Genomic DNA, 57354 nt, shown 5'->3' on the forward strand with positions numbered 1-57354 from the left:
ACAGGGAGTTGCGCGGGGCGGGCCCCCTGCCCGCCCGGCCGTTCAGGTCCTCGGCCGTGCGGTACGCGATCTCCGAGGCCTCCGGGTCGTCGAACAGGGCCGCCGTCACCGCCACCGGCACCATCCACCCGTCCGCCCCCGGCTGCGCGTCGATCATGCGCAGTTCGAGGTGGCCGCGGGGGCGCACCGGCGGGAAGAGGGTGGTGAGGTGGTAGTCGAGGTCCTCGCGGGTGGGCCGGCCCGGCGCCCCGGTGCGCACCCACTCCCGGAACGTCAGCCCGCGGGGCACCTCCCACGGCCGCCCCTCCGGGGTGCGGATGCACATCACGTCGGTGTCGAGCACGTGCCGCGTCCAGGCCTCCCGCGGCTCGTCCGCCAGCGGCGGGGCGAGCGTGCGGTGGCCGTCGAGGTCGGCCCACACCCCCTGGCGGGCGGACCGCCAGCCCGCGTAGGGGCCGGAGAAGGAGGGGGAGTTGGCGAAGGCCGCGACCAGCACCGGGCCGAGCAGGTGGGCCAGCCGCCAGCGCCGCGCGTACCCGTGCGTGCCGGGCTGCTCGTACCCGGCGTCGAGGCAGACCTGCACGGAGGCCGAGGAGCACATCATCCAGCGCCCGGCGGCCCCGGTGCGGTCGAAGAAGGCCTCCATGGCCTGGTAGCGGGGGTGCTGGAGGAAGCGGCGGGGACCGCCCTGCCGGGGGTCGCACCCGAGCCCGTGGAGGGCGAGGCCGCGGGTCCGCAGGGCGGCCCGGACGGCGGTGAGGTCGGAGTCGAGCCCCTCGACGCACTCGGTGACGGAGGCGGCGGGCTGCGAGCTGAGTTCGAGCTGCCCACCGGGTTCGACGGTGAGCCGGGACTGCAGGGAGAGCCGCTCCACCGCGGCGTGCGCGGCTTCCAGGCGGTCGGGCGGTACGGGCTGCGCGGGATCTTCCGTGTCGTAGACGAGCCATTCGAGTTCCGCTCCGGTGGACCGCGGCGGGCCTGTCTTGAAACAGATGCCGTGGATGAGCGCCTCGACCTCCGGCTCGGTGACTGCGAGGGCGTGGCTGCCGAGCAACTCCTGTGGCATGGCCGGATCCTCCGTGTCGACGCCGTGACCGCACCACTGAACCGGTGCGCAGGACCCCCGGCAAGATCCCTTTTCGCCAAGGATCGTCCGGCGAAGGGCGTTTCGGGGCGCAGGAACGAATCTCGGCCTTCGGCTGCTCCATGGTTTCGAAGCCGGGGCGCGGACGGCGCACCGCCCGCACCGGCCGCGGCGGACGCCCCGGCCTGCCCCCAGCATAAAACCGGACACTCCAGACACAACCGGTGGAGCGCGCCCGCCGCCCGCAGCGCGCCCCGGGGCGGCCGCACCGTGCCCGCCCGTACCGTGCTCGGAAACGCCCGTACGGCGTCGAGGAGCGCCCGTACGCCGTTCAGGACCAGCCGTACCGCTCCCGCAGCCGCCCCGCGACCAGGTCGAAGCGGCGCCGGTCCAGCGCGCAGGCCTCCCGGCGCATCCCCGCCTCGTGCACCCGCAGCACCCGGTCGAGGTCCACCCAGGAGTCCCGGCCCGCCGCGTCCCACGGCCCCGCGCCCAGCGGCACCCACTCGCGGTCGCGGTCGTGCCGCTTGCTGGACAGCTGCACCGCCAGCACGGTCCCGGCGGGCTCCCGGGCCACGACGAGGACCGGCCGGTCCTTGCCCCGCCCGTCGTTCTCCTCGTACGGGACGAAGGTCCACACGATCTCGCCCGGATCCGGGTCCCCGTCGGGGTCGGGCGCGTACGTCATGTGCACGGGGCCGATCGAGAACGGCTCGACCTCGGTGGTGGCGGCGGCGCCCAGGCGCCCCGGCTCGTCCAGTGAACTCGTCATTGCGCCACGCTACGCCGTCCTGGCGGGCCGTCGGCCGCACCGGCGCCCGGCTGCGCTGCGGGCAGCCGGGCGCCGGGCCGAATCCGGCGGTGGTACGGGCGGGCCGGCACGTTGACCGGCGGGCGGACCCGGCGCAGCCCCCGGGGGCGGGACGGGCTCAGACCCAGCCCTCCAGGGAGGCCATGAACCCGTCGAAGTCGTCCCGGTGCACCGTGTGCCCGGCCCCCGGCACCGTCCGCACCTCGAAACCGCGCTCCGCCAGCAGCGCCGCCGACTCCCCGGAGATCAGGAAGCTCGGATCGGCCAGCTGCACCAGCGACGGCACCGCCGGCCGCTGCGGCAGCAGGTCCGCACCGGCCAGGGCGGCCAGTCCGAGCGCCGAGGCCTCGTCCCAGACGGCGAGGGTCTGGAGCTCCACCGCCACGTCGGCCTCCTCCCAGCGCGGGTTCAGCGCGGCCACCTGCTCCCGTCCCGCCTGCTTGAAGCCGGCGAACAGCCCGGGGTCGACCTCCTCGCCCAGACCGCCGAAGTGCCAGGCCGGGTCCGAGTACACGGCCCGCGCCGGCCGCAGCCGCTCGACGGCGAGCGACAGGGCCAGCCCGCCGAGCGAGTGCCCGAGGGCCAGCTCCGCGCCCTCCGGCAGGGTCTCCGCCAGGTCGTCCGCGAAGTGCCCGGGGGTGTACTCCCCGCGCCCGCTGGCCCCGTGGCCGCGCAGGTCGACGGCGATCACGCGGTAGCCGAGCGCGGCCAGCGCCGGACCCACCCGCCGCCAGGTGCGGTGGTCGGACATGATGCCGTGGACGAGGAGGGCGGTGCGGTCGCCCTCTCCCCAGGTGCGGGTGTGCAGCTGCACTGCGGTGTGCCTTCCTGTGGTCCGCCGGGGCGCGGGACGCGCACGGGCGGGGTGGACCGGTCGGTTGGATGGTCGAGGGTCGTGGTCGTGGTGGTGGTGGTCATGGTGGTGGTGGTCGGGCGGGGCCGGTTCCTGCGCCCCGGCCTCACCGCACCGAGCGGATCGGCTTGACCGCGAGCGCGCCCGCGATCGACAGCACCGCCGCGAAGAGGAACAGCGCGGTGTAGCCGCCGCCGGCCGAGACGATCAGCGAGGCGATGAAGGGTGCCACGATCTGGGGCCCCGCATTGGCGATGTTGAGCACGCCCATATCGCGTGCGGCGTCCTGCGCGGCGGGCAGCACCATCGTCACCAGGGCCGTGTCCACGGCCATGTAGCAGCCGAAGCCCAGGCCGTTGACCACGGCGAAGGCCAGCATCGCGGTCCAGCTCGTGGACAGGGCCGGGATCAGCAGGCCCCCGGCCGACAGCAGCGCGGAGGCGCCGACGAACAGTTTGCGCCGGTCGTGGCGGTCGGAGAGCCAGCCGCCGAGGACCGTCGAGACCACCATCGCGATACTGCCCAGCGGCGCGAGCACCGCCACGGCCTGCTCCGGCTCCATCCCCTCGGGCAGCCGGGTGTGGTCCTGGAGGATGTACAGCTGGTAGCCCATGACGGCGAAGTAGCCGAGGACCAGCAGGGCGCGGCCGATGAACGCCCAGCGGAAGTCGTGCGAGCGCAGCGCGCCCGCGAAGGCCGCCAGCTACCGGCGCAGCGGCACGGGCGGGCGCGCGGGCAGCCGCTGCTCGCGGGTGCAGGCGGTGAAGAGCACGGCCCCGGTGGTGACGACCGCGCCGAAGACGAGGTAGCCGGTGCGGTACTGCTCCGAGTACGCCGCACCCAGCAGGGCGCCGAGCACGGAGCCGAAGGGGAGTCCCAGGCCGACGGCCGCGGAGGCGCGGCCGCGGGCGGAGACCGGCACCCGGTCGGGGACCACGGAGGTCAGGGCGGCCTGGTAGACGTTCATGACGGCCTGGCCCGCGCACCAGGCGATGGTGACGGTCAGCAGGGTGTCGGCGTACCCGAGCAGCAGCATCGCGGGTACGGCGAGCAGGCCGCCGCCCATGATCCAGGGGTTGCGCCGCCCGGAGCGGTCGGACAGGGCCCCGGCGACGGGGTTGAAGACGGTGGCGAAGACTGCGGAGACCCCTGCGACCAGGCCGAAATTGGACACCTTCGCGGCGGGGTCGATCTGTTCGACGTGCAGGGCGAGCAGGACGCCCGCGACGCCCGTGTACAGGGCGTACATCGCGGTGTTGGCGACCAGGAGCAGCGGGAGCAGCCCGCGCGCGGGGGCGCCGGGCTGGGGCGGGGAGGCGGCGGCCTCGGCGGTGCCGGCGCCGGGGGAGGAAGGGGCCACGGTGCCCTCCAGGGCAGGGGTCCGGGAGAAAGGGGGAGGCGGGGGCAAGGGGAAGGGGAGGAGGGAGGTCAGGGAGGGGCCGGAAGAAGGGGTGGTTACACGTGTCACTTACGCGTGTAACCACTGTCTAGCACCCGTTTCAGGCCAACCGCTAGACCCCGGTGCCCCCGGTTCTGGAAAGATGCGACGGCAATGTCCCAGTCACCCGAGCCGCAGGCCGCCGACCCGGCCGCCCCCGCCCCCGCGGCGGCCCCCGTACCGACCAGCGCGGACGTGGCCCGCCTGGCCGGGGTCTCCCGCGCCACCGTCTCGTACGTGCTCAACAACGCCGCGTCCGTCCGGATCAGCGAGCCCACCCGGCGCCGGGTCCGCGAGGCGGCCGAGGAGCTGGGGTACGTCCCGCACGCCGCCGCGCGCAGCCTGCGCGCCGGGCACACCCGGATCGTGCTGCTGCCCGCCCCGCACATCCCGGTGGGCCCGCTCTACAGCCGCTTCCTCAACGAGCTCCAGTGGGCCCTGCGCCGCCTCGACTACACCGTGGTCCAGTACGGCAGCCTGGGCCTGAGCGGGGACCAGGCCTCGCGCGCCTGGGCGGAGCTGCGCCCCGTCGCCGTGGTCTCCCTGGGGGAGACCGCCCTGTCCGCGCGCAACGTCGAGACCCTCAAGCGGGCCGGCGCCCGCGCCGTGATCACCCTCGGCCCCGACCGGGTGCCGGGGGCCCACTCCCTGGTCCTCGACCAGCGCGAGGTGGGGGTCCGCGCCGCCGCCCACCTGCTGGAGCGCGGCTACCGCCGGATCGGGGTGGTGGTGCCCGAGGAGCCGGGCTTCGAGATGTTCTCCGCGCCGCGGCTGGCAGGCGTGCGCGGCGAGGCGGAGCCCGCCGGGGCCCGGGTCGAGGCCCTCCCGCTCGCGTACGAGGAGGAGTCCGCGGCCCGCCTGGCCGCCCGCTGGCCCGCACTCGGGCTCGACTCCGTCTTCGCGTACAACGACGAGTACGCGATGCTCCTGATGCGCGCCCTCCAGGACGCCGGCGTCGGGGTCCCGCGCGACACGGCCGTCATGGGGGCCGACGACCTGCTGCTCGGCCGCCTGCTGCGGCCCCGGCTGAGCACCGTGCAGATCGAGATGCCCACGGGCGGACGCCTGGCCGCCCTGGTGGACCGCGCGGTCCGCGAACCCGCCCGGTCCGCCGTACACCTCGACCTGATGAGCGCCCGGCCGGTCGGGCGCGACTCGACCTGACGGCTGCCGGGGCGGGCTGCGCCCCGGCCCGGCGGCTGGCCGCCCAGGCTGGCCACCCCGTCGCCCGCCCCGGGGTGCATCCCGTACTGCCCCCCGCCTCCGTCCGGGCTTCTCTCGCCCCGGCCCCGCCCTGCCCGGCCCGCGGCCGTCCCGCCGCCCCCGTGACCGAGGGCGCGGGAGCGCGCAAAAGCGACGACCGAATGTCCGGTCGGGCGTTGACACGGTGTGCCGGACGGGCGGAGACTGCGGGCGCGCCCACCGGCGGCGGCCCACCGGCCGCCGCCCGGCAGGACGCGTCCGGCCGCCCGACCCGCACGGATCCGCCGATCCGCCCAGGAGACCCCGATGAGCATCCGCGACGTGTACATCGTCGACGCCGTCCGCACCCCCATCGGCAAGTTCGCAGGCGCGTACGCCGGGGTCAGGCCCGACGACCTGGCCGCGCACGTGGTCCGCTCCCTGGTCGACCGCAGCCCGGAGCTGGACCCGGCCCGCATCGACGACGTGGTCTTCGGCGACGCCAACGGCGCCGGCGAGGACAACCGCGACGTGGCCCGCATGGCCGTGCTGCTGGCCGGACTGCCCGTCAGCGTCCCGGGCGTGACGGTCAACCGGCTCTGCGGCTCCGGCATGGAGGCCGTCGTACAGGCCTACCGCGCCATCGCCCTCGGGGACGCCTCCGTGGCCGTCGCGGGCGGGGTCGAGTCGATGACCCGGGCCCCCTGGGTGGTGCAGAAGCCCGAGCGCGCCTACCCCGCGACCCACCAGCAGATGTGGTCCACCGCCCTCGGCTGGCGCATGACCAACCCCGCCATGCCCGAGGAGTGGACCGTCACCCTCGGCGAGGGCGCCGAACTGATCGCGGACAAGCACGGGATCACCCGCGAGGCGCAGGACGCCTTCGCCCTCGACAGCCACCGCAAGGCCGCCGCCGCCTGGTCCGCGGGGCTGTACGACGGCGAGGTCGTCCCCCTCCCCGGCGTGGACCTCGTACGCGACGAGTCCATCCGTGAGTCCTCCACCCCCGAGGCCCTGGCCCGTCTCAAGCCGGTCTTCCGGCCCGACGGCACGGTCACCGCGGCCAACGCCTCCCCGCTCAACGACGGGGCCGCCGCCCTGCTGCTCACCGACGAGGCCGGCCTGGCCGCCACCGGCCGCGAACCCCTCGCCCGGATCCGCGCCTCGGCCGTCACCGGCATCGAGCCGCAGCTCTTCGGGCTGGGCCCGGTCGAGGCCGTGCAGCGCGCCCTCGCCAGGGCCGGCCGCGGCTTCGCGGACCTGACCACCTTCGAGCTGAACGAGGCCTTCGCCGCCCAGGCCCTCGGCTGCCTGGCCCACTGGCCCGAGCTGGACCCGGCCCGGGTCAACCCGCGCGGCGGGGCCATCGCCCTCGGCCACCCGCTGGGCGCCTCCGGGGCCCGGCTCGCGGGCTCGGTGGCCCACCAGCTCGCCGCCGCCGGCTCGGGCACCGGCCTCGCCGCCCTGTGCATCGGGGTCGGCCAGGGGATCGCCCTGGTCCTGGAGCGCTGACGGAGGGCGGGGCGCCGCTGCGCCGCCCCGCCCGCTGTCCCGTGCGCTCCCCGCCCCCTCCTGCCCCCACCCGCCGCGGACGATCGTTTCAGGTCATCAACTGCCCGATAAGTGGAGGGATTTCGGCCCCGCCCGCTGAATAGCATGGCGCGCGTGCCCGGGCCCCCGCCCGGCCCGTGTGGAACCCGATCCGGAGGCTGCGCCATGCCCCTGCTCGACCCCGCCGCCTGGCAGGACGGCGCCCCGCTCACCGGCGGCCCGGCCCCCGTCACCGAACCCGCCACCGGCGCGGTCCTCGCCGAGATCCGGCTCGCCGCGCCCGCCGACGTGGCCGGGGCCGCCGCCCGCGCCGAGACCGCCCAGCGCGCCTGGGCCCGTACCCCGCACACCGCCCGCGCCGCCGTGCTGCGCCAGGCCGGGGACCTGTTCACCGCCCACGCCGAGGAGCTGAGCACCTGGCTGGTGCGGGAGTCCGGCTCGATACCCGGCAAGGCCGCCTTCGAACTGCACACGGCCGCCCAGGAGTGCTACGAGGCCGCGGCCCTCGCCTCCCGCCCGGCCGGCCAGGTGCTCCCCAGCGAGGCCCCCCGGCTCTCGTACACCCGCCGGGTCCCCGCGGGGACCGTCGCCGTCATCGCCCCCTTCAACGCGCCGCTCATCCTCGCCATCCGCTCCGCCGCCCCGGCCCTCGCCCTCGGCAACGCCGTCCTGCTGAAGCCCGACGCGCGCACGGCGGTCTGCGGCGGGCTGGCCCTCGCCGCGGTGTTCGAGGAGGCCGGGCTGCCCGCGGGCCTCCTGCACGTGCTGCCCGGCGGGCCCGCCACCGGACGGGCCCTGGTGTCCGAACCCCGCGTCCGCGTGGTCTCGTTCACCGGCTCCACCGCCACCGGCCGCGCCGTCGGCGAGGCCGCCGGGCGCGCCCTCAAGCGGGCCCACCTCGAACTGGGCGGCAACTCCGCCCTGATCGTGCTGCGCGACGCCGACGTGGCCGCCGCCGTCGGCCAGGCCGCCTGGGGCTCCTTCTTCCACCAGGGCCAGATCTGCATGACCGCCGGCCGCCACCTGGTCCACGAGTCCCTCTACGACGAGTACGTCGAGCGGCTCGCCGCCCGCGCGGACTCCCTCGCCGTGGGGGACCCGTACCGCGAGCAGGTGCACCTCGGTCCGCTCATCGACGCCGCACAGCGCGACCGGGTGCACTCCCTGGTCGGCGCCAGCACGGCGGCGGGCGCCAAACTCGTCGCCGGCGGCAGCCACCAGGGCCTGTGCTACCGGCCCACGGTCCTCGCCGCCGCCACCGACGACACCCCCGCGTACGCGCAGGAGGTCTTCGGGCCCGTCGCGCCCGTCCGCTCCTTCCGCACCGAGGACGAGGCGGCCGAACTCGCCGCCGCCGGCCCCTACGGGCTCTCGCTCGGCATCGTCACCCGCGACACCGCCCGCGGGCTCGACCTCGCCGACCGGATCCCGACCGGCATCGCGCACATCAACGACCAGACGGTCAACGACGAGGCCGTCGCCCCCTTCGGCGGTACGGGCGCCTCGGGGACCGGCGCCCGCTTCGGCGGGGAGGCCAACCTCGACGCCTTCACGGAGCTGCGCTGGACCACGGTGCGGCGCGAGCCGGCGGGGTACCCCTTCTGAGACGGGTACGGGGGCCCGTACCCGCGGCCCGCGCGGGGGCTCGTACGGTGGGCCCCGCGGAATACCGCGGGGCCGGCCGAGGTTGTCCGAGTCGGCTGAGCCCGCACACGACGAAAGAGGGACGACGCAACATGGCCACCGTAGAACTGACCAAGGACAACTTCGACGACACGGTCAGCTCGAACTCCTTCGTACTGATCGACTTCTGGGCGTCCTGGTGCGGTCCGTGCCGGCAGTTCGCCCCGGTCTTCGAGAAGGCCTCCGAGGCGCATCCGGACCTCGTCTTCGCGAAGGTGGACACCGAGGCCCAGCAGGAGCTCGCCGCCGCCTTCGAGATCCGCTCCATCCCCACCCTCATGATCATCCGTGACCAGGTGGCCGTGTTCGCCCAGCCCGGCGCCCTCCCCGAGGCCCTCCTCGAGGACGTGATCGGCCAGGCCCGCGCCCTGGACATGGACGAGGTCCGCGCCAAGATCGCCGAGGCCCAGGGCGACGCGGCGCAGTCCTGACCCCGGCCCGGGTGCCCGTACGGGCGGCGGCGCGGCCGTCCGGCGCCATGATGCGGCCGGGAGGCCCCACGGCCCCGACAGGTGGCCCCAGGGCCCCGACGGGCGTGCACGCCGCGCCCGCGCCCGCGAGACTGTCCCCATGACCCGAGCCGTGGAGTACGACGTCGTGGTGCTCGGCGGGGGACCGGCGGGCGAGAACGTCGCCGACCGGACCCGCGCCGCCGGACTGAGCACCGCCCTGGTGGAGAGCGAGCTCGTCGGTGGCGAGTGCTCGTACTGGGCCTGCGTGCCCAGCAAGGCCCTGCTGCGCCCCGCCCAGGCCCGCGCCGACACCCGCAGGGTGCCCGGCCTGGCCGCGGCGGCCGCCGCCCCGCCCGACCCCGCCGCCGTCCTCGCCCACCGGGACTGGTGGACCGGGCACTGGCAGGACGAGGGCCAGGAGGACTGGATCAAGTCCGTCGGCGCCCACCTCTACCGCGGCCACGGACGGCTCTACGGCGAGCGGAAGATCGCCGTCACCAGCCCCGAGGGCGAGCACCACGTCCTGGCCGCCCGGCACGCCGTGGTCGTCGCCACCGGCAGCCGCGCCGTCGTGCCCGACCTGCCCGGCGCGGCCGGCGCCCACGCCTGGACCAGCCGCGAGGCCACCTCCGCCCAGCACGTGCCCCCGCGGCTGCTCGTCGTCGGCGGCTCGGTCGTCGCCACCGAGATGGCCACCGCCTGGCAGGCCCTCGGCTCCCGCGTCACCCTGCTGGCCCGCGGCCCCGGCCTGCTGCCCCGGATGGAGCCCTTCGCCGGGGAGCTCGTCGCCGAGGGGCTGCGCGCGGCCGGCGCCGAGGTCCGCACCGGCACCTCCGTCGAGGCACTGGTCCGCGAGGGCGGCACCGGACCGGTCACCGCCGTCCTGCCCGGCGGCGAACTGCTCGAAGCCGACGAGCTGCTCTTCGCCACCGGCCGGGCCCCGCGCACCGACGACATCGGCATGGAGACCGTCGGCCTCGAACCGGGCGGCTGGCTCGACGTGGACGACAGCTGCCGGGTCCGCGGCAGCGACTGGCTGTACGCCGTCGGGGACGTCAACCACCGGGCCCTGATGACCCACCAGGGCAAGTACCAGGCGCGTATCGCGGGCGCCGCCATCGCCGCCCGGGCGGCGGGCACCGACCCGGCCGCGGCCGACCCCGCCCCCTGGAGCCCGTACGCCGCCACCGCCGACACCGCCGGCGCCCCGCAGGTGGTCTTCACCGACCCCGAGGCGGCCTCCGTGGGCCTCACCCTGGCCGCCGCCGAACGCACCGGCCGCCGCGTCCGCGCCGTGGACCACGACCTCGGCGCGGTCACCGGCGCGGGCCTGTACGCCCACGAGTACCGCGGCCGCGCCCGCATGGTCGTCGACCTCGACCGCGAAACCGTCCTCGGCGCCACCTTCGTCGGCCCGGGCGTCGCCGAACTCCTCCACTCCGCCACGATCGCCGTCACCGCGGAGGTCCCCCTCGACCGCCTCTGGCACGCCGTCCCCGCCTTCCCCACCATCAGCGAGGTATGGCTCCGGCTGCTGGAGTCCTACCGGGGGTGAGGCGCCCGGGTCAGGGTGCCTCGTCCAGGACGGACAGGACGTTGCCCGCCGGGTCCTTGAACCAGGCGATCGAGGGCATGCTCCCGTCGCCGCCGCCCACGATGCCGCGCTCGTCGGTCTCGAAGCCCTCGTAGCGTTCGAAGACCACGCCGCGGGCGGTGAGTTCGTCGACGGCGCGGACGAGGTCGGGGACGGGGAAGTTGAGGACCGTGAAGGTGGCGGGCTCGTGGTCGTCCTTGGGGTAGAGGAGGACGGTGGATCCGCCCGCGAGGCGGAGGAAGAGCATCCCGTTCTCCTCCGAGACGTCCAGGCCCAGGGTGGTGCCGTAGAACTCCCGGGCCCGGCCGAGGTCGTCGACCGAGTATCCGCTGAAGGCCTTGCTTTCCTCGAACATGGCGTGTCCCTTTCGTTTCGTCCGCTCAACCGCGGGGTGGTGGGGGAGGGTCCGGGAGGAGGTGGCGGGTGAACCAGTCCCGGGCCAGGGCGGCGGCCTGCGCGAGGGCGCCCGGCTCCTCGAAGAGGTGGCCGGCGCCGGGGACCACGGCCAGGCGGCTCTCGCAGTGCCGCAGCTCCGCGCGGGCGCGGCGGTTGAGGTCCAGGACCGCGCCGTCCCGGCCGCCGACGATCAGGAGGGTCGGCGTCCGGACCCGGCCGAGGTCCGGCCCCGCCAGGTCGGGGCGCCCGCCGCGCGCGACCACGGCGAGGGCGCCCGGGTCCGGGGCCGCCGCGGCCCGCAGTGCCGCGGCGGCCCCGGTGCTCGCCCCGAACCAGCCCGCCGGCAGGCCGGTGCGGTCGTGGAGCCAGGCGGTGGCGCGGGCGAGGCGGGCCGCCAGGGCGGCCACGTCGAAGACCGCGGCCCGGTCTGCCGCTTCCGCCTCCGCCTCCGCTTCGGTGAGCAGGTCGAACAGGAGGGTGCCCAGCCCGGACCGGTTCAGCTCGGCGGCCACCCGGCGGTTGCGGGGGCTGTGCCGGCTGCTCCCCGAGCCGTGGGCGAAGACCACCACGGCCCGCGCCCCGTCCGGCAGCGCGAGGTCACCGGGCAGGAGCAGGGCGTGCGGGGGCTTCCCGACGGGTACGCCGACAGGTACGCCGGCGGGCACCCGTACGTTCGTACCCCCGGCCCCGGCCCCGTCACCGGCCGCGCGTGCCAGCAGGGACAGGACCTCCGCGTCCGGGGTCTGGGAGAAGTCGCGGTACCACTCGCCCACCGTCCGGAAGGACGCCGGGGCGGACAGGCACACCACCTCGTCCGCGGGGCCGTGCAGCCGGGCCACGGCCTCCGGCGGGGCCACCGGTACGGCCAGGACGACCCGGGCCGCGCCCTGGGCCCGTACCAGCTCGCAGGCCGCCGCGGCGGTCGAGCCGGTGGCGATGCCGTCGTCGACGAGGACGACCGTACGGCCGGCCAGCGGCACCCGCGGCCGGCCCGCGCGCAAGCGCTGCGCCTGGTCCGCGAGGGCCTCCAGCGCGGCCCGCTCCACCTCCGCGATCCGCTCGGGCGCGGTCCGGCTGATCCGGACGACCTCCTCGTTGAGGATCCGCACCCCGCCCTCGCCGACCGCCCCGAAGCCCAGCTCGGGGCGGGCCGGCACGCCCAGCTTGCGGACCACGGCCACGTCGAGCGGGGCGCCCAGCGCACGGGCGACCTCGAAGGCCACCGGCACCCCGCCCCGCGGCAGCCCGAGCACCACCGGGTGCTCCGCGGCCAGGGGCAGCAGGGCGCGGGCCAGCCGCTGCCCGGCGTCCGCGCGGTCGGTGAAGATCAGCGCGTCCAAGCCGTTCACCACCATCCGGAGGGGCGGGAGGGGCGGGAGGGGGCCAGGGGTGCGGGTGCTTCCCCTTGCCTCACCCCCGCTTCGGATCGCATTCCCCTCCTTCGAACGAACCGCAGGTGCGGCCCGTCCGCAACCGGGGAGCGCGCGGCGGGCCGCCCTCCTTCCCAGCAGCCCCGTGTGACCTGCGGCTCTTCTCGCCGCCGCAGGCAAATTCGGTGTCGCCGGCCGCCGGCGCACGGGAGAATGGCGCATCGTCCACGGGAGGGGATCCACCCATGAGCCAGGCGACCCTGACTCTCCACGACCTGCTGCCGGCCCAGGAGCTGGCGGCGGCGCTCGATGCAGGCCACGTCATCCGCAAGCGGCACCCGCAGCTGCCGCTGTCCCTGTACACGTACACCCGCGCCTGCCAGTACGAGCGGATCTGGAACAGGGTCACGACCCGCTGCCGGGGCCTCGTCGCCGACGACTCCACCGGCGCCGTCGTCGCCCTCCCGCTGCCCAAGTTCTTCAACGTCGGCGAGCACGAGGCGCGCCAGCCGTACGCGCCCGCGCTGCCCGACGAGCCCTTCGAGGTCTACGACAAGGTCGACGGCAGCCTCGCCGTGGTCTTCCACTACGCGGACCGCTGGCACGCGGCCTCCAAGGGCTCCTTCACCAGCGCGCAGGCCACCTGGGCGCAGCGCCGCCTCGACGGCCGGGACACCTCCGCACTGGTCCCCGGGGTGACGTACCTCGCCGAGATCCTGTACCCGCAGAACCGCATCGTCGTGGACTACGGCGACCGCCGCGACCTGGTGCTGCTGGCCGCCTTCGGCGCCGACGGCGCGGAGGTCCCGCTCGCCCGCGCGGCGGCCGGCTGGGAGCCCCTCGGCTCGGTGGTGCGGGTGTGGCCCGCCATGCCCCTGGCCGAGCTGGTGAAGCTCACGGAGAACAACACCCTGCCCGACGGCACCGCCGCCACCGGCACCGACGCGGAGGGCTACGTCCTGCGCTTCGCCTCCGGGGTCCGCGCCAAGGCCAAGATCGCCGAGTACGTCCGGCTGCACAAGGTGCTCACGGGCGTCACCGAGCGCGACATCTGGCGCAGCCACGGCATCCAGCGGTTCGCCGACACCTCCGCCAAGCGCCTCGCCCAGGGGCTGGGCCTGTCGGTGGCCGAGCTCGGCGGGATCCGCAGCGCCGGCGGCCGCCCCCTGGACGCCCTGCTGGAGCAGGTCCCCGACGAGTTCGACACCTGGGTGCGCTCGGTGGTGGCCCGGCTGGAGGAGGAGTTCGCCCGCCTGGAGGGCGCCGTCGACGCGGCGTACACCTCGCTGGCCCACCTGGCCGCGGACCGGGGCGCCTTCGCCCGCGCGGCCAAGCAGCTGCCCGACCCGCAGCTGCGCGCGGCCGTCTTCCAGCGCCTCGACGGCCGGCCCACCGACCTGTTCGCGTGGCGCAGCATCCGGCCCGAGGCCTCCGACCCCTTCGCCACCGATGAGGAGAACTGAAGTGCCCACCGTCCACGTCATGACGGGGCTGCCCGCCTCCGGCAAGACCACCGCCGCCCGCCGCCTCCAGGAGGAGTCCGGCGGCCGGATGCGCCGGGTCAACCTCGACGACCTGCGCACCATGCTGGACCTCCCGGACCCCGAGGGGGGCCGCTCGCACGCACGCGAGCAGACCGTGCTGGCGATCCAGGACGCCGCGGTGTCCGCCGCCGTCGAGGACGGCTTCGACGTGGTCGTCGACAACACCCACCTCACCCCGCACATCCCCAAGCGGCTCAAGGCGGCCGTGGCGGGACGCGCCGAGTTCGCCGTGCACGACTTCACCGGGGTCCCGGTGGAGGAGTGCGTACGGCGCGACGCGGCCCGGGAGCGGCCGGTGGGGGAGGAGATCATCCGGATCCTCGCCGACAAGCACGCCAAGTCCCGCAAGGGCGGCTGGCAGTTGACCGCGGACTGGCTCAACGAGGTCCGCCCGGTGGCGCCCTACACCCCGGATCCGGCGCTGCCCGCCGCGGTCATGTGCGATATCGACGGGACCCTCGCACTGCGCGGGGACCGCGGCCCGTACGACTTCACGCGCTGCGACCGCGATCTGCTCAACCCCTCGGTGCGCGACGCGCTCCGGGCCTTCCGCGCCGCCGAGGGCGATGCGGTCGTCCTGCTGTCGGGGCGCAGCGAGGACCACCGGGCCATCACCGAGGAGTGGCTGGCCCGCCACGAAGTCCCGTACGACGAGCTGTGGATGAGGGCCTCGGGCGACGGCCGCGGGGACGACATCGTCAAGGCGGAGCTGTTCGACGCGCACGTGCGCCACCGGTACGCCGTGCGGGTCTCCCTGGACGACCGCGACCGGGTGGTCGCCGTGTGGCGCCGCATGGGGCTGCCGACCTGGCAGGTCAACTACGGCAACTTCTGAGCCGCGCGGGCGGCGGGGCCACGCGGGGCCCACGCGGCCGGGCCGCGCGGGCGGCGGGGCCCGGCCGCCTCGGGCGGAAGGGGTGGTGGTCCAGGTCGGCCGGGTAGGCGAGGCCGGCCGCCCGGTACACCGGCTCCGCCTGCCGGACGGTCAGCAGCCCGCCCGCTCCGCCCCGCACGCCGAGCCGGCGCGCCGGTACGCGCTGCCGTCCCGGGTACGGGTCAGGTGGCCGCTGATGACCAGGTAGCGGCGCAGGGCCGGGCTGTCGTCGTGGACGGTGCGCAGGGCCTGGTTCACCTCCGGCTCGGTATAGGTGCGGCCCTCTTCGAAGAGGGTCTGCGCCAGATGGGCGAGCAGCTGCTCGCGCCGGGCCGGACGGCGGGGAACGGACACGAGCCGCCCCTGCCGGAACAGGTCCTCGACTCCGCGGGACTGCGTGGTTCGGGTTTCGGTGTGTGGGGACATGGCCGCAGCCTGGTCGAGACGACCGGGCTGCGGCAACGTGTTTTCCCACGGGGCGGCCCCGCGGGATACGGGTGGTCCGCGGGATACGGGCCGGGCGCGGGTACGGGCGGGGGAGGGGCCGCGTACGGGCGGTGACCCAAGATCATCCCCGCTCGTTACGGCACTGTCCGCGTTACCCACCCCCTCGGGGCCGCCCTCGGAAACCGGCCCCCGAAGAGCGGAGACACCATGCGCCGCGTACTGGCCGGCAGCGCCCTGGCCCTCACCCTCCTGACCGCCGCGGGTGCGGCGGCCCACGCCGCCGACGGACCCTCCGGCGGAGCCGCGGCCGCCCCCGCGCAGGCCCCCGCGACCGTGGGCACGGCCCTCGGCCGGCCCGGCGCCTCCGAGGTGCGCCCCTCGGTCGGCCTGGCCAGCAACGTACCCGGCCGCCTCATCGACGAGATCGGCACCCGGCTGGCCAAGTGACGGTAGCTCAGGAGCGCTGTTGAGGTGGGGCGTTGAGCAGTTCGAGCGCCGTGCTCCGCAGCTGGGCGTCCGTACCGGCCGACCGGTGCGAGGCCACCCCCGAGCGGAACAGCGAGGCGCCCTCCACCAGCATCACGAAGGTCTCCGCGCGGGCCCGGCACAGCGCTTCCGGGGCGCCGGGGGAGCGCTCCGCGATGAACCGCGCCACGTGCCCGGTGTACGCCGCGTAGAACTCCCTTACGGCCGCGGCTGCCTCCTCCTCGCGCGCCGCCAGCGCCCACACCTCGGTGAACAGCCGCACCAGGTGCGGATCACCGTGGTCGGCGAGGAGTACGGAGTCCAGCAGTGCACCCGGGTCGGCCCGCTCCGCGCCGAGGGCGGCCGTCCGGGCGAGCGCGCCGGAGAGGATCCGGTCCAGCAGGGCGGCCAGCAGCTCGGGGCGGGAGGGGAAGTAGTACTGGAGGTGCCCGAGCCGTACCCCCGCCTCGGCGGCCACCCCCCGCATGGTCAGCTCGGCGCCGCCGCCGGCCGACAGGATCCGCTCGGCCGCCTCCAGCAGCTGCGTGCGGCGCAGCGAGCCCTTGGGGGTGGGGGCAGGGGTGGCGGTGGCGGGGCCGGTGGCCGGGCCCGCGGGCCCGCCGCCCCTGCCGCCGCCTTTGCCCGCGCCTGCGGAGGCGCCGCCCGTACGGCCCGCCGGGCTCATGCGGCCGCTCCCGCCGCGGCGTCCCGGTGCACGCCGTCCCGGTGTTCGCCGTCCCCGGTGACGGACAGCTCCACCCCCGCCGCCGCCAGGGCGGCGGGCAGCGCCCCGGGCACCGGGGTCAGCTCGGGGAAGGAGACCCCGGGCACGGCCGGGGCCCCGTCGGCGCCCAGGACCCGGCGCAGGCCCGCCAGCGCCCCGGCCGCGGTCAGGTGGGCCTGGCCGCGCGGGTCGCGGACGGTGGCCGTGAGCGTCCGGCCCGCGTGGGTGACGTCCACCCGCACCAGGGCCGTCCCGCCCGCACCGGGGGAGTACAGCAGGGCCCGGCGGGCCGGGGCCCAGCGCTCCCCGGAACCCCACCGGAAGAACCCGGTCCGCCGGACGGCGAGCAGGGCGCAGGTGGCCGCGCCCGAGCTGAACCCGATGCGCGTGGCCGCCGTACGCGTACCGAGGGCCAGCGGCAGCGTGAACTGCTCCGGGGTGTCGATCCGCGCCACCCGGGTGGGCTCGCCGCCGACCTCCACCGTCCGGGCGCCCGCCAGCGGCTGCACCAGCCGCCTGCGTCCCCCCTCGACCACCTCGAAGGCGATCCCGAGCCGGTCCATGAACTCCACCGAATCGGCGCCCGCCCGGTCCGCCGTGTCCCAGCGGACGGCCGTCTCGACCGTCTCCGCGCCGCCCAGGCGCGCGGCCAGCGCCGCGGCCGCCAGGCTGCTGACCCCGCCCATCCAGGCCGAGGACAGCAGGACCGGCGCCGTCGGCCGCAGGGTCGCCGCCAGGGCGGCCGCGCGCTGGAGCCGGGCCGTCCAGCGGGTGACGTCCACGTACGGCACCCCGCCCGCGACGGCCGCCCGCAGCACCCGGTCGTCGGGATCGTTGACGGCGGTGACCACCGCCCGTACCCCCGCCCGGAAGGGCTGGCCCGAGCCCAGGTCCCAGCGCCGCACCTCGCCGCCCAGCTCGCGCGCCAGCCCGGCCCCCCGCTCGGGGGTGCGCCCGGTCAGCAGGACGGGCAGCCCACCGGCGGCGGCCAGGCGGGCGAGCTCGGCGCCCACGGTGCCGTAGCCGCCGGCGATCAGGACGGGGCCGGCGGGGTCGTGCCGCAGTTCGTCAGTCATGGACCCGACTATAGGTCACACGACCCATAAAACTAGGTCTAGCGACCTAAACGGTGGACGAAAAAGAACCTCCCGCAGGCGGCTGCGCGTCTGCGGGAGGTTCCGGTGCCCGGTCGGGGCCGCGTCGGGGTTGCGGCCGGGTGGCGGCGGGGTCGCGGCGGGGGCGGGGCTCAGCGCCGCTTCACGGCCCGCAGGACCACGAACTTGCGGTCGCCCGCGACCAGTTCGCAGTTCCCGAAGAGCCGGCGCAGCTTCAGGTGGTAGCCGAGGTGGCGGTTGCCGACCACCCACAGTTCCCCGCCGGGCCGCAGGGCCTTCCGGGACTGCGTGAACATCCGCCAGGCGGTGGTGTCGGTCATCGCCTGGTGCGAGTGGAAGGGCGGATTGCTGAGGACCAGGTCCAGCGAGTCGGCGGGCAGGCCCGCGAGCCCGTCGCCGACCAGGAACTCGGCCGCGCCCACCGGCAGGTTGTGCCGGAACGTGGCCTCCGCCGAGGCCACCGCCTGGTACGACTCGTCGGTGAACACCAGGGCCGCGGCCGGGTTGGCCCGCGCCACCGCGGTCCCCACGACGCCGTTGCCGCAGCCGAGGTCGGCGATCCGCTCCGGCCCGCGGCTCTGCGGCAGGTGGGCCAGGAGGAAACGGGTGCCGATGTCGAGGCGGTCGGCGCAGAACACCCCGGCGTGGTTGGTCACCGTCAGCCCGGCGGCCGCGCCCTCGTCCGGGCCGAGGGTGTACACCAGCGGCCAGGGGCTGGCGGACGCCGCCTGCGGGACCGCGCCAGCCGCCGCTCCCTCCCGCGGCTGCGGGGTGCAGAACACCAGCCGCGCCTTCTTGGCGGCGAGGGAGGTCCGGGTCGGGCCGAGGATCTTCTCGAACAGCTTCAGCGTGGAGGTGTGGATCTCCTTCACCATGCCGGTGCCGATCACCACGGTGTCCGCGTGCACGTGCGGGGCCAGCCGGTACAGCTGGTCCTCCAGCAGGGCCAGGCTCTTGGGGATCCGTACCAGCAGGACGTCGATCCGGGCCGGCGGCTCGTCGCGGGTGGTCAGCAGCCGCGCCGCCGCGGGGTCCGCCCCGGCGCGGGCCAGATTGGCCGCCGTGGCCTCGCGGGTCAGGTACGAGTCGGTGACCTGGGTCAGGCCCGCCGCACCGGCGCCCGCGAGGGCCGTGACCAGCGCGCCCCAGCGGTCGCCGGACACGGTCACCTGCCGTCCCGCGAGCGCCACGGCCCCGGGCCCGGCGTCGCCCGCCTCCTCCCCGGCTTCTCCGGCGAGGTACCGCAGCAGGTACTCGTCGGCGGCGTCCCAGGCGCGCAGCCGGTCGCGGGGGTCCTCGGGGAAGCGGGTCAGGTCGAACCCGCCCCAGGAGGTCGTGAAACGGGTCTCGGTGGCGCCATCGCCAGTCATGCCAGTCATCGTGCAGCCAGGCTAACCGAGCACGGCGGCCCCGCCGCACCGCACCGCCCGGCGCCGGGACCGGCCCACGGGAACCGGGGCCGGAACCGGGCCCCGGCGGGGCGGCCCGCCGGGGCCCGCCCACCCCGCCCGTCTGCCCGTCTACCGGGAGGCGGGCCTCCCCAGCTCCGCGGCCTCCCCGTTCAGCGCCGCCGCGATCCGCAGGTACGGCACGGCCTCCCGGGCCCGGCCCTGCCGCTCCAGCGTCCGCCCCAGCATGAGCTGCGCGTACTCCTCCACCGGCCAGCGCTCCAGGATCGCGCGCAGCTCGGCCTCCGCGCGCCGCAGCTGCGCCGAGTGGTAGTGGGCGCGGGCGAGGAGCAGCCGCGGGGCCAGCTGCTCGGGGGCCCCGGCCGCCAGGCCCTCCAGGATGCGCGCGGCCGTGGCGTACTCCTTCGCCTCGAAGAACTGCTGGGCCCGCGCCCAGCGCTCCGCCGCCGTCCCGTGCTCGAAGTACGCCGTGCTCTCGCTCATCGCGCCCTGCACCCTTCCCGTCTGCCGTACGGACGGCGCGCAGTCCGCGCGCCGTTCTGCCCCCTCAACCCCCGCCCGGGGCACAAAATTCCACGCCCCCGTTCGCCGCCTCCCGCACGGAGCCGACGTGCCCTCCCTCCTCCTCCCGGCCCGGACACCCTCCACCCCGCCCCCGGCAGTACTACTTTGTCCCCCATGAGCAATCTCGATCGCCAGGCCTCGCTTTCGGTGTGCGGGGGCCGCGGATTCGTCGTCGCCGAACCGGTCCGGGAACTCCTCAGCCCGCGCCGCGTCCCGCTGGGGGAGTCCTCCGAGGTACGCCGCCTGCTGCCGAACCTCGGCCGCCGCATGGTCGGCGCCTGGTGCTTCGTCGACCACTACGGGCCCGACGACATCGCCGACGAGCCCGGCATGCAGGTCGCGCCCCACCCCCACATGGGACTCCAGACGGTCAGCTGGCTGCACGAGGGGGAGGTGCTGCACCGCGACAGCACCGGCAGCCTCGCGACCGTGCGCCCGCGCGAGCTCGGCCTGATGACCTCGGGCCGCGCCATCAGCCACTCCGAGGAGAGCCCCCGCCCGCACGCCCGCTTCCTGCACGGCGCCCAGCTCTGGGTGGCCCTGCCCGACGCCCACCGGCACGTGGAACCCCACTTCCAGCACCACGCCGAACTCCCGCAGGTCACCGCACCCGGCCTGACCGCCACCGTGATCCTCGGCTCCCTCGACGGCGCCACCTCCCCGGGTGCGACGTACAGCCCCCTGGTCGGAGCCGACCTCACCCTCACCGCCGGCACCGAAACGTCCCTCCCCCTCGACCCGGACTTCGAGTACGCAGTCCTGTCGATGTCCGGCGACGCCCACGTGGACGGCGTCCCCGTCCCCCCCGGCTCCATGCTCTACCTCGGCTGCGGCCGCACGTCCCTCCCCCTGCGCGCCTCCTCCGACACCAGCCTGATGCTCCTGGGCGGCGAGCCCTTCGAGGAGGAGATCGTCATGTTCTGGAACTGGATCGGCCGCTCCCACGAGGAGATCGCCCAGGCCCGCGCGGACTGGATGGAGGGCACCCGCTTCGGTGAGGTGAAGGGCTACGACGGCCCTCCGATCCCGGCCCCGGAACTCCCCCCGACGCACCTGAAGCCACGGGGGAGGGTGCGCTGACCTGTCGATTCGTTCGGAGGGCCGCGAGGTCAACGCCTGAGCGCCCGCTCCCCGGCGGTCAGTGGCCGAGGGCGTTCTTGAGCTGTTGCTTGGTCATGGTGGAGCGGCCGTCGATGCCGCGCTTCTTCGCCTCCTGGTAGAGGTCGTCCTTGGTGCGCTCGGAGGAGCTGCCGCCGCCACGGGACTTCTCGCCGCCGTGTTGCGGGGCGGACTTTCCCCGGGTGGAACTGCGGCTCGCGGTCTTGCTCTCCCCTGACCGGGCGCGTTCCTTGTTCACCGTGCGGGAGGCCATCTCCTTCGCCCGGTCCTCCGACATGCCGCGCTTCTGGGCCGACTCCTTGATGTGTTCGTACTGGCGCTCCCGCTTGGGGCTGGAACCTCGGGGCATGACGCACCCCTTTCATCGGCGGTGTGGTGCCACGGTCATGGTGCGCGTACCCCGATCCCGCCGCACCTCACGCATGAGTGCGGCTACCGGGCGGCCCCACGCGGGAGCAGTCGGCGAACTGCGAAGCGGCGGAGCCCGGGTGTCCGGGCCCCGCCGCCCCTCTGCCCGTTCGAGGGCCCAGGCCGGTCGGTGCGGCCGGCGCCGGTGAGGACGTCGACGCAGTCCAGGGCAGCCGCAATCACGCGTGCCGGTGAGAGCGCCGGCCTCCGACGGCCAGCCGGTAGAGGGCCAGGAGTATGACGGAGCCGATGATGGCGGCGATCCAGGTGGAGAGGTCGAAGAAGCCGTCGATGGAATCGACGCCGAAGATGACCTTGCCGAGCCAGCCTCCGAGGAGGCCTCCGGCAATGCCGATGAGCATGGTGATGATGATGCCGCCGGGGTCCCTGCCCGGCATGATCGCCTTGGCGATGAGGCCGGCGAGCAGTCCGATGAGAATCCACGCAATGATGCCCATGATGCCTTTCCTGCTTCGTGAGAGGCCGAGGTCGAGTCGCTTCTGCGCAGGGGGCGCGCTTTCAAACGTGCGTAGGAGCCGCGGCAGTGCGCGTAGGTGCGGGGTCCGGCCGCCGATGGTGTCCCGCGGCCGCCGAAGACGAGACCCGGAGGCCCGGTTCGTCGGCCCGGTACAGGGCACGCGCAGGGTGGGGGACCACATGCCCGCCCCCGCGATCCGCGAGCGCGACGACGGAAAGAGCAGGACGACCACGGGCCTCTGCCGCAGCAGATCGGCGCCGTCGAACTGCTCTTCCCCTCCTGATCCGACGTCTCGCGGGAGCCCGCCACTTTTGGAGATACGCGATGACCACGAAGCACAACTCTGGAGGGTCGGAGTCGGAGGGGAACGGGGTGCCCGGCAAGCCGGGACCGGTGTCCCCGGCCGTGGCAGAGCCGACGCGGCCCGCTGAGCCCCTCCCGCCGAAGGCGGACCAGGAAGGCCCGGAGACCGTGAGCCCCACCGGGCAGGCCACCGGGGCGGACCAGGCGCGCATGGAGCAGAGCGGCGCCTACCTCACCACCGCCCAGGGGGCACGGCTCCACGACACCGACCATTCGCTGAAGGCCGGGCCGCGGGGGCCTGTCCTGCTCCAGGACCACCACCTGCGCGAGAAGATCACACACTTCGACCACGAGCGCATCCCGGAACGGGTGGTGCACGCGCGCGGCGCCGCGGCCCACGGAGTCTTCCAGGGCTACGGGACCGCAGGCGAGGTGACGCGTGCCGCCTTCCTGGCGAAGGACGTGGAGACACCCGTGTTCGTCAGGTTCTCCACGGTCCTCGGCTCGCGCGGCTCGGCCGACACGGTGCGCGACACACGCGGCTTCGCGACGAAGTTCTACACCGACGAGGGCACCTTCGACCTGGTCGGCAACAACATTCCGGTGTTCTTCATCCAGGACGCGGTCAAGTTCCCGGACATCATCCACGCGGGCAAACCGCATCCCGACCGGGAGATCCCGCAGGCGCAGAGCGCGCACGACACCTTCTGGGACTTCGTCTCGCTCCACACCGAGGCGACGCACCACACGCTGTGGAACATGTCCGACCGCGGGATCCCCCGGTCCTACCGGATGATGGAGGGCTTCGGCGTCCACACGTTCCGCCTGGTCAACGGGGCCGGCGAAAGCGTACTGGCGAAATTCCACTGGAAGCCGAAGCTGGGAGTGCACTCCCTGGTCTGGGAGGAAGCCCAGCTGATCAGCGGGACGGATCCCGACTTCCACCGCCGGGACCTCTTCGACGCCATCGAATCCGGCGCCTTTCCGCAATGGGAGCTGGGCATCCAGGTCTTCCCCGACACCCCGGAGCAGACCTTCGAAGGCATCGACCTCCTCGACCCGACGAAGATCGTCCCGGAGGAGCTCACCCCCGTCCAGCCCATCGGGCTCATGACCCTCAACGCCAACACCAAGAACTACTTCGCGGAGACCGAGCAGGTCGCCTTCCACCCCGGGCACCTGGTCCCCGGAATCGACGTCACCGACGACCCGCTGCTCGCCGGGCGGCTCTTCTCCTACCTCGACACCCAGATCAGCAGGCTCGGCGGGCCCAACTTCGGGCAGATCCCGATCAACCGGCCGCACGCCCCCGTCAACGACATGCTCCGCGACGGCATGCACCAGACCGCCGTCCACACCGGAGTCGCCCCCTACCACCCCAACAGCCTCGACGGAGGCTGCCCCTTCCTCGCCGGAGCCGACACGGGCGCCTTCGTCGAGACGCCGGTGAAGGTCCCGGCGGCGAGCAGGGTCCGTGAAGCGCCCGCCTCGTTCTCGGACCACTTCAGCCAGCCGCGGCTGTTCTGGCTCAGCATGACCCCGCCCGAGCGCGAGCACATCATCGCCGCGTACACCTTCGAACTGAACAAGTGCTACGAGCAGGCCGTCAAGGAACGGACGCTCCAGGTCCTGGCGAACATCGACCCGCAGCTGTGCGAACAGGTCGCCACCGGACTCGGACTGCCGGCACCCGCGGCCACCGGGCCGCTCGCCGAGCCCGGTCCCAGCCCGGCCCTCTCCCAGACGGGCGGGACCTGGCCGACCGACGGCCGCGTCATCGGCATCATCGCCGACGCGGAAGCCGACCTGGACGGCGTACGGGCCGCCAGGCAAGCCGTCCTCGACGCGGGCATGGTGCCCCTGGTCATCGCCCCCACGGGCGGCACCCTCGACCCCGACGGCGATCCGATCACCGTCCAGCGGACCTACGCCACGGCCCGCTCCACCGAAGTCGACGCCGTCCTGCTCGCCGGTGTGCCCCGGGCGGGAGCGGACGCGTACGGCGCCCGCGACGCCAAGGCCGGCACCGCCCGGCCCCCGCAGGCCGCCGACCCGCGCGTGCTGCTGCTCGTCACCGAGGCGTACCGGCACGGCAAGGCCATCGGCGGCTGGAACGGCGTACGGCAACTCCTCGAAACGGTCGGCATCACAGCAGAAGACCCGGGAATCGCCCTGGCGGAGGAAGGCACGGCCGCCGTAGAGACCGTTGCCGCATCCCTGGCCGGGCACCGGGCCTGGGACAGGTTCCCGCCGGCTGTCTGAGGGGACAGCTGCCGGGGACGACGGGCACGGGCCCACCCGTGAGTTCACGGCGGTGGGCCCGTTCCCGTCGGCCGGTGCTCCGCAGATCGCCAACGTGGCGGGGTGCCCTTCGGTACGGAGCGCGGGAGCCGTCAACACCCGTGCCCCGGTTCCGTGACCTTGCTGCGGGTGCCGGCGTTTGCGGGAAGCCGACTGCGGCACCGAACGGGCAGGAGGCGTACATGGAGTGGGCGAGCAGCTTCCACACTGAGAGCAGCATCCTCGGCATCACCGTGTGGGAGCCGGTGGGCACGGAACGGCGGGCCGCTGTGGTCCAGGAGATCGACGAACTCTTCGACGAGCACCATCCCGCCGCGCTGGTGGTCACCCTGGGCCCGGCAGCAGGCTCCGCCTCGACGGTCTCCGTCGTCCTGCGGCTGGCCCACCACTGTGCACGGGCGAAGACCGCCATGGCAGCGGCCGCGCCCTGCCCCGCGGTCCGCGCCCTCATCCGGAGCAACGAGCCGTCCCTGCCCGTCCACAGCTCGTCCGAGGAGGCGCTGCGCGCCGTGCACGTGCTCATCCGCTCCCGGCCCCGGTAGCGCCCACCGCGGTCGAGTGCCGGCAGGCCCTCCCCGTGCGGGTCCGTGCAGGCTTCGGGTTGGGGCGCGGTGGGCGGCGGCCAGACGCGGGAAAGCGCCTCCAGCACCGGTGCCCGCGACTGGTCCATGGCCCGTTCCCCTATTCCCTCCGACGGCAGACAGCCCGCGTGTGCAGGGCGCGCACGGGGTCCTGGAGCGGGCCCAGGAGCTGATGGCGGACGCCGTCGGGGCCGAGCGGGCGTTCTTCTCCACCTGCGGCAGCTCCCTGTCCGTCAAGACCGCCATGCTGGCCGTCGCGGGCCCGGGCGAGAAGGTCCTGATCTCGCGCAACGCCCACAAGTCCGTGATCGCCGCCGTGATCGTCAACGGCGTGGACCCGGTCTGGGTGCACCCCCGATTCGACGCCGAGCGCCACCTCGCGCACCCGCCGCAGCCCGACGACGTACGCGACCGGCTGCGCGAGCACCCCGACGCCAAGGGGATGCTGCTGATCACCCCGACCGACTGGGGGACCTGCGGGGACATCCGCGCCACCGCGCGCGTCTGCCACGCCGCGGACGTGCCGCTGATCGTGGACGAGGCCTGGGGCGCGCACCTGCCCTTCCACGACGGGCTGCCCGCCTGGGGCATGGACCACGAGGCGGACCTCGTGGTCACCAGCGTCCACAAGATGGGCGCGGCCGTCGAGCAGAGCTCCGTCTTCCACCTCCAGTACGACCGGATCCCGCCCGAGGTCCTCGCCCAGCGCGAGGACCTCCTCGGCACCACCAGCGCCTCCAGCCTCGTCTACGCCACCCTGGACGGCTGGCGCCGCCAGATGGCCGAGCACGGGCACGAGCTCCTCGACGCCGCCCTGCGACGGGCCGCACGCATCCGCTCCCAGATCCGGGACCTCACGGGCCTTCCCGTCATGGACCGCGAGCTCGTCGGGGCGGGCCTGGCCGCCGACCTCGACCCCCTGAAGATCGTCATCGACGTACGGCCCCTGGGGATCAGCGGCATGCAGGCCGTCGAGTGGCTGCGCACCCACCGGCACGTCGACGTGGGCGGCTCGGACACCTGCCGGATGAGCCTGTCGATCACCATCGCCGACGACGACGAGACCGAGCAGACCCTGCTCGCCGCGCTCCGCGCCCTGGCCGAGGCGGCCTCGGGGGACGGGCCCGGGTCCGACGGGTTCGGTCCGCGCACCGGGGTGCGGCTCCCGCAGCCCCCCGCGCTGGAACTCGAGCAGGCGATGCTGCCGCGGGACGCGTTCTTCGCCGCCGCCGAGCACCTGCCCGCCGACCGGGCGGCGGGCCGTACCCCGACGTCCCCGCCCTGGCCGAGGCGATCGCATCCGCCCGCGGGCTCAGCCGGCGGGCATGCCGCGAGCGGGCCGAGGCCTTCTGCTCCATCGACCACATGACGGACGGCTACGAAGCCCTCTACGAGGAGCTGCTGGCGTGATCGGCTACTACGTCCACCACCAGGGCCTGGGCCACCTCCACAGGGCCCTGTGCATCGCGGGGGAGGCCCGCTCCGCCGTCACAGGCCCGTCCAGCCTGGACGCTCCGCCGGAATGGCCCGGCCCGTGGGTGTCCCTCCCCCTGGACACCGGTGCAGGAGCCGGTGCCGGTGCCGCGGACGACACCGGGGCGCAGGGGCGCCTGCACTGGGCACCCCTGTCCCACGAGGGCTACGCCGCGCGCATGGCCGCCGTCGCCGCCTGGATCGGCCGGACGCGCCCCTCGCTGCTGGTGAGCGACGTCTCCGTCGAAGTGGCCTGCCTGGCCCGCCTCATGGGCGTGCCCGTCGTCGTGGCCGCCATGCGCGGTACCCGCCTCGATGCCGCGCACCGGCTCGGCCACGACCTCGCGCTGCACCTCCTCGCCCCCTGGCCGTCCAGCGCACCGGAACCGGGCTGGCCGGCGCACTGGTACGCCAAGACCGTGTACGTCGGCGCCTTCTCCCGGGCCGACGGCCGCCGACCGGTACCCCGCCCGCTCGGCGGACCGCGACGCGTCCTGCTCATGCTGGGAGCGGGCGGCTGCGGCATCACGGCGGAGCAGGTGCGCGCGACCCCGACCTCTTCTGGTCCCTCTCCTTCGCCCTCACCGCGGACACCTGGCGGCGCATCGGGGGCTTCTGCGAGGAGTACGACGGCTACGGCGGCGAGGACACGGACTTCGCGCGCCTCGCGCACGCCGCCGGAGTGGAACTGTGCTGGCTCGGCGGAGCCCCGGCGTACCACCAGTACCACCCCGTGCAGGACCCGCCCGTACAGCACCTCCACGACATCCTGCGCAACGCGGCCCTCTTCCACCGGCGCTGGGGCGAGTGGCCCATGCAGGGCTGGCTGCACGCCTTCGCCGGTCTCGGCCTCGCTCACCAGGACCCCGGCACGGGCGACTGGCAGGCGACCGCCACACGCTCCTGACGGCCTCCCGAACCCGCCGGTACGGGCGGCGGGTCAGGTGCAGGCTGCGGTGAGGGTGGTGGTGAACTCCCCGGCCAGTTCGGTGATCACCGGAAGGTCGAAGGCCAGGGTGTTGTACTGGAGCCAGCAGCGCAGGCTGCCGTCCGGCTGTTCGACCACGGTGAGTTCCGGTACGCCGCGGTCACCGCCCGGCAGCGGCCAGGGCACGGTGCTGCCGCGGGGCAGTTCCCAGGGTCCGCAGGACAGGCCGGGCAGCTGCGCGGGTGCGGCCCAGGCCTCGTAGCGGAGCCAGGCGGCGAAGGGGACGGCGGGGCTGAACTCCGCGAACGGGTACAGCTGGTGGTCCAGGGCCTCGCTGTAGACCGTCCGCAGCCGGTCCACCAGCTCGGCGAACCCGGGGCCGCCGCTCGCGTCCACCCGCAGCAGCAGCGACTGGACGAAGCAGCCCACCGTCCGCTCGGAGTCCGGGCGCGGGCGGCCCGGGACCGGGGTCATCACCACCAGGTCGGGCCGGCCGCTGCGGCGCGCGAGCAGTCCGCCCCAGGCCGCCGCCACGGCCAGGAAGGGCGTGGCGCCCAGCTGGGCCGCGCGGGTCCGCAGGGCCTCGGCCTGCGCGGCCGGCACCTCGAACTCGTAGGCGCCCGTGAGGACTTCGGCCACCTCGCGCCGTCCCGCGAACTGCTCCACGGCCTCCGGCGCCCCGGCCAGCGCCCTCCCGAAGTGGGCGCGGGAGGCCGGCCAGTGGGAGTTCGCCCAGTCGACGAGCTCCGCGTACCCGGGCCCCGAGCGGGCCGGCGGGGCGGTCCGGCCGCGCCGCAGCGCGGAGTAGAACACCCCGAGGTCGGCCAGCAGCACACCGACCGACCAGCCGTCGGAGACCATGTGGTGCATCGCGACCAGCACGATGTGGTCGGTCTCCGAGCGGCTCACCACCAGGAGGCGGGCCATCGGGTCCCGGGCCAGGTCGGTGAGGCGGTCGCGCTCGGCGATCAGCAGCGCGTCCACCTCGGCGTCCGTGGCCCCCGGGGCGTCGGTCAGCGTGATCCGCACCCGGGGCTCCTCGTCGAGGACGGCCCGTACGACGCCCTCACCGGCCGGCTCGAAGCGGGTCCGCAGCGCCGGATGGCGCCGGACCGCCTCGGTCAGGGCCCGCCCCAGGGTCTCCGGCTCCAGCCGGTCGGCCACCCGGAACAGGGCCGTCACCGCCCCGGCGTCCCGGCCCGGGGCCTCGGCCATCCAGCGGAAGAAGTTCTCCTGCTGCGAGGTCAGCGCGACGGCGTGCGGCTGTGCGCGCAGCGCGGCCAGGTACGGCGTGACGGTGTCCGCACCGGCCGGCGCCGCGGGTCCGGCGTCCCGCTGTCGGTCCGGATCGTCCAGCCAGGCCGCCTGGGACCGCAGCGAGGGCCGCTCGAAGACCAGTGAGGTGCCCGCCCGGACCCCGAACTCCCCGCTGATCGCGGACGCGAGCTGCACCGCGCGGAACGAGTCGCCGCCGAGCGCGAAGAACTCGGCGGCCACGTCGGCGACCGGCCGACCGAGGAGCCGCCGCCAGAGCCCGGCCAGGCGCAGTTCCGTGGCGGTGGCCGGGGCCGTGGCGGGACCGGCGGACCCGGCTGCCGCACCGGGTCCGTCGAAGAGCGCGCGGAGCCGGTGCTTGACCACCTTCCCGCTCGGGTTCCTGGGCAGGTCCTGCGCGAGCAGGATCCGGACCGGCAGTTCGGGGCGGCTGAGCCGGGAGCTCAGGAACAGCCGCAGCGCGTCCGGGTCCAGACCGCCGGGCCCGGGCACCACGACCGCCACCGGGACCGCGCCCATCACGGGGTGCGGCAGGCCCAGCGCGGCGGCGTCCGCGACGTCGGGGTGCTCGTGCAGCACCTCCTCGATCCGCAGCGTGGAGACCTTCAGCGCACCGCTCTTGATGACGTCGCTCTCCCGGTCGACCAGGTACAGGTAGCCGTCCGCGTCGAGCCGCCCGAGGTCCCCCATCCGCACCCAGCCGTCCCGGAACACCCCGGCGCCCCGCTCGGCGGGGCCCAGGTAGCCCCGCGGCGGACCGGGCTGGCGCAGCCAGACCTCGCCGACCTGCCCGGCCGCCAGCGGCAGCCCCTCCGCATCGAGGATCCGCAGGTCACCGGGGTCGGCCGGGCGGCCCAGCGAGCCGGGCCGGCGGGTGTCGACCACCGTGGACACCTGCGCGGGCGAGGCCTCGGCGGAGGTGTACGTGTTGACCAGCGTCGCACCGGGGAGCGCCGCCGCGAGCGCGGCCGCCACCGGTACGGGCAGGGCGGCGGCGGAGGAGTTGACCAGCCGCAGGCTGCTGAGGTCGTACCGCCCGGGGGTGCCTGCGTTCAGCAGCTCGATCGCCATCGACGGGACGAGGAAGGCCGTGCCGACCGCGAACTCCGCCACCGCCTTCCCGAACGCGTCCGCGTCGAAGCGCGGCAGGCTGAGCGTGGTGGGCGCCGCGGTCAGGGCGCCGAGCAGCATCACCTGCGCCGCGTTGGTCCCGATGGGGAAGGCGTGCAGGGCGTGCCGGGAGTGGGCGTAGGCGCGGCGGCGGGGGCGCGGGTCCAGGCCCGCGGTGAGGCTCCCGTGCGCGGCGACCACGCCCTTGGGCGCGCCCGTGGTGCCTGAGGTGCCGATCACCTGGGCCGGGTCGGCCGGGCCGACCCGGTGCGGCGGCGCGTCCGGCGGCTCGGGGCGGGCGGCCAGCAGGCCGTCCAGGCAGAGGTCCGCCAGGCCGGGGAAGGCGGCCGCCCCGTCCGCGCGCAGGACCGCGCCCGCCCCGGCCAGTGCGGCCAGGGCGGCGGCATCGGCCTCGGACAGGTCCTCGCGGACGGGTACGGGCACCCCGCCCGCGTACTGGACGGCGAGGAAGGCGACGGCGTACCGGTCCCAGTGCGTGTTGGCGAAGCGCAGCACCACCCGGTCGCCGGGGCCCACCCCGGCGGCGGCCAGGCCGGCGGCGGCGCGCAGCGCCTCCTCGCGCCAGCTGCGGTAGCGGAGTCCGCCGCCGCCGACGACCTGGAGCGCTACGTGGTCCGGGTGTTCGAGGGCCCGGGCGTCGAGGAGCTCCGGGACGGTCGTCGCGGCGGGCTGCACGTTGGTGGCGATGGCTTTCTCCGGTTCCGGTGCGGTGAGGTGCGGTGGCGTGGGGTGTGGTGTGGTGCAGGAGAAGGTGCGGGACAGGGGAGCGTGGGGCGGGTGGAGGGGGAGGGCGGGCGGCCGGATCCGGTCCGGCCGCCCGCGGGTGCGTCCCCGGCGCGGGGTCAGCCCAGCCGGCCCGCGGCCTCCTCCTCGCTCAGGGCGTCGATCTCCGCGATGAGCAGCGCCTCGATCCGGGCCGCCAGGGCCGCCGGGGTCGGGCTCTCGAAGACCTCGCGGATCGGCACGTCGAGGCCGACGTCGGCCCGGATCCGCGCGGCGATCCTGGTGACCAGGAGCGAGTCCCCGCCGAGGGCGAGGAAGTCGTCCAGGACGCCCACCCTCGGTACGCCGAGCACCTCCTGCCAGAGGGAGACCACCAGGGATTCGGCATCGGTTCGGGGCGCCACGTACGAGGCGGCGGTGCCCGCCGGGTCCGGATCGGGCAGGGCCGCCGTGTCGAGCTTGCCGTTGGCGGTGAGCGGGAGGGCGTCGAGCAGCACCACGGCGTCCGGGACCATGAAGGCCGGCAGCAGCAGGGCCAGGTGCTCGCGCAGCTCGCCCGGCTGCGGCGCGGCCTCGGGCCCCGGCCCGGCGGGCGGGCGCGGGACGGCGTAGGCGAGGAGCCGGCGGCCGTCGCGGACCAGGACGGCCGCCCCGCCCACGGCCGGGTGCGCGGTGAGGGCGGCCTCGATCTCGGCGGGCTCGATCCGGTACCCGCGGATCTTCACCTGGTCGTCGGCGCGGCCGAGGAACTCCAACTGCCCGTCGGTGCGCCACCGGGCGCGGTCGCCCGTACGGTACATCCGGGCCTCCGGGGTGCCCGCGAAGGGGTCCGGGAGGAAGGACTCGCCGGTCAGCGCGGGCCGGGCCACGTACCCGCGCGCGAGTCCGCTGCCGCCGATGTACAGCTCCCCCTCGGAGCCGGCGGGCAGCAGGCCGCCCCGCTCGTCCAGGAGGTAGAGGCGGACCCCCGGCAGCGGCCGCCCGAGCGGCGGGCGCTGCCCGGCGGATGCCCCGGGGCCGCCGGTACCGGCGCCGGTACGGGGGCCGTCACCGGTGTGGTCACCGCTGTCGTCACCGTCACCGTCACCGTCTCCTGCGCCGGGTGCGCCGCCCGTCCCGCCGGCGAGCTCGCCCGCCGTGACGATCACGGTGGCCTCGGTCGGGCCGTACGTGTTGACCAGGCGGACCCGGTCGCCGTGCAGCTCGCGCCAGCGGGCGAGCGAGGCGGCGCGCGCCTCGGAACCGCCGAGTACGACCAGGCGCAGGGCGGGCGGCCAGGGCACCCCGTCCCCGAGCGACACCAGCTCCTGCCAGTACGCGGTGGGCAGGTCGAGCACGGTGACGGACCGGCCGGCCGCGCTGCGCAGCAGGTCGGGCAGCATCCGGCCGCCGCCGGGCAGCAGGACGACGCAGGCGCCCGCGGTCAGTGCGGGCCAGAGCTCCTCGGCGTGCGTGTCGAAGCCGGTGGAGGCGAACTGCACGATGCGGTCGCCCGGTCCGAGCCCGTAGCCCTCCGGTGCCGCCATCCACCGGACCCGCTCGGCCAGGGCGCCGTGCTCCACGGCGACGCCCTTGGGGGCGCCGGTGGAGCCGGAGGTGTAGAGGACGTACGCGAGCCCGTCCGGAACGCTCCCGGGCAGCGCGGCCGCCCCGGCGGACCCCGCCCGCCCGGCCGGGGGCTCGGCCACGCCGTCCGGGGACCCGCCGTCCGCGGACCCGTCCGCACCGCGCGACTCCGCGACCGGCAGCCGGAGTTCCGGCACTCCGAGGTCCGGCCCCCCGCCGCCGTCGGTGAGCAGCAGGGCGGCGTCCGACTCGCTGAGCATCAGCCGACGCCGGTCGGCGGGGTGTGCGGGGTCGAGCGGCAGATAGCCGGCGCCGGCCTTCCAGATCGCCAGCAGGGCGGTGACCAGGGCGAAGGAGGGCTCGACCGCGACGCCCACCACCCGCCCGGCCACCGTCCCCAGCCGCCCGGCCAACTCCTCCGAGGCGCGGTCGAGTTCGGCGTACGTGAGCACCCTGCCCGCGCATTCGAGGGCGGGGGCGCCGGGCCGGGCGGCGACCTGTTCGGCGAATCCGCGCAGGACGGGGCGGGCGGCCCCGGCGGGCACGGGCCCGGCCCCGAGCGCGAGCAGCGCCCCGCGCTCCGCGCCGGACAGCAGCCAGTCGCCGTGCAGCGGGACCTGCGGATCCGCGGCGGCCCGGGCGAGCAGGTCCCGGACCCGGCGGGCCAGGGCCTCGACCGTGCCCCGCTCGAACAGCTCCCGGTCGAAGCAGAACGACAGGGTCATCCCGCCGTCGGGGGTGCGCCAGCTGTCGAGCAGCAGATCGGTCTTCGCCCGGTCGAAACCGGAGTCCATGTCCGCCGCCTCGACCCCCGCGGGCAGTGCGGCGCCCTCGCCGGACCCGGCCAGGTCGTACTGGCTCTGGTGGACGAACACCGCCTGGAAGAGCGGGCCGGTGCCGGGCAGCACGGGCAGCCCCAGTGCGGCGGCGACCCGTTCGGCCGGGACGTCCTGGTGGCTCAGCGCGGCCATCGTGGCGGAGCGCACCCGGCGCAGCACCGTGCGGAAGTCCGGCTCGCCGGTGAGGTCCGCACGGATCACGCCCGTACGGGAGAAGTAGCCGACCAGGGCCTCGTGGGCGGTCTCGTTGCGGCCGGCCAGCGGGGTGCCGACGGCGAAGTCCAGGCAGCCGCTCCAGCGGGCCAGCACGCACTGGTACGCGGCGAGCAGCACCATGAACGGGGTGCAGCGCTCGGCGCGGGCCAGGGAGTCGAGCGCGGCCACCAGCCCGGGGTCGAGGGCGAGGTCGGCGAACCCGGCCGGATGGGCGGGCTCCGCAGGCCTCGGGTGGTCCAGCGGGAGCCGCAGGGGTCCGGTGCCGGCCAGCCGGCCGGTCCAGTGCCGGACCGCCTCCTCGGCCGCCCCGCCGTCCAGCCGGGCCCGCTCGGCGCGCGCGTGCTCCCCGAACTGGAGCTTCAGCTCCGGGAGTTGCGCCGCACCCTCGCCGGTCTCCTCGCGGTAGAGGGCGAGCAGCTCGCGCCACAGCACGGTGAACGACCAGCCGTCGGACACGATGTGGTGGACCACCACGGCCACGGCGTGCTCGTCCTCGCCCGCGCTGACCAGGACGGCCCGCAGCGGCGGGCGCGCGGCCAGGTCGAAGGGGGCGTTCACGAAGGGGGCGCAGGCGGCCGTGAAGGCCCCCTCCTGCGCGGGCTCCGGAATCGGGACCCGTAGCAGCTCCACCTCCCGTACGGGCTCGACGAGTTGCACGGGCTGCTCGCCCTCCAGGGCGAAGCGGGTGCGCAGGACCTCGTGCCGCTCCGTGAGGCGGGTGAGGGCCGCACCGAGCGCCCGGGGGTCCACCGGACCGCTCCAGCGCCGGTTCAGGTACATGTTGAACCCGGCCTCCTGCGGGTCCAGCTGCTGGAGGAACCAGAGGCGGCGCTGCTCGTCGGTCAGCGGGTGGACGGCGACCGGGGCGGGCGCGTCGGCGGGCGTGCCGGTCGGGGCGGGGGCGGTGGCGGTCATGCGTTCGTCTCGCTTTTCGCACGGGCCTGCAGGGTCTCCAGGCCGATCAGGTCGTCGGACTCGGCGTCGGGGACTTCCCGGTCGAACCGGGCCAGGGCGGGGATGCAGAGGCTGATCAGGACGAGCACGGCCATGGCGAGGCCGAACAGCAGGTAGAGCAGGCCGATACCGCGCCCCTCGCCGGTGCCGATCACGGCGCCGACGGTGGAGGCCAGTGCGCCGCCCTCGTCCATCAGGGGCTGGAGCAGCCCGGGGCCCGCCGGGGCGACCAGGGCGAAGCCCACCGGCAGGGTGGACCAGGCGACCATGGTGTTCACCGCGATCACCCTGCCGTGGAAGCGCATCGGCACCTTGGTCTGGATGACCGTCGCGTAGATGCCGTTGAGCAGCGCCAGCCCGTACGTCATCCCGAACGCCCCCGCGGCGACCACGGCCACCGAGGGCCGCAGGCCGGTGGCGAAGCAGGCGGCGGCGAGGCCGAGGGTGGCCAGCAGCACCCCGCGCAGCCGCATCCGGCGCGGACCTCCCCAGACCAGCAGGGTCAGGCCGCCCATGACGGCGCCCAGTCCGGCCGCCGTGGAAACCCAGCCGGCCGCGGCGGTCGAGGAGAAGGAGAGCACCAGCGGGGTGACCAGCAGGAAGAGCGGGGACAGGAAGACGTTCAGCGCGGCGAACCAGAACAGCATCGCCCGGAAGTGGCGGCTGCCCAGGGCCCGTTGGAAACCGGCCCGGATCTCGGCGCCGACGCTCTCGCGCCGGGTCGCGGCCATCACGTCGGGGAAGCGCACCGCCAGCGTGATCCCGGTGGCGAGCACGTAGCTGACCACGTCGAAGACCAGGATGCCGCCGAGGCCGATCACGTGCAGGATCCCGACCGCGATCAGCGGTACGAGGAACTGGGCCAGCCCGAGGGCCATTTGGACCACGCCGTTGGCGCGGCCGAGGAAGCGCTTGGGCACCAGCTGCGGTACCGCGGAGCCCCAGGCGACGCGCTGGAAGGCGAGCGCGGTGGAGAGCAGGGAGATCATCACGTAGCAGTGCCAGACCTCCAGCGAGTCGCCGAGGTACAGCGCCAGCAGGCCCGCCTGGGTCAGACCGGCCGCCACGTCGCCGTAGAGCATCACCCGCCGCCGGTCCCCGCGGTCGACGATCGCGCCGGCCAGCGGGGCGGCCAGGATGCCGGGCACCAGGCCGCAGGTGGCCAGCAGCCCGAGCTGCAGCAGCGAACCGGTCTGCAGGTAGATCCAGATCGGCAGGGCGAACTCGGTGAGGGCCGAACCGATCATCGAGAGCTGCTGCCCCGTGGCGACGGTCAGGAAGCGCCCCATGGTCGGACGGACCGGGCGGCGCGCGCGGGCCGCCCGGGAGCGGCCCGGCGCCGCCCGCCTCCCCCCGGGCCCGCGGGCCGGCCCGTCGTCCCCGCCCGAGGCCTGCCCCGCCCCCACCGCCGCGGCAGCCGCCCCGCTCCCCGCCCCGGCGCCCTCGCGGGACAGCCCGGCCAGCCACCAGGTCGCGTCGGCGGTGCGCCCGTGCCGGGCCTCCGCGCCCTCCGCGATCGAGCGGTGCACCCCGGTCAGGATCTCGGCCAGCTCCGCGGCGCGGTACTTGAGGTAGAAGTGCCCCGCCTCGTCCAGCACCACCACGGCGGCGGTCCCCGTGATCCGGTGCCACTCGCGGAACCGCTCCTCGTAGAACTCGGTCGCCGGATCGCGGTCGCCGCACACCGCGATCACCGGGGCCGCGAGGGTGCCGCCCTCACTCTCGTACAGCTCGCCGAAGTACCGCTCGGCGCCCTTGGTGCCGACCCGGCGGTTGTGCACCATCAGCCGCAGCTGCTCCTCGCCGACCTCGTCCACGTCCAGCCCCGCCGCGGCCAGGGCGTTGATCATCCCCTGGTCGCTGCGCAGCCGGGCCGCCAGCTCGGCGAAGCGCTCCGCGAGCGCCGCGCCGCGGCCCTGCGGCCGGGCGAAGGGGAAGATCCCGCCGAGGTGGACGGCGTCGATCTCCCGGCCCGCCGCCTCCAGCCGACGGGCGATCTCCACGGTCAGCCGGACCCCGACCCCGCAGTGCCCGTACAGCACGAGCCGCCCGGAGACGTTCGCGAGGATCTCCTCGGCGCAGAGCCGGGCGACCTCGTCGGTCTCCATCGCCTCCTCGCCCAGCTCGTGGCCGGGTACGGCGAGGGAGTGCAGGGCCCAGTCGGCGGGCAGCGCGTCGGCGAGGGGCTTGTAGATCAGCGCGCTGCCGCCGCCGTAGGGGGCGCAGACCACGCTGGCGGCGGCCTCGCGGTCCGCGGGGGTCAGCAGGTGCAGCAGCCGCCGCGGCCCCCGGTCGGCGCCGGGGGTGGCCACGAGCGCGGCGAGCCGGCGGACCGTCGGATGCGTGAAGAGGTCCATCACGCCGACCGGCGAGTCCAGGTCGGGGAAGGCCCGGCGCATCCGGGCGACCACCTGGGTGGCGAGCAGCGAGTGGCCGCCCAGCTCGAAGAAGTCGTCCAGCGCGCCGACCCGCGGCAGGTCCAGCAGCTCCGCCCACATCGCGGCGATCGCCTGCTCGGCGGGGCCCTCCGGCTCGGTGTGGCCGCCGGCGGCCGGGCCCTCGGCGGGCTCCGGCAGCGCCTTGCGGTCCACCTTGCCGTGGGCGAGCAGCGGCAGCCGCTCCAGGACCACGTAGCGGGCCGGGACCATGTAGTCCGGCAGGGCCTCGGCGAGGGCGGCCCGCAGGTCGGCGGCGGCCGGCGGTTCGCCGCCGCCGGGGCGCTCCAGGTAGGCGACCAGGTTCTGCTTGACGCCCTCGCCGCGGGCCAGGACCACCGCCTGGGTGATCCCCGGCAGCGCCGTCAGCGCGGCCTCGATCTCGCCGGGCTCGACGCGGTAGCCGCGGACCTTGATCTGGTCGTCGGCGCGGCCGAGGTACTCCAGGGTCCCGTCCGAGCGCCAGCGCGCCAGGTCGCCGGTGCGGTACATCCGCGGACCGCCGGACCCCGCTGCGGCCGGGCCCGCGTACGGGTCGGGCAGGAACCGCTCGGCGGTCAGGTCGGGCCGCCCCAGGTAGCCGCGGGCCAGCCGGTCCCCGCCCGCGTACAGCTCGCCGGTGACACCCGGCGGCACCGGGTTGCGCAGCTCGTCCAGCACGTAGCAGCGGCCGCCGGCGAGCGGGGTGCCGATCGGGGTGCTGCCCGGGGCGTCCGCGCCGCCGGCCGTGACCTCGTGGACGGTGATGCCCACGGTCGCCTCGGTCGGCCCGTAGTGGTTGAACACCGCGCACCGGCCCAGCGCGGCGATGCCCGCCGCCCACGACCAGCTGCTCGCCTCGCCCCCGAGCACCAGGGCGCGGCGCGGCAGCAGCTGCGCCAGGGGTGCGTCGGCGGTCAGCGCGGCGAGGTGCGAGGGGGTCATCTTCAGGTAGTCGATGCCGGCCGCCGCCAGCTCCGCGGCCAGTTCCACCCCCGCGATGCGGCGGGGCAGCAGGTGCACCCGGCCGCCCGTCGTCAGCGCCAGGTAGAGCATGGTGATGCTGAAGTCGAAGGACAGCGACTGGAGCAGCCCGAAGGAGGCTCCCGGCTCGATCCGCAGCCGGTCCCGCGCCCCCGCGAGGTAGTTGAGGACCTGCCGGTGCTGTACCGCGACGCCCTTGGGCGTACCGGTGGAGCCCGAGGTGTAGATGACGTACGCGAGGTGGTCCGCGCCGGAGGCCTCCTCCAGCGGGGAGTCGTCCCACCCGGCCGGGTCCGCGCCGCCGTCGGTGAGCAGTTCGGCGGCCGCGTGGCCCGCGAAGCGGGACCGCAGGGCGCTGTCGGTGACCAGGACCGCGGCCCCGGCGTCGGACACCAGGTGGACCAGGCGGGCGGGGGGCTGCTCGGGGTCGAGCGGCAGGTAGCCGCCGCCGGCCTTGAGTACGGCGACCAGGGCGACCGCCAGCTCGGCGGACTGCTCCAGGCAGACGGCCACCCGGTCGTCCGGGCGCACGCCCAGGGCCCGCAGGCGCCGGGCCATGGCGTTGGCGCGCCGGTCGAGTTCGCCGTAGGTCAGCGTCGAGTCCCCGATGACCAGCGCAGGAGCGCCGGGGGTCCGGGCCGCCGTCTCGGCGAGCGCCCGGGTGAGCGTCTGCGGGCCGCCGGCGGGCAGCTCGGGTCCGGCCGCCCAGGTCTCCAGTACGGCCGTCCGCTCGGCCGCGGTGAGCAGCGGCAGCCGGTCCACGGGCAGGGCGGGGTCCGCGACACCGGCCGCGGTGAGCAGCTCGAACCGCTCGGCGAGCCGCTCGACGGTGGCGGCGTCGAAGAGGTCGGTGCGGTAGGTGAACAGGCCGTAGAGCCCGCCGCCTCGCTCCTCGCGCATGTAGAGCGCCAGGTCGGCGTGCGTGGTGGTGGCCTCGTAGCCGAAGCCCTCGAAGTCCAGGCCCGTGGCCGGTCCGGCGGCGCGGTCCCCGTAGTTCTGGAAGGCGAAGGTGGTCTGGAAGACGGCGGCCCGGCTGACGTCCCGCTCCACGGCGAGGTCGGTCACCATCTGCTCGAACGGCACCTCCTGGTGCGCGTACGCGTCGAGCGTGGTCTCGCGGACCCGGCTGATCAGCCGGCCGAAGTCCAGGTCGGGGGTGAGCCGGGCGCGGATCGGCAGCATGTTGACGAACGCCCCCACCACGCCTTCGAGTTCGCGGTGCAGACGGCCCGCGACGGCGGATCCGACGGCGAAGTCGCGGCGGCCGCTGTGCCGGCCCAGCAGGGCCTGGAACGCCGCCATCAGCACCATGTACGGGGAGGCGCCGTGGGCCCGCGCAGCCTCCGCGACCCGGCGGGCCAGTTCGGGGCTCCAGCGGAACTCGACCGCCGCCCCGTCGAAGGTGAACAGCGGCGGGCGGGGCCGGTCGGCGGGCAGCTCGAGGGCCGGGACCCCGTCGAGCTCGCCGCGCCAGTAGGCCCGGGAGGCGGCCAGCTGCCCGTTCTCCAGGCGGTCCCGCTGCCAGGCCGCGTAGTCCCCGAACTGCACCTCGAGCGGCGGCAGTTCTCCGTCGGCGCCGTGGGCGTGGTGGGCGTAGCGGAGGTCGAGTTCGCGGTTGAGCAGGTCGATGGACCAGCCGTCGCAGACGATGTGGTGCATCACGAGCGCGAGGACGTGGTCCTCGTCCGCGATGCGGACCACCAGGGCGCGCAGCAGCGGGCCGGTGTGGAGGTCGAAGGGCACCGCGAGCAGGGCGCCGAGCTCGGCGGCGGCGCGCGCCTGCGGGTCGGCGTCGGCGCCTGCGTCGACGTAGGCGGCGGCGAACGGCGCGGGTTCGGCGATCCGTACCTCGGCGGTCCCGGCCTCCGTGGTGGGGAAGGACATCCGCAGGCTCTCGTGGCGGGCCACCAGGTCGGTGAGGGCCGCATCGAGCGCCGCGCGGTCGAAGGGGCCGCGGAGCCGGCGGGCCGGCGCCAGGGCGTAGGCGGTGGAGCCGGGGGCGAACTGGTCCATGAACCAGAGCCGTTCCTGGCCGCTGGAGAGGGGCGGTGCGGTGTCCGCGGGGCGCGGTCCCACCACCCGGGCGGGGGCCGCGGCCCCGCGCAGCCGCCGGCTGAGCAGGGCGCGCTTGGCTGCCGACCAGTCGGCGGGCAGGTCCTGGGTATCCGTCATCGGGTTCCTGTTCGGGCGTGCGGCAGGGCGGGAGGGAGGGGCTGGGGCGCGGCGGGTCCGGGGGCGGCCGGGCGCCGCGGGGAGGGCGGGGTGAGCGGCGTACGGGGAGCCGTACGCCGGGCCCGCGTGCGTCGTGCGCCGGATGCCGGGTCTACCGGCGCTCGCGGACGGCGGCGGCGATGCCCGCCGGGGTGGGTACGTCGAAGAACACGTCGAAGTCCAGCTCCACGCCGAGGGCGTCGCGGATCCGGGCCGCGATCTGAATGACCGTCAGCGAGTGGCCGCCCAGGTCGAAGAGGTCGTCCTCGGGGCCGACCGCGGGCAGGTTCATGACCTCGGCCCAGATCCGGCGGACCGTACGGGCCGTGTCGTCGTCGCCGTCGGCACCGGGTGAACCGGGGGTGGCGTCGGCGGTCCGCGGCTGCGGCGCCTCCTGCGGCGGTACCGGCAGGGCGCGCCGGTCCAGTTTGCCGTTCGGGGTGAGCGGCAGCTGCTCCAGGGCCAGCCAGCGCTGCGGGACCATCGCGGCCGGCAGGGTGCGCAGCAGGTGTTCGCGCAGCTCGGCGGGGGAGGGCGCGGTGGAGCCGGCGGCCGGGACGGGGTAGCCGGCGAGGAAGGGTTCGCCGTCCTCCCCGGTGTGGACGGCGGCGGCGGCCCCGGTCAGGCCCGGGTGCTCCAGCAGGGCGGACTCGATCTCGCCGAGTTCGATCCGGTGCCCGCGGATCTTGACCTGGTCGTCGATCCGGCCGAGGAACTCGATCTCGCCGCCGGGGGTCCACACCGCGCGGTCCCCCGTGCGGTAGAGGCGGGCGCCGGGCGGGCCGAAGGGGTCCGGCAGGAAGCGCTCCCCGGTGAGCTCCGGCCGGCCGAGGTAGCCCTGCGCGACGCCGTCCCCGCCGATGAGCAGTTCGCCGGGGATGCCGAGCGGGGTGGGGCGCAGCTGTGCGTCGACGACGTAGACCCGGGTGTTGGCGATCGGGCGGCCGATCGTGATCTGCCGCGGCTCGGCGGGCAGTTCGGCGCAGGTGGACCAGATGGTGGTCTCGGTGGGCCCGTACACGTTGAACAGCCGGGCCGTACGCGCCCGCAGCGTGCGGGCGAGCGGCAGCGGGAGCGCCTCGCCGCCCACCAGACCGGTCACGGCCGCGAGGGCGCCGTCGATGCCCGCCCCGCCCGCCCCGGTTCCGGCGGCCGGCCCCGCCGTGAGCATCACCCGCCATCCGGACGGGGTGGCCTGGACGTGGGTGACCCCCTCGGCGCCGATCAGGGAGAGCAGTCCGGTGCCGTCGACGGCGAGTCCGTCCGGGGCCAGGACCAGGCGGCCGCCGGTGATCAGCGGCAGGTAGAGCTCCAGCGCGGAGATGTCGAACGAGAGCGAGGTCAGCCCGAGCCAGGTGTGTCCGGGGCCGGAGCCGAGCTGCGCGGCGAAGGAGGTGAGCAGGTTGACCAGCGCCCGGTGGCCGACGGCCACGCCCTTGGGGCGGCCGGTGGAGCCCGAGGTGTAGAGGACGTACGCCGTGTCGTCCGGGCCGGTGCCGGTGCGGGTGGCGGCGGGGACCTGCCCCGGATTCGGCCCCGGCGCCCCCGCCGCCGGCAGCCGCAGGACCGCGGGGGCCGCGGCGGCGACCGCCGGCGCGGGTTCGCGGTCGGCGAGCACCAGCACGGCCCCGGAGTCGCGCAGGACGAGGGCGAGCCGGTCGGCCGGATAGCCGGGATCCAGCGGCAGGTACGCCGCACCGGCGGCGAGGACGGCGAGCAGGGCGGCGGGCAGGTCGGCGGTGCGCTCCAGGTGGAGGGCGACCAGGTCCCCGGGCCGGACCCCCTCGGCGTACAGGACGGCTGTCAACTCGTCCGCGCGGGAGATGAGTTCGTCGTAGGTGAGGCGGCCGCCGGAGGCGCTGACGGCGGTGGCCCCGGGGGTGGCGGCGGCCTGGGCGCGGACCAGGTCGAGTACGGTCCGGTCGGCCGGGTAGGGCCGTGCGGTGGCGTTCGGCGCCGCGGTGACGGCCCGGAGTTCACCGGCGTCCAGCAGCGGCAGGTCGCGCAGCGGGGTGCCGGGCGCGGCGGTGGCCGCGGCCAGCAGGGTGGCGTAGTGGCGGGCGATCCGGCGGGCGGCGTCCGGGGCGGTCACGGCCGGGTCGTACTGGAGGCTGAAGGCGATGCCGCCGCCCGGTCCGGCCGCGGTGCCGGGGGCCTCGACGGCCTGGAGGTGGAGGGTGTTGCGGGCGGTGCGGTTGTGCACGGCCCAGGCGACCTTCGCCCCGGTGTCCGCGAACTGCGGCTCCGGTCCGCGCCGCCGGTAGCCGAGCGAGACCGGGGTCAGGCCGACGCGCGGGCCCAGTCCGGACACGGCGGCGCCGAAGGGTACGGCGCGGTACGGGTAGCCCGCCCGCAGCTCGGCCCGGACGGCGGCGGCGAAAACGGCGAAGGGCAGCGAGTCGTCGGCCGCCGGGGCGTGGACGGGCAGCTCGTTGACGAACAGGCCTATCTCCGAGGCGAGTTCGGGGGTCCGGGTGGAGAGCGGGACGGATACCGGCACGGCCTCGCCCCCGTAGCGGCGCAGCAGTCCGTGCAGCGCCGCGAGCAGGAACTCGAAGACGGTGGTGCCGGCCGCGGCGGCCGTCGCGGCCAGCTCCTTCAGCCCGGCGCCGTCGAGCTGCCACTCGACCGCCTCCCCGCAGCCGGCGGTGGTGGAGGCGCGCGGCCCGCCGGGCAGCACCGGCTCGGTGGCCGCGGCCCACCGGGGCCCGTACCACTCGGCGGCCCTCCGTACGGTCTCCGGATCCGCGGCCGGAGCGGCCGGGTGGGCGGGTGCCGTGTCCGCCCCGGGTGCGCCGCCCGCCTCGGGTGGGGCGCTCCCGGGCCCGGCGGAGGCGCGGGTGTAGGCGGCGGCGAGGTCCCTGACCAGGACGTCCTTGGAGTGGCCGTCGAAGACCGCGTGGTGGACGGTGGCCAGCAGCTCGGCGCTGCCGTCGGCCCGCCGGTACAGCCCGAAGCGGCTGAGCGGGCCGGTCTCCGGCGCGAACGGCCTGGCGGCGTCCTCCTCCAGCAGCTTCTCCAACTCGGCCTCGTTCGAGGGCGCTTCGAGCAGGGCCAGGGCGGGCCGCCGGGCCGCGGGCTCCTGCCGCACCGCGCCGTCGCGCTCCACCAGCCGGGCCGCGAGCGCCGGATGGCGCCCGGTCACGGTGTCCACCGCGCGGGCGAGGGCCGCCGCGTCGATCCGGTCGAAGGAGATCCGCACCGGCATGTGGAACGCCTCGCGGGCCAGCCCCAGCCGTTCGGTCAACCAGACGCCCTGCTGGGCCTGCGAGGCCGGGAGGGAGGCGGACGGGGGGAGGACTTCGGACATTTGCGGCTCGCTTAGGACGTCGGAGCAGGGCGGAGGAGCGGCACGGGGTCAGCGTGCGGACGCGACGATGTGGGCCACGGGCCGCCGCACGCCGGGTCGGTGGACCGGCGGCAGCCCGGGGCAAGCGGAAGCGGTGGGGCTGTGCGGCCGCCGCGGGGCGTTCCGGCCCACCCCCGAGGACCGGCCGACGGCCGTGCACGGTCAGACCCGCAGGACGCCCGTGGATCCCCCCGGGGGCGTCTGCAGACCCGGGCCCCCGCCCGGGTCAATTGGTCCAGACCTGTCGAGAGATTCGCACAACACCCACACACCGTCAAGGGTTGTCCACGGCCCGGAATCGCCCTTCATGTGCCCGCAATGCTGTACCGACATCCGCCCAAACATCCGTGGATATCTTGCACATTGACAGACCGTCAACTCCTGGCGGCGGTCAGGCACCCACCGGGTTCCGGACAGCCGCCCCGGACCCCCGCGCCCCCGCGCCCGTCCGCATGCCGGACGCCCCCTGTTAGCCTGCGCTTATGATCATGGGGAGATCGTCGGGAGGGTCGGGAGCGTCCGGGGACTGCGCGGAGGGCGGGCCGGAGCCCGGGCCGGGAGACCCGCCGCCCCGCAGTGCGCGCGCCGCCGCACCGGAGCGGGTGCTGATCCTCGCGAGCTTCGTGAACCGGGTGGGCAACGGGCTGTTCAACACGGCCTCCGCGCTCTACTTCACCCTCGTCGTGGGCCTGCCCGCCGTCCAGGTCGGAGCCGCGCTCACCGTCGCCGGGCTGATCGGGATGGCCGCCGGGATCCCCGGGGGCCACCTCGCCGACCGGCGCGGCCCGCGGACCGTCATGATGCTGGCGCTCGCCGTGCAGGCCGCGGCCATGACCGCCCTCGTCTTCGTCGAGAGCTGGGGCGCCCTCACCGCGGTCGCCGCCGTCGACCAGCTCGCCGCCTCCGTCGCCGGCGCCGCCTGGGGCGCCCTCGTGGCCCGGGTCGGCACCGGCCGGCCCGCACTCTTCCGGGCCCGGCTGCGCACGTACGTCAACCTGGGCGTGGTCATCGGCACCGTCGGCGCCGGCATCGCGGTCGCCGCGGACTCCCGTACCGCCTACCTCGTGCTGATCCTCGGCAACGCGGCCAGCTTCGCCCTCTGCGGGCTCCTCCTGCTGCTGCTGCCCCGCTACGGGCCCCTGCCCGCCCCGCCGCGCGGGGAGGGCCGCTGGGCCGCCCTCGCCGACCGCCCGTACCTCGCCTTCACGGCCCTCTACGGCGCCATGGGGCTCCAGTACCCGACGGTCTCCCTGCTCCTGCCGATCTGGATCGCGCAGCACACGGACGCGCCCCGCTGGACGGTCGCCGCGGTGGCCGCCGTCAACTCCGGGGTCTGCGTGCTGCTCCAGACCAGGATCGGCTCCCGCATCGAGACCCCCGTGCAGGGCGGCCGGGCGCTGCGCACCGCCGGGCTGCTCTTCCTCGTCAGCTGTCCGCTGATGGCCCTGGCCGGGCACGCGCCCGTGTGGGCGGCCGCAGGGCTCGCGGTCGCCGCGGTCGTCGTCCACAGCCTCGGCGAGATCTGGGAGTCCTCCGGCGGCTTCGCCCTGGGCTTCGGACTGGCCCCGGACCACGCCCAGGGCCAGTACCAGGGGCTCCTCGGGCTCGGCTTCAGCGCCGGCCAGGCCGTCGCCCCCGCCCTCCTCACCACCGTCGTCCTCGGCCTGGGCACGGCCGGCTGGCTGCTCCTCGGGGTCTTCTTCGCCGCCCTCGGAGCCGCCGGGCCGGCCGTCGAGCGCTGGGGTGCCCGCACCCGTCCGGCCCCGCCCGCCGTACCCGCGCGGGCGGCCGGGTAGCCCGGAGGAGGCGTCCCGCCCGGCGGCCGGTCTCAGAAGGCGGCGACGGCGCCCGCCTCCCGGAAGCGCAGTGCGCCGGTACGGTGCGCTCGGCGCCCGAGCGCTCGCGCAGCCGCAGCGGGGTGATCACGGGCAGAACGGTCTCGGACCCGGGAGGTCCCTCCTGGTCAGGGAGGGGGCTGATGCCTCCCCGTGATCACGGACCGGCGGCCGGCTCCCCGGACGGGGCCTGCGCCGGGGGCTCGGCGCGGATCCCCGTGACGACCACCGTGACCAGGCAGAACGCGACCGCCACCTCCGCCCACAGGAAGGCCAGGTAGTCCAGCAGGCAGCCGATGGGCGGACTGCCCGGGGCCGCGTTGCGGAAGGCCGCCAGCGCGAACAGGGTCGCGGCCATCCAGCCCAGGGCCGGCCAGGTCAGCCCCTTGCGGCGGCTGACGAGGTACCAGGCGCCGATCAGCACGGACACCGCGAGCGCCCACATGGCCAGCATCATGAACACCGCGAACACGAGCACGCTCGTGGACCGGCTCAGCGCGATGTCGAGCACCGCGAACCCGTCCTCCTCGGCCCCGGTGTCCACCGAGGCCGAGAACAGCACGTCGTTGTTCGAGAGCAGGACGCGCACCGGCACCTTCTCCCCGCCCAGCAGCGCCTGGAACTCCACCGGCGCCCGGTACGAGTCGAAGGGGTAGTCCGTGATCGAGCCGCCCGCCAGGGCGACCGGCACGTCCACCGGGGAGATGCGCTGGTGCGCCTTGAAGGTCAGGTCCCCCCGGGTCGCCGTCGAGGTCTGCAGGACGAGGTCCTCCACCGGGGCGGCCCCGCCCGCCTCGGCGAGCTCCCCCCGGGGGGTGACCGTCACGCGCAGCACCATCTCCTGCGCCGCCGCGTCCACCCGCTGCACGGTCGCCCGGACGTCCACCCGGTCGGGCGACTCCCGGCCCGCCGCGTACACGGTGCCGAGGGCCTGCCGCTCCCCGAACTGGAGCCAGGCCCCCAGGCCCGCCGCCGCCACGATGGCGAGCAGCGCCAGGACGGGCAGCAGCGGGAGGCGGCGGGTTCGGGCGGGGGAGAGGCGGCGGGCCTGGGACACGGGGCTGGCTCCGTTGGTGTGCTGTTCGGGGTCGGGTCGGTGCGGCCCGGTCAGGCCGCGGGCCTGCCCGGCTGGTCGTGGGTGGCGCAGTGGATGCCGCCGCCGCCCGAGGCGATGGTGTCGATGGCGACCGGTACGACGTCCCGCTTGGGGAAGTGCTCCCGGAGGATCCCGCGGGCCCGGTCGTCGGCCTTGCGGTCCCCGAACTTCGGCATGAAGACGGCGTCGTTGGCGATGTAGAAGTTCGCGTACGTCGAGACGAAGTCGTCGCCCTCGCCCGTGATCCGGCCCAGGTCGGGCTGCGGCAGGTCGACGATCTCGAAGCGCCGGCCGCGGGCGTCGGTGGCCTTCGACAGCACCGAGTACGCCTGGTCGGCCGAGCGGGACCAGGAGTCCGGCGGGGTGCTGGGGTGGGCGCGGTCGAGCAGGATCACGCCGGGCTCGGTGAAGCGCACGAGGCTGTCGACGTGCGCGTCGGTGATGTCCTGGCCGCGGACCCCGGCCAGCCAGACCACCTTCTCCACGCCCAGGGACTGCTTCAGCTCGGCCGTGATGGTGTCCCGGCTCTTGCCGGGGTTGCGGTTCTTGTTGACCATCGAGCTCTCGGTGACGAGCAGGGTGCCCTCGCCGTCGGTCTCGAAGGAGCCGCCCTCGCCGGTGAGCGGGGAGGTGGTCCGCGGGATCTTGTACTTCTGGAGCAGGCGGCGGCCGACCGTGCCGTCGTTGCGGTGCTCCTGCTTGTTGCCCCAGCCGTTGAAGTTGAAGTCGACGCCGACGACCTTCCCGCCCTCCTCGACGAAGACGGGCACGGTGTCGCGGGCCCACAGGTCGTCCACGGCCAGCTCGATGACCTCGACCTGGTTGCCGCAGGCGCGCTGCGCCGCGTCGGCGTGCTCGGGGCGGGCCATCATGACGACCGCCTCGTACTCGGCCACGTTCCGGGCGATCCGGGCGATGTCCTCGCGGACGTAGCGCAGGTCCTCGTACCAGACCGAGGCCAGCGCGGGCCAGGACATGAAGGTGCGGGTGTGGCTGTCCCACTCCGCGCCGAAGCGGCGCTTGGCTCCGGCGGAGGGGCTCTGCGCCGGGCCGCTGGCGTTCTGGACCCCTTCGGCGGCCGGTCCGCAGGCGGCGGCGCCGGCGATGGCGGCGCCGATGCCGGCGATGGTGCGCAGGACGGTCCTGCGGGTGGCGGGCTGGAAGGACACGGGGGACTCCGTTCGTGGTCCGGCGGGACGGGCGTCCGGCCGGGCGGGGCGCGCTGGCGTCACACGGGCCGATGATTCGGGCTTAATGCTCTCTTGGGACAAGAGTGAGCGAAGCGCGCCGGAAATGGCTGCTTCGGACGAAAGGCGAAGCGGGTCTCGTGTCGTCACTCTGGCACTGACTGGAAATTCAGTCAATTCACGGTTCAAGGGAACCGAGCAGGCGGATTTCCGCTCCGAGCGCCTCGCGGAGCAGGCCGCGGGCGTGCTCCAGGGGGAGCAGTCCGCTCAGCCAGCGCACGCTCAGACCCTCCAGGAGGGCGGTCAGCCGCTCGGCGGCCGCCCCTGCCGCCCCGGCGGGGGCGGCGGGGCAGACCGCGGCCAGCCGGCCGGCGACCTCGGCCACCCAGGCGGCGCCCGCCGCGGCAAGGTCCTCCCGCAGTTCGGGGTCGAAGACGGAGTGCGCCCGCAGCTCCCCCCAGGCCGTGCTGTTCTCCCGCACCTCCGGCAGGTCCTGGAACTCCAGCAGCAGGGTCCGCTCCAGCAGGGCCAGCGGGCCGGCGGGGCCCGGCGCGCACCCGCCGGCCGCCCCTGCGGCGGGCCCCGCACCGGGGAGCCCGTCCGACCCCGCCCCGGCGCCCGGCCCCTCGTCGTACCCGGCGGTGTAGCGGTCCGCCCGGTCCCCGATGAAGGCGAGCGCGTGCCGCAGGATCCCCGGCCGGTCCTTGAAGTGGTAGTAGACCAGGCCCGTGGAGACCCCGGCCTCGGCCGCCAGGTCCGCCACCCGCAGCCCCCGCACGCCGCGGCGGGCGATGACCCGCGCGGCGCCCGCGAGGATGGCTCTCTTGCTGTCGCTCACTGTCCGTTGCCTCCGGCCGTATCGTCGCGGATGTCGCGTTGACTGAAAGTTTAGTCAGCAGGCACGATGCGCGCAGGCCCTCGCACGCGCAGGCCCCCCCGCACCGCACCGAAAGAGTCCCGCATGTCCACCTCCTCCCCGCAGCCCCCGTACCGGCCCGGCCCCTCCCCGGGCCCCGGCCCCCTCCCGGGCGCCCCTCCCGCAGCCGAACCCCGGCCCCCGGCCCCGCCCCCCTCCGGGGCGCTGGCCCCCGACGACCCCCGCGAGATCGGCGGCTACCGCCTGCACTCCCGGCTCGGAGCGGGCGGCATGGGCGTGGTCTACCTCGCCCACACCCCGGGCGGCCGCCCGATCGCGCTGAAGGCGGTCCGCCGCGAGTTCGCCGCGGACCCCGAGTTCCGCGAGCGGTTCGCCCAGGAGGTGGCCAGCGCCCGGCGGATCCACGGGCTGTTCACGGCCCAGGTGGTCGATTCGGGCACCGGCGACAGCACGCCCTGGCTCGCCACCGCGTACGTGCCGGGCCCCACCCTGCACGAGGTGGTGCGCCGGCACGGCCCGCTGCCCGTGCGCACGGTGCTGCTGCTCGTCGCGGGCATCGCCGAGGCCCTCCAGGCCATCCACCGCGCGGGAGTCGTCCACCGGGACCTCAAGCCCGCCAACGTGCTGATCGCGGCCGACGGCCCCAAGGTGATCGACTTCGGCATCGCCCGCGCCGCCGACTCCGTCGCCCTCACCGGCACCGGCCTGCGGGTCGGCACGGCCGCCTTCATGGCCCCCGAGCAGGCCCTCGGCCTCCAGGTGACCCCGGCCACCGACGTCTTCGCCCTCGGCGCGCTGACCGCGTACGTGTCCGGCGGCGGGCCCCCCTTCGGCGAGGGCCCCGAGTCCAGCTCCCTGTACCGGGTGGTCCACGAGCGCCCCGACCTCTCGCGCGTCCCGCCCGAACTGCACGAGCTGGTCGCGTGGTGCCTCGCCAAGGGCCCCGCGGACCGGCCCGCGACCGGCGCGCTGATCGCCGCCGTGCAGGCGCACCCCGCGGTCGGGGCGGGCGCCGGCTTCACCGAGGGCTGGCTGCCCGCCGCCGTCCTCGACGGCGCCGCTCCGCCGGTCCCGCCGACCGCGGGCCCCCCGGAGCCCACGGCCCTCGCGGCCACCGCGACGGGCACGCCGGCCCCCGCGCCCGCCGCCTCCGGCACGCACGCGGCCCGGGACCCTTACGGCCACCGGAAGCCGTACGCCCACCAGAATCCATACGCCCACCAGGGCCCGCACGCCCACCAGGACCCGTACGCCCACCAGGACCCGTACGCTCCCGACGACCCGTACGCCGCCCCCGGCCCGCCCCCGGCGCCGTACCCGGGCTTCCCGGCCCCGGGGCCCCACCCGGCGCCGGGCCCGCCCCCGGCAGCCGCCTCCGCGCCCACCCCGCCCCCCGGCCCCGGCCGCCGGGCCGCCGGGCGCCGCAAGCGGCGCCTCCCGGCGGTCCTCCTCGCGGTGGCCGCGACCCTGCTGGCCTGCGGCGCGGCCGTGTACTACCTGGACGCCCCGGCCGACGGGGCGGCGCCCCCGGCCTCCGCCTACCGGCCCGGCTACTCCCAGGCGGAGCTGGGCGTACCCGAGGGCTACGAGGTCGACCTCGCCGCCGGGAAGGTGGCCGCCGCGGACACCGCCGACTGGTACCTGGCCCGCGAAGGGCGGTCCTTCCTGCCCTCGGAGGAGTCCGACGCCTTCGCGGCCGAGTCGGCGGATCCCTCGGTGGCCGACTGCGTCCGCGGATTCGAGACCCGCCCCGCCGCCGCCCTGCCCTTCGGGGAGCTGGGCGAGGACCGCCCCTTCTGCGTGCGCAGTCCGGACCGGGAGCGGATCGCCGTGGTGTGGCTCGTCGAGGCGCCGCGGAGCGGCTCCGGGGGCCCGGTCACGGTGGTCGTGGACCTCTACCGCACGGGCTGAGGGGCCGGCACGGCCGCCGGGGCCGCGGCCCGGTGCGGGCGCCCGCACCCCTACAGGGGCGACAGGGGTTGACTGAATTTTCAGTTAACGCCAGGATGCCGACATCCCCCACTCCTTCCCCTCAGGAGAGCGATCGTGAATTCCTTCCCCACCTCCCGCCGCAGCCTCCTCCGCCTCGGAGCGGCCGCCGTACCGCTCGCCGCCCTGGCGCCCGTCCTGCCGTCCGCGGCCCGGGCGGCCGGTGCGGCGGCCGGCACGGGCGCCCTGCGGATGCCGGCGGAGGAGGGCCGCCACGTCCGCACGTACATGTCCTGGCCCGCGCTGTCCTCGGTCTGGCAGGACACCCTGGGCGCGGTCCGCCGCGATATCGCGGAGGTCGCCCACGCCGTCTCGCGCTTCGAGCCCGTCGTCGTCCTCGCCCGCCCCGGGCAGGCCGCGGACGCCCGCTACGCGTGCGGGCGCGGCGCCTACCACCGCATCGACGTGATCGAGATACCGGTGGACGACCTGTGGATCCGCGATTTCGGCCCCACCTTCGTCACCGGCGGCGGCGCGATCGCCGGGGTCGACACCAACTTCAACGGCTGGGGCAAGACGGGTACGAAGTACGCCCAGCCCTTCGCGAACGACGCGGCGGCGGCCCGCATCCTCCTGGACGAGTACGCGGTGCCCCGGATCGGGGCGGGCTTCGTGGGCGAGGGCGGTTCGCTGGAGACCGACGGCGAGGGCACCGTGATGGCCACCGTCAGCTCGATGGTCAACGCCAACCGCAACCCCGGCATGAGCCAGGACCAGGTGGAGCAGGCGATGAAGGCGGCGCTCGGCGCCGAGAAGGTCATCTGGGTGCCCGGCCTGGCCGGCCAGGACATCACGGACTGCCACATCGACTGCCTGGCCCGCTTCACGGCCCCCGGCCGGGTCATCCTGGACAAGCCGGGCCCGGGCGCCGACCCGAAGTGGGCGGCGGTCTACGAGGAGACCAAGCGGGTCCTGGCCTCCGCCACCGACGCCCGCGGCCGCAGCCTCGTCGTCACCGAGCTGCCGGGTCCCGACAAGAAGCGCATCCGCGGCGGGGGAGAGGAGTTCCTCGCCAGCTACACCAACTACTACACCGCCAACGGGGCCGTCATCGCACCGCAGTTCGGCGACGTGTACGCCGACGGCCTCGCGTACGCCATCCTCCAGTCCGCCTACCCCGACCGCTCCGTGGTGCAGGTGAAGATCGACGCTGTCGCCGCGGGCGGCGGCGGGATCCACTGCGCCACCCAGTCCCACCCGGCCGCCTGATGCCCCCGGCCCGGACGCCGGTCAGCCGCGCGCCGGCTGACGGGCCGACTGCGTCGGGCCCGCGGGCCCCCGGTAAAGTGCGGACCATGTCGTCTCGCAGCACTCAGATCCTCGAAGCGGCCGCCCGGGTGATCGCCCGGCGCGGGGTACGCGGGCTGCGCGTCGAGGAGCTGGCCGCCGAGGCCGGGGTCTCCACCGCCCTGATCTACTACCACTTCAAGGACCGCACCGGGGTCCTGCGGAGCACCCTCGAGTTCATCAACGACCGCGCCGAGCGGTACACCACCGACCGCGACCCGGACGCCCCGCCGCTCACGGCCCGGCAGGAGCTGGAGGAGACCCTCCTGCTGGAGCTCCAGGACACGGTGGAGGTCCGCGAGAACAGCTCCGCCTGGGGCGAACTGCGCGCCAGTGCGGTCTTCGACGAGGTGCTGCGCGAGGACCTCGCCCGCGCCACCCTGGTGTGGGTGCAGGAGGTCGCCGCCCTGCTGGGCCAGGTCCAGCCGATGGCGCCCGCCTCCTCGCTGGCCGCCGCGGCCGAGCGGCTCACCGCCCTGCTGGAGGGGCTCAGCATGCGCTGGCTCAGCGGCGGGGTCCGGATCGGGCACGCCCGGGACCTGATGCGCGGCGCCATCGAGGTCGAACTGTCCGCCCTCGGACACCGCTGACCGCCGGTACCGCCGGCCCGACTGCTCGTACGCCCGCCCCCGCCCCGTACCACCCGCCTGTACACCCCTCCTGAGGGGTGGAGTTCGACGCCGGGTAGCCATTGACTGAATTTTCAGTCAATGGGACAGTGGATCCTGAGCCACCCGGCCGTGCAGCGCACCTCCCGGGCCCCGCTCCGAGCGCCCTCCACCCCGTCGCCGACCTCACCGCGACCCCGCTCCCCTTTTTCTTCTCTCCACTCTTGACTGAATTTTCAGTCGAATGGAAGACTCCCTCAACGAACGAAATGAGACAGCAGATGTCCGAATACCGTATGCCTGCCGAGTGGTCCGCGCACGAGGGCTGCCTCATGGCCTGGCCCACCCGCGAGGACCTGTGGGGCAGCGTGCTCACCGAGGTGAAGGAGGAGTACGCCGCCGTCGCCCGCGCCATCGCCGCCTTCGAGCCCGTGACCATGGTCGCCCCGCCCGGCTCCGGCGACGACGCCCGCAGCCACTGCGGGGACGACGCCGCCATCACGGTCATCGAGCTGCCGGTCGACGACTCCTGGTTCCGCGACTCCGCCCCGCTCTTCGTCCTCGACGGCGACGGCAACCGCGCCGGCGTGGACTTCCGCTTCAACGCCTGGGGCTTCAAGCACCACCCCTTCGACGCGGACGACCGCATCAGCGCCCTGCTGCTCGACCACCTCGGCACCGAGCGGATCGCCTCCGACATGATCCTCGAGGGCGGCGCCGTCACCGTGGACGGGGAGGGCACCCTCATCACCACCGAGCAGTGCCTCCTGCACCCCAACCGCAACCCCGGCATGACGCGCGACGAGATCGAGGCCGAGCTCAAGTCCCGGCTCGGCGTCACCAAGGTCATCTGGCTGCCGTACGGCGGCCTGCTCGACACCGAGACCGACGGGCACGTCGACGGGGTCGCCGCCTTCGCCGCACCCGGCAGCGTGGTCGTCTCCCTGCCCGCCGACCCCTCCCACCCCGACTACGCCCGGATGCGGGCCAACCGGGCCGTGCTGGAGGCCGCCACCGACGCCCGCGGCCGCCGCCTGGAGCTCATCGACGTCCCGCAGACGGCCTTCGCGGACCTCGCCGACGGCCGCATCGAGGTCTCGTACCTCAACTACTACGTCGCCAACGGCGGCGTCGTGGTCCCCGTCGCCGGGGTGCCGCAGGACGAGGACGCCCTCGCCGTGATCGCCTCCGCCTACCCCGGCCGCAAGGTGGTCGGCGTCCGCGCCCTCGCCATCGCCTTCGGCGGCGGCGGCGTGCACTGCATCACCCAGCAGGTCCCCGCCGCCCGCCCGGCTGCCGCAGGCTGACGGCCGCCGCAGGCCCCCCGCGGACCGCCCGCCCCGGCGGTCCGCACGCTCCTCCCCCGCATCCCTCACGGAACAGAGAGCGCGAAGATGACCAGCTACCCACCCCGCACGGGCAGACACCCGCACCCCCCGGCCCCGCGCCGCACCCCCGGGCCCCGCGCCGCCGCGGCCGCCGCGCTGGCCTCCCTGGCCCTCCTCGCGGGCTGCGCGGGCCCGCCCAAGGACGCAGGGAGCGCGGTCACCGACTTCCGGCTCTCCGCCTCCACGCCCCTGCCCGCGGGCGGCATCGACTCCTTCACCTGGGCGCTGTACGCGGAACCGCCCACCCTCGACTACACGGTGGCCTTCGACTACCCGCAGAACACCGTGCTGTCCAACGTGTGCGAGAGCCTCATGCGCTGGACCCCCGGGCTCACCACCGAACCCGGCCTCGCCCGCAGGGCCGCCAACCCCGACCCCACCACCTGGGTCTACGACCTGCGCGAGGGCGTGCGCTTCCACGACGGCCGCACGATGACCGCCGACGACGTGGTCTTCAGCCTCGGCCGCCAGACGGACCCGGACAACGCCGCCGCCTGGGCGCAGGTCTTCCAGAACGTCGCCGCCGTCAAGAAGACCGGCCCGCTCCAGGTCACCGTCAAGCTGAAGAAGCCCGACTCGCAGTTCCCCCAGTACATGGCCACCGCCGCCGGCGTCGTCGCCTCGAAGGCCGGGGTCGAGGCCGCAGGCCGGGACTACGGCACCAGCGGCGGCCTCGCCTGCACCGGCCCCTTCAAGCTCGGCACCTGGAACAAGGGCCAGTCGATCCGGCTCGACCGCTTCGACGGCTACTGGGGCGACAAGGCCAGGGCCAAGCAGGTCGTCTTCCGCGTCCTGACCGACCCCTCCGCCCGCACCAACGCCATGCTCAGCGGAGAGGTCGACGGCGGCTACCTGATCCCCACCGAGAGCTACGCCCGGCTGCGCGGCAGCGGGGTCGGCACCCTCTACTTCGGCGAGGGCCTCAGCACGGTCAACGTCAACATCACCAACATGAAGGGCGTCCTCGGCGACGTCCGCGTCCGGCGCGCCCTCTCCCTGGCCCTGGACCGCAGCGGATTCGTCAAGGCCGGGCTCGGCGGGGCCGGCACCGCCACCAACTCCCTCACCACCCGCGCCGTCTGGGCCGCCGCACCCGAGAGCACCCTCAAGGCCGCCTTCGACGCACTGCCGCCCACCGGCCAGGACATCGAGCGCGCCAAGGCCCTGATCGAGGAGGCCAACGCCAAGGGCAGCACCCTGACCGTCGCCACCAGCTCCATCGGCCAGGACGTCTCCCTGCTCGCCACCGCCGTCCAGGCCGCGGGCAGCCGCATCGGCCTCGACATCAAGCTCAAGACCATCGCGCCCAACGCCTTCACGGCCCTGTTCACCGACCCCCAGGCGCGCGAGGGCATCGACATGTTCCCGCTCACCTACTACGACTCGATCACCGACCCGCTCGACCTGCTGCAGAACTTCAGGACCGGCGCCTACATGAACTTCGCCGGCTACAGCGACCCCGAGTACGACCGGCTCGTCGACCGGGCGGGCGGCACGTACGACCCGGGCAGGCGCATGGGCATCGAGGCCGAACTCCAGCGCCGCGCCGCCGAAGAGCTCCTGTGGATCCCCGTCGCCGAATGGCCCACCGCCGTCTTCCTCGGCAAGCGCATCACCGGGGCGCCCACCACCATCGCGTACATGTACTACCCGTGGGCCGCCGATGTGGGGGCCGCGCAGTGAGCTTCGCCCGATTCGCCGTCCGCCGGGTGCTGGAGATGGCCGCCACCCTCCTCGCCGCCTCCTTCCTCGTGTTCGGCGCCATGTACCTGGCGCCGGGCAGCCCGGCGAGCTTCCTGCTCGCCGGGCGGTCCGCCTCACCCGAGGCGCTGGCCGCGATCAACGCCCAGTACCACCTGGACGACCCCTTCCTCATCCGTTACCTCAGCTGGCTCGGCGACGTGCTCCAGGGCGACTTCGGCCGCTCGATCACCTACCGCACCGAGGTCTCCCGGCTGCTCGCCGACCGGCTGCCCGTGACCCTCCTGCTGATCGCCATGGCCCTGGCCCTGGTCGTCGCGGCGGGACTGGTGCTGGGCCGGATCGCCGCCGTGCGCGGCGGGGCCGCCGACTCGGCGGTCCTCCTCGGCACCACCCTCGCCGTCGGCACCCCGTCCTTCGTCGCGGCCGTCCTCCTCCAGGGCCTCTTCGCCGTCCGGCTCGGCTGGTTCCCCAGCAGCGGGGCCGGCGAGGGCTTCGCCGACATGCTGTGGCACCTCACCCTGCCCGCGGTCGCCCTCGCGCTCTACCTGATCGGGATGCTGGCCCGCGTCACCCGCTCCGCCATGCTCGAAGCCCTCGACAGCGAGCACGTCACCGTCGCCCGCAGCCGCGGGGTCCCCGAGCGCCAGGTCATCCGCCGCCACGTCTTCCGCAACTCCCTCGGCACGGTCCTGACCACCGGCGGGCTCATCGTCTCCACCCTGCTCGTGTGCACCGTGCTCGTCGAGACCGCCTTCAGCATCGGCGGGATCGGACAGCTCCTCGAACTGTCCACCAGCACCAAGGACTTCCCCACCGTCCAGGCCATCTCGCTGATCATCGTCGCCCTCTTCATGACGGTGAACCTGCTCGTGGACCTGCTCCTGCCCCTGGTCGACCCGCGGGTCACCCTGGAATCCCGGAGGGCCGCCGCATGACCGCCGTCCTCACCCGCCGGCCGGGCCTCGCCCGGATCCGCACCACCCGCTCCCCGCTCCACGCGCTCTGCCTGGCCCTCGTCGCCCTGATCGTCCTCGCGGCCCTCCTGGCCCCCTGGCTGGCGCCGTACGACCCCAACGCCGTCGACCTCGGCAACGCCCTCGCCGGACCCTCCGCCGCCCACCCCCTCGGCGTGGACGCCGCCGGCCGCGACACCCTCTCGCGGCTCCTGCTGGGCGCCCGCACCTCCCTGCTCGGCCCCCTCGGCGTGGTCGCCTCCTCCACCGTCGCCGGCATCGCCGTCGGGATGACCGCCGCCTGGCGCGGCGGCCGCATCGACTCCCTGCTCTCCCGCAGCACGGAACTCGTCTTCGCGTTCCCCGGGATGCTGCTCGCCATCCTGATCATCTCGGTGTACGGCGAGGGGCTGCTCGCCCCCGTCATCGCCCTCGCCGTGGCCTACCTGCCCTACGTCAGCCGGCTCACCCGCTCGCTGGTCCTCGCCGAGCGCTCCCGCCCGTACGTCAGCGCCTACCTGGTCCAGGGCCACTCGGCGGTACAGATCTGCCTGCGCCACATCCTCCCCAACATCGCCCCCGTCGTCCTCGCCCAGTCCACCGTGAACTTCGGCTACGCCCTCATGGACCTCGCCGGACTCTCCTTCCTCGGACTCGGCGTGCCCGCGCTCACCCCCGACTGGGGCCGCATGGTCTTCGACGGGCAGACCGCCGTCCAGCACGGCTACCCGCTCGCCGCGGTACTGCCCTGCGCCTTCATCGTGCTCACCGTCGTCGCCTTCAACGTCGTGGGCGAGCGCTGGGCCGACCGCGTCGCCAGGAGGGACCGATGACCGCCGCCACCGGCCGGGACACCACCACCGCCGCCGAACCCGCCCTCGACATCCGCGGACTGCGGATCACCCTCCCCGGCACCGCCCGCCCCGTCCTCGACGGCATCGACCTCACCGTCGCCGCCGGCGAGACCGTCGCCCTCGTCGGCGAGTCCGGCTCCGGCAAGAGCATCACCTCCCGCAGCGCCCTGCGGCTGCTGCCGCCCGGCGCCGCCGTGGAGGGCAGCGTCCGGGTCCGCGGCGAGGACGTGCTCGCCCTGGACGCCGGCCGGCTGCGCGACGTGCGCGCCACCGCCGCCGCCATGGTCTTCCAGGACCCGCGCGCCGCGGTCAACCCGCTGCGCCGCATCGGGGACTTCCTCACCGAGGGGGCCGTCCTCACCGGGGCCATGACCGCCGGGCGGGCCGCCGCCCGCGCCGCCGAACTCCTGCGCGCCGTGGGCCTCGACGAGTCCGTACAGCGCAAGTACCCCGGCCAGGTCTCCGGCGGCATGCTCCAGCGGGTGGTCATCGCCGCCGCCCTCATGGGCGACCCCGTGCTCCTGCTGGCCGACGAGCCCACCACGGCCCTCGACGTCACCAGCCAGGCCGAGGTCGTCGCCCTCCTCGCCGCACTGCGCGAACGCTTCGGCACCGGGCTGCTGTTCGTCACCCACGACCTCGACCTCGCCGCCGCCGTCAGCGACCGCGTGTACGTCATGTACGCCGGCCGCATCGCCGAGAGCGGCCCCGCCGGGGACCTCTTCGCCCGCCCCCGCCACCCGTACACGGCCGCCCTCCTGGCCTCC

Annotated in this window: 43 protein-coding genes (2 of these 43 only partly in view); 22 read left to right on the forward strand and 21 right to left on the reverse strand. The window is 75.3% G+C overall.

Going from position 1 to position 57354, the window contains the following annotated elements; translation table 11 throughout:
- From egtA to ACZ7JZ_RS08325, 5 genes are all read right to left on the reverse strand, one after another.
- Positions 1–1066 carry the 5' portion of an ergothioneine biosynthesis glutamate--cysteine ligase EgtA gene (gene egtA, locus ACZ7JZ_RS08305; RefSeq protein WP_470934664.1) on the reverse strand. It extends 236 nt beyond the left edge of the window, so only the first 1066 of its 1302 coding nucleotides appear in the window; its start codon is at positions 1064–1066; its stop codon lies beyond the left edge, outside the window.
- A 349-nt stretch (positions 1067–1415) separates the two neighbouring features.
- Positions 1416–1856: a type II toxin-antitoxin system PemK/MazF family toxin gene (locus ACZ7JZ_RS08310; RefSeq protein WP_470934667.1), complete on the reverse strand. Its 441-nt coding sequence runs from the start codon at positions 1854–1856 to the stop codon at positions 1416–1418.
- A gap of 157 nt (positions 1857–2013) precedes the next feature.
- The gene (locus tag ACZ7JZ_RS08315; protein ID WP_470934670.1) at positions 2014–2709 is read right to left on the reverse strand and encodes an alpha/beta fold hydrolase; all 696 of its coding nucleotides are present in this window, start codon (positions 2707–2709) and stop codon (positions 2014–2016) included.
- 145 nt (positions 2710–2854) lie between these two features.
- A complete protein-coding gene (locus ACZ7JZ_RS08320; protein WP_470935232.1) occupies positions 2855–3451 on the reverse strand; it encodes an MFS transporter in 597 nt (198 codons plus the stop codon).
- A complete protein-coding gene (locus tag ACZ7JZ_RS08325) occupies positions 3452–4108 on the reverse strand; it encodes an MFS transporter (RefSeq protein WP_470934673.1) in 657 nt (218 codons plus the stop codon).
- 192 nt (positions 4109–4300) lie between these two features.
- On the opposite strand from ACZ7JZ_RS08325, the gene ACZ7JZ_RS08330 reads away from it, so the two are divergent.
- From ACZ7JZ_RS08330 to ACZ7JZ_RS08350, 5 genes are all read left to right on the forward strand, one after another.
- On the forward strand, positions 4301–5350 hold the full coding sequence (locus ACZ7JZ_RS08330) for a LacI family DNA-binding transcriptional regulator (RefSeq protein WP_470934676.1): 1050 nt from the start codon (positions 4301–4303) through the stop codon (positions 5348–5350).
- A 345-nt stretch (positions 5351–5695) separates the two neighbouring features.
- Complete coding sequence (locus ACZ7JZ_RS08335; protein WP_470934679.1) at positions 5696–6880, forward strand: thiolase family protein; 1185 nt, start codon at positions 5696–5698, stop codon at positions 6878–6880.
- A gap of 204 nt (positions 6881–7084) precedes the next feature.
- Complete coding sequence (locus ACZ7JZ_RS08340; RefSeq protein ID WP_470934682.1) at positions 7085–8524, forward strand: aldehyde dehydrogenase family protein; 1440 nt, start codon at positions 7085–7087, stop codon at positions 8522–8524.
- A 131-nt stretch (positions 8525–8655) separates the two neighbouring features.
- The gene (gene trxA, locus ACZ7JZ_RS08345) at positions 8656–9033 is read left to right on the forward strand and encodes a thioredoxin (protein ID WP_470934685.1); all 378 of its coding nucleotides are present in this window, start codon (positions 8656–8658) and stop codon (positions 9031–9033) included.
- A gap of 139 nt (positions 9034–9172) precedes the next feature.
- Positions 9173–10609 (forward strand): dihydrolipoyl dehydrogenase family protein, encoded by a 1437-nt coding sequence (locus tag ACZ7JZ_RS08350; RefSeq protein ID WP_470934688.1) that lies wholly within the window; start codon positions 9173–9175, stop codon positions 10607–10609.
- A gap of 10 nt (positions 10610–10619) precedes the next feature.
- Here the strand turns inward: ACZ7JZ_RS08350 and ACZ7JZ_RS08355 are convergent, their stop codons facing one another.
- Positions 10620–11003 (reverse strand): VOC family protein, encoded by a 384-nt coding sequence (locus ACZ7JZ_RS08355; protein ID WP_470934691.1) that lies wholly within the window; start codon positions 11001–11003, stop codon positions 10620–10622.
- A gap of 25 nt (positions 11004–11028) precedes the next feature.
- Positions 11029–12375, reverse strand: coding sequence for a phosphoribosyltransferase family protein (locus tag ACZ7JZ_RS08360; protein ID WP_470935235.1), 1347 nt, complete (start codon positions 12373–12375; stop codon positions 11029–11031).
- A 284-nt stretch (positions 12376–12659) separates the two neighbouring features.
- On the opposite strand from ACZ7JZ_RS08360, the gene ACZ7JZ_RS08365 reads away from it, so the two are divergent.
- Together ACZ7JZ_RS08365 and ACZ7JZ_RS08370 are read left to right on the forward strand one after the other, a co-directional pair.
- Positions 12660–13877, forward strand: coding sequence for an RNA ligase (locus tag ACZ7JZ_RS08365; protein WP_470934694.1), 1218 nt, complete (start codon positions 12660–12662; stop codon positions 13875–13877).
- A 1-nt stretch (position 13878) separates the two neighbouring features.
- Positions 13879–14793: a phosphatase domain-containing protein gene (locus ACZ7JZ_RS08370; protein ID WP_470934697.1), complete on the forward strand. Its 915-nt coding sequence runs from the start codon at positions 13879–13881 to the stop codon at positions 14791–14793.
- A 150-nt stretch (positions 14794–14943) separates the two neighbouring features.
- Here ACZ7JZ_RS08370 and ACZ7JZ_RS08375 read toward each other — a convergent pair whose 3' ends face one another.
- Positions 14944–15258: a DUF2087 domain-containing protein gene (locus tag ACZ7JZ_RS08375; protein ID WP_470934700.1), complete on the reverse strand. Its 315-nt coding sequence runs from the start codon at positions 15256–15258 to the stop codon at positions 14944–14946.
- 228 nt (positions 15259–15486) lie between these two features.
- Here ACZ7JZ_RS08375 and ACZ7JZ_RS08380 point away from each other — a divergent pair, with 228 nt between their 5' ends.
- A complete protein-coding gene (locus tag ACZ7JZ_RS08380) occupies positions 15487–15726 on the forward strand; it encodes a hypothetical protein (RefSeq protein ID WP_470934703.1) in 240 nt (79 codons plus the stop codon).
- Positions 15727–15733: 7 nt separating this feature from the next.
- Here ACZ7JZ_RS08380 and ACZ7JZ_RS08385 read toward each other — a convergent pair whose 3' ends face one another.
- From ACZ7JZ_RS08385 to ACZ7JZ_RS08400, 4 genes are all read right to left on the reverse strand, one after another.
- On the reverse strand, positions 15734–16429 hold the full coding sequence (locus tag ACZ7JZ_RS08385) for a TetR/AcrR family transcriptional regulator (protein WP_470934706.1): 696 nt from the start codon (positions 16427–16429) through the stop codon (positions 15734–15736).
- Positions 16426–17544: a saccharopine dehydrogenase family protein gene (locus ACZ7JZ_RS08390; protein WP_470934709.1), complete on the reverse strand. Its 1119-nt coding sequence runs from the start codon at positions 17542–17544 to the stop codon at positions 16426–16428. Before ACZ7JZ_RS08390 ends, ACZ7JZ_RS08385 begins: the two co-directional genes overlap by 4 nt.
- 170 nt (positions 17545–17714) lie before the next feature.
- Entirely contained in the window at positions 17715–18953 is a 1239-nt protein-coding gene (locus ACZ7JZ_RS08395; RefSeq protein WP_470934712.1) for a methyltransferase, read from the reverse strand.
- Positions 18954–19103: 150 nt separating this feature from the next.
- Complete coding sequence (locus ACZ7JZ_RS08400) at positions 19104–19475, reverse strand: tetratricopeptide repeat protein (protein ID WP_470934715.1); 372 nt, start codon at positions 19473–19475, stop codon at positions 19104–19106.
- A 195-nt stretch (positions 19476–19670) separates the two neighbouring features.
- Between ACZ7JZ_RS08400 and ACZ7JZ_RS08405 the strand changes: the two genes are divergently transcribed.
- Positions 19671–20636 (forward strand): pirin family protein, encoded by a 966-nt coding sequence (locus ACZ7JZ_RS08405; protein WP_470934718.1) that lies wholly within the window; start codon positions 19671–19673, stop codon positions 20634–20636.
- Between the two features lie 58 nt (positions 20637–20694).
- On the opposite strand, the gene ACZ7JZ_RS08410 is transcribed toward ACZ7JZ_RS08405, so the two are convergent.
- Both ACZ7JZ_RS08410 and ACZ7JZ_RS08415 read right to left on the reverse strand, forming a co-directional pair.
- Positions 20695–21024: a plasmid stabilization protein gene (locus tag ACZ7JZ_RS08410; RefSeq protein WP_470934721.1), complete on the reverse strand. Its 330-nt coding sequence runs from the start codon at positions 21022–21024 to the stop codon at positions 20695–20697.
- 238 nt (positions 21025–21262) lie between these two features.
- A complete protein-coding gene (locus tag ACZ7JZ_RS08415) occupies positions 21263–21541 on the reverse strand; it encodes a GlsB/YeaQ/YmgE family stress response membrane protein (RefSeq protein WP_470934724.1) in 279 nt (92 codons plus the stop codon).
- Between the two features lie 344 nt (positions 21542–21885).
- On the opposite strand from ACZ7JZ_RS08415, the gene ACZ7JZ_RS08420 reads away from it, so the two are divergent.
- The 4 genes from ACZ7JZ_RS08420 (at position 21886) to ACZ7JZ_RS08435 (ending at position 27126) form a co-directional block, all read left to right on the forward strand.
- Positions 21886–24126 carry a catalase gene (locus ACZ7JZ_RS08420; RefSeq protein WP_470934727.1) on the forward strand — a complete coding sequence of 747 codons (2241 nt, stop codon included), beginning with the start codon at positions 21886–21888 and terminating at the stop codon, positions 24124–24126.
- 221 nt (positions 24127–24347) lie between these two features.
- A complete protein-coding gene (locus ACZ7JZ_RS08425; protein ID WP_470934730.1) occupies positions 24348–24707 on the forward strand; it encodes a hypothetical protein in 360 nt (119 codons plus the stop codon).
- Positions 24708–24876: 169 nt separating this feature from the next.
- A complete protein-coding gene (locus ACZ7JZ_RS08430) occupies positions 24877–26115 on the forward strand; it encodes an aminotransferase class I/II-fold pyridoxal phosphate-dependent enzyme (protein ID WP_470934733.1) in 1239 nt (412 codons plus the stop codon).
- 153 nt (positions 26116–26268) lie between these two features.
- Complete coding sequence (locus ACZ7JZ_RS08435; RefSeq protein ID WP_470934736.1) at positions 26269–27126, forward strand: glycosyltransferase family 2 protein; 858 nt, start codon at positions 26269–26271, stop codon at positions 27124–27126.
- A gap of 33 nt (positions 27127–27159) precedes the next feature.
- Here ACZ7JZ_RS08435 and ACZ7JZ_RS08440 read toward each other — a convergent pair whose 3' ends face one another.
- The 4 genes from ACZ7JZ_RS08440 to ACZ7JZ_RS08455 form a co-directional block, all read right to left on the reverse strand.
- On the reverse strand, positions 27160–30228 hold the full coding sequence (locus tag ACZ7JZ_RS08440; RefSeq protein WP_470934739.1) for a class I adenylate-forming enzyme family protein: 3069 nt from the start codon (positions 30226–30228) through the stop codon (positions 27160–27162).
- A gap of 167 nt (positions 30229–30395) precedes the next feature.
- Entirely contained in the window at positions 30396–33812 is a 3417-nt protein-coding gene (locus tag ACZ7JZ_RS08445) for a condensation domain-containing protein (protein ID WP_470934742.1), read from the reverse strand.
- Positions 33809–39421 (reverse strand): amino acid adenylation domain-containing protein, encoded by a 5613-nt coding sequence (locus ACZ7JZ_RS08450; RefSeq protein ID WP_470934745.1) that lies wholly within the window; start codon positions 39419–39421, stop codon positions 33809–33811. The genes ACZ7JZ_RS08445 and ACZ7JZ_RS08450 overlap by 4 nt, the downstream gene beginning before the upstream one ends.
- 151 nt (positions 39422–39572) lie before the next feature.
- Positions 39573–42770 carry a non-ribosomal peptide synthetase gene (locus tag ACZ7JZ_RS08455; RefSeq protein WP_470934747.1) on the reverse strand — a complete coding sequence of 1066 codons (3198 nt, stop codon included), beginning with the start codon at positions 42768–42770 and terminating at the stop codon, positions 39573–39575.
- Between the two features lie 521 nt (positions 42771–43291).
- On the opposite strand from ACZ7JZ_RS08455, the gene ACZ7JZ_RS08460 reads away from it, so the two are divergent.
- A complete protein-coding gene (locus ACZ7JZ_RS08460; protein ID WP_470934750.1) occupies positions 43292–44605 on the forward strand; it encodes an MFS transporter in 1314 nt (437 codons plus the stop codon).
- A gap of 196 nt (positions 44606–44801) precedes the next feature.
- Here ACZ7JZ_RS08460 and ACZ7JZ_RS08465 read toward each other — a convergent pair whose 3' ends face one another.
- From ACZ7JZ_RS08465 to ACZ7JZ_RS08475, 3 genes are all read right to left on the reverse strand, one after another.
- Positions 44802–45701, reverse strand: coding sequence for a DUF4436 domain-containing protein (locus ACZ7JZ_RS08465; protein ID WP_470934753.1), 900 nt, complete (start codon positions 45699–45701; stop codon positions 44802–44804).
- Between the two features lie 50 nt (positions 45702–45751).
- The gene (locus ACZ7JZ_RS08470) at positions 45752–46909 is read right to left on the reverse strand and encodes an agmatine deiminase family protein (protein WP_470934756.1); all 1158 of its coding nucleotides are present in this window, start codon (positions 46907–46909) and stop codon (positions 45752–45754) included.
- Between the two features lie 196 nt (positions 46910–47105).
- Entirely contained in the window at positions 47106–47765 is a 660-nt protein-coding gene (locus ACZ7JZ_RS08475) for a TetR/AcrR family transcriptional regulator (protein WP_470934759.1), read from the reverse strand.
- A 123-nt stretch (positions 47766–47888) separates the two neighbouring features.
- On the opposite strand from ACZ7JZ_RS08475, the gene ACZ7JZ_RS08480 reads away from it, so the two are divergent.
- The 8 genes from ACZ7JZ_RS08480 to ACZ7JZ_RS08515 all read left to right on the forward strand — a co-directional run.
- Positions 47889–49715: a serine/threonine-protein kinase gene (locus tag ACZ7JZ_RS08480; protein WP_470934762.1), complete on the forward strand. Its 1827-nt coding sequence runs from the start codon at positions 47889–47891 to the stop codon at positions 49713–49715.
- A 135-nt stretch (positions 49716–49850) separates the two neighbouring features.
- Positions 49851–51002, forward strand: coding sequence for an agmatine deiminase family protein (locus ACZ7JZ_RS08485; protein ID WP_470934764.1), 1152 nt, complete (start codon positions 49851–49853; stop codon positions 51000–51002).
- Between the two features lie 86 nt (positions 51003–51088).
- Positions 51089–51670, forward strand: coding sequence for a TetR/AcrR family transcriptional regulator (locus ACZ7JZ_RS08490; protein ID WP_470934767.1), 582 nt, complete (start codon positions 51089–51091; stop codon positions 51668–51670).
- A gap of 299 nt (positions 51671–51969) precedes the next feature.
- Positions 51970–52995, forward strand: a complete 1026-nt coding sequence (locus ACZ7JZ_RS08495; RefSeq protein ID WP_470934770.1) for an agmatine deiminase family protein — start codon at positions 51970–51972, stop codon at positions 52993–52995.
- 87 nt (positions 52996–53082) lie between these two features.
- A complete protein-coding gene (locus ACZ7JZ_RS08500) occupies positions 53083–54759 on the forward strand; it encodes an ABC transporter substrate-binding protein (RefSeq protein ID WP_470934773.1) in 1677 nt (558 codons plus the stop codon).
- Positions 54756–55715 (forward strand): ABC transporter permease, encoded by a 960-nt coding sequence (locus ACZ7JZ_RS08505; RefSeq protein ID WP_470934776.1) that lies wholly within the window; start codon positions 54756–54758, stop codon positions 55713–55715. The genes ACZ7JZ_RS08500 and ACZ7JZ_RS08505 overlap by 4 nt, the downstream gene beginning before the upstream one ends.
- A complete protein-coding gene (locus tag ACZ7JZ_RS08510) occupies positions 55712–56566 on the forward strand; it encodes an ABC transporter permease (RefSeq protein WP_470934779.1) in 855 nt (284 codons plus the stop codon). Before ACZ7JZ_RS08505 ends, ACZ7JZ_RS08510 begins: the two co-directional genes overlap by 4 nt.
- Positions 56563–57354 carry the 5' portion of an ABC transporter ATP-binding protein gene (locus ACZ7JZ_RS08515; protein ID WP_470934782.1) on the forward strand. The gene runs 234 nt beyond the window's last position, so 792 of the gene's 1026 nt are visible here — the first part of the coding sequence; it begins with the start codon at positions 56563–56565; the stop codon falls past the right edge of the window. Before ACZ7JZ_RS08510 ends, ACZ7JZ_RS08515 begins: the two co-directional genes overlap by 4 nt.

Source organism: Streptomyces sp. NPDC038213, from assembly GCF_055600495.1.

Coding starts and splice junctions, on each gene's coding strand:
- ACZ7JZ_RS08310 (WP_470934667.1), bottom strand. CDS start 1,856: ATGACGAGTTCACTGGACGAGCCGGGGCGCCTGGGCGCCGCCGCCACC.
- ACZ7JZ_RS08330 (WP_470934676.1), top strand. CDS start 4,301: ATGTCCCAGTCACCCGAGCCGCAGGCCGCCGACCCGGCCGCCCCCGCC.
- ACZ7JZ_RS08335 (WP_470934679.1), top strand. CDS start 5,696: ATGAGCATCCGCGACGTGTACATCGTCGACGCCGTCCGCACCCCCATC.
- ACZ7JZ_RS08340 (WP_470934682.1), top strand. CDS start 7,085: ATGCCCCTGCTCGACCCCGCCGCCTGGCAGGACGGCGCCCCGCTCACC.
- trxA (WP_470934685.1), top strand. CDS start 8,656: ATGGCCACCGTAGAACTGACCAAGGACAACTTCGACGACACGGTCAGC.
- ACZ7JZ_RS08350 (WP_470934688.1), top strand. CDS start 9,173: ATGACCCGAGCCGTGGAGTACGACGTCGTGGTGCTCGGCGGGGGACCG.
- ACZ7JZ_RS08355 (WP_470934691.1), bottom strand. CDS start 11,003: ATGTTCGAGGAAAGCAAGGCCTTCAGCGGATACTCGGTCGACGACCTC.
- ACZ7JZ_RS08365 (WP_470934694.1), top strand. CDS start 12,660: ATGAGCCAGGCGACCCTGACTCTCCACGACCTGCTGCCGGCCCAGGAG.
- ACZ7JZ_RS08375 (WP_470934700.1), bottom strand. CDS start 15,258: ATGTCCCCACACACCGAAACCCGAACCACGCAGTCCCGCGGAGTCGAG.
- ACZ7JZ_RS08380 (WP_470934703.1), top strand. CDS start 15,487: ATGCGCCGCGTACTGGCCGGCAGCGCCCTGGCCCTCACCCTCCTGACC.
- ACZ7JZ_RS08385 (WP_470934706.1), bottom strand. CDS start 16,429: ATGAGCCCGGCGGGCCGTACGGGCGGCGCCTCCGCAGGCGCGGGCAAA.
- ACZ7JZ_RS08390 (WP_470934709.1), bottom strand. CDS start 17,544: ATGACTGACGAACTGCGGCACGACCCCGCCGGCCCCGTCCTGATCGCC.
- ACZ7JZ_RS08395 (WP_470934712.1), bottom strand. CDS start 18,953: ATGACTGGCGATGGCGCCACCGAGACCCGTTTCACGACCTCCTGGGGC.
- ACZ7JZ_RS08400 (WP_470934715.1), bottom strand. CDS start 19,475: ATGAGCGAGAGCACGGCGTACTTCGAGCACGGGACGGCGGCGGAGCGC.
- ACZ7JZ_RS08405 (WP_470934718.1), top strand. CDS start 19,671: ATGAGCAATCTCGATCGCCAGGCCTCGCTTTCGGTGTGCGGGGGCCGC.
- ACZ7JZ_RS08410 (WP_470934721.1), bottom strand. CDS start 21,024: ATGCCCCGAGGTTCCAGCCCCAAGCGGGAGCGCCAGTACGAACACATC.
- ACZ7JZ_RS08415 (WP_470934724.1), bottom strand. CDS start 21,541: ATGGGCATCATTGCGTGGATTCTCATCGGACTGCTCGCCGGCCTCATC.
- ACZ7JZ_RS08420 (WP_470934727.1), top strand. CDS start 21,886: ATGACCACGAAGCACAACTCTGGAGGGTCGGAGTCGGAGGGGAACGGG.
- ACZ7JZ_RS08425 (WP_470934730.1), top strand. CDS start 24,348: ATGGAGTGGGCGAGCAGCTTCCACACTGAGAGCAGCATCCTCGGCATC.
- ACZ7JZ_RS08435 (WP_470934736.1), top strand. CDS start 26,269: ATGGCCCGGCCCGTGGGTGTCCCTCCCCCTGGACACCGGTGCAGGAGC.
- ACZ7JZ_RS08445 (WP_470934742.1), bottom strand. CDS start 33,812: ATGACCGCCACCGCCCCCGCCCCGACCGGCACGCCCGCCGACGCGCCC.
- ACZ7JZ_RS08450 (WP_470934745.1), bottom strand. CDS start 39,421: ATGACGGATACCCAGGACCTGCCCGCCGACTGGTCGGCAGCCAAGCGC.
- ACZ7JZ_RS08455 (WP_470934747.1), bottom strand. CDS start 42,770: ATGTCCGAAGTCCTCCCCCCGTCCGCCTCCCTCCCGGCCTCGCAGGCC.
- ACZ7JZ_RS08460 (WP_470934750.1), top strand. CDS start 43,292: ATGATCATGGGGAGATCGTCGGGAGGGTCGGGAGCGTCCGGGGACTGC.
- ACZ7JZ_RS08480 (WP_470934762.1), top strand. CDS start 47,889: ATGTCCACCTCCTCCCCGCAGCCCCCGTACCGGCCCGGCCCCTCCCCG.
- ACZ7JZ_RS08490 (WP_470934767.1), top strand. CDS start 51,089: ATGTCGTCTCGCAGCACTCAGATCCTCGAAGCGGCCGCCCGGGTGATC.
- ACZ7JZ_RS08495 (WP_470934770.1), top strand. CDS start 51,970: ATGTCCGAATACCGTATGCCTGCCGAGTGGTCCGCGCACGAGGGCTGC.
- ACZ7JZ_RS08500 (WP_470934773.1), top strand. CDS start 53,083: ATGACCAGCTACCCACCCCGCACGGGCAGACACCCGCACCCCCCGGCC.
- ACZ7JZ_RS08510 (WP_470934779.1), top strand. CDS start 55,712: ATGACCGCCGTCCTCACCCGCCGGCCGGGCCTCGCCCGGATCCGCACC.